39 protein-coding genes, 1 tRNA gene and 2 pseudogenes (2 of these 42 running past the window's edge) are annotated in these 57,671 nt (G+C 41.3%); 28 read left to right on the forward strand and 14 right to left on the reverse strand.

The genetic code is table 11. The features are described 5' to 3' along the window. Positions 1-1,496, forward strand: partial view of a M16 family metallopeptidase gene (locus tag ACKPCE_RS03280; protein WP_319504186.1) — the 3' portion only. Its footprint begins 1,426 nt before the window's first position; only the last 1,496 of its 2,922 coding nucleotides appear in the window; its start codon lies off the left edge, out of view; its stop codon occupies positions 1,494-1,496. 65 nt (positions 1,497-1,561) lie between these two features. Here the strand turns inward: ACKPCE_RS03280 and ACKPCE_RS03285 are convergent, their stop codons facing one another. Then, entirely contained in the window at positions 1,562-3,367 is a 1,806-nt protein-coding gene (locus tag ACKPCE_RS03285; RefSeq protein WP_024995371.1) for an AMP-dependent synthetase/ligase, read from the reverse strand. 103 nt (positions 3,368-3,470) lie between these two features. Between ACKPCE_RS03285 and ACKPCE_RS03290 the strand changes: the two genes are divergently transcribed. Continuing rightward, positions 3,471-4,538, forward strand: a complete 1,068-nt coding sequence (locus ACKPCE_RS03290; RefSeq protein ID WP_319504187.1) for a M20 family metallo-hydrolase — start codon at positions 3,471-3,473, stop codon at positions 4,536-4,538. Positions 4,539-4,541: 3 nt separating this feature from the next. Here ACKPCE_RS03290 and ACKPCE_RS03295 read toward each other — a convergent pair. From ACKPCE_RS03295 to dut, 5 genes and pseudogenes are all read right to left on the reverse strand, one after another. Continuing rightward, positions 4,542-5,012 (reverse strand): annotated as a pseudogene (locus tag ACKPCE_RS03295) (murein hydrolase activator EnvC family protein); the annotation flags it as partial. Between the two features lie 77 nt (positions 5,013-5,089). After that, positions 5,090-5,879, reverse strand: a pseudogene (locus tag ACKPCE_RS03300) (murein hydrolase activator EnvC family protein); the annotation flags it as partial. Next, positions 5,876-6,451, reverse strand: a complete 576-nt coding sequence (lolB1, locus tag ACKPCE_RS03305; RefSeq protein ID WP_319504189.1) for a lipoprotein insertase outer membrane protein LolB1 — start codon at positions 6,449-6,451, stop codon at positions 5,876-5,878. The pseudogene ACKPCE_RS03300 and the gene lolB1, both read right to left, overlap by 4 nt. Beyond that, positions 6,448-8,253, reverse strand: coding sequence for a tetratricopeptide repeat protein (locus tag ACKPCE_RS03310; protein WP_407654945.1), 1,806 nt, complete (start codon positions 8,251-8,253; stop codon positions 6,448-6,450). The genes lolB1 and ACKPCE_RS03310 overlap by 4 nt, the downstream gene beginning before the upstream one ends. Positions 8,254-8,294: 41 nt before the next feature. Further along, a complete protein-coding gene (gene dut, locus ACKPCE_RS03315; protein ID WP_319504190.1) occupies positions 8,295-8,729 on the reverse strand; it encodes a dUTP diphosphatase in 435 nt (144 codons plus the stop codon). Positions 8,730-8,833: 104 nt separating this feature from the next. Between dut and dgt the strand changes: the two genes are divergently transcribed. Continuing rightward, entirely contained in the window at positions 8,834-10,159 is a 1,326-nt protein-coding gene (dgt, locus tag ACKPCE_RS03320; RefSeq protein WP_319504191.1) for a dGTP triphosphohydrolase, read from the forward strand. A 2-nt stretch (positions 10,160-10,161) separates the two neighbouring features. Here the strand turns inward: dgt and ACKPCE_RS03325 are convergent, their stop codons facing one another. Both ACKPCE_RS03325 and ACKPCE_RS03330 read right to left on the reverse strand, forming a co-directional pair. Then, complete coding sequence (locus ACKPCE_RS03325; RefSeq protein WP_319504192.1) at positions 10,162-11,157, reverse strand: glycine N(alpha)-acyltransferase GlsB; 996 nt, start codon at positions 11,155-11,157, stop codon at positions 10,162-10,164. Between the two features lie 27 nt (positions 11,158-11,184). Beyond that, on the reverse strand, positions 11,185-12,003 hold the full coding sequence (locus ACKPCE_RS03330) for a lyso-glycine lipid O-acyltransferase GlsA (RefSeq protein ID WP_319504193.1): 819 nt from the start codon (positions 12,001-12,003) through the stop codon (positions 11,185-11,187). 301 nt (positions 12,004-12,304) lie between these two features. Here ACKPCE_RS03330 and mraZ point away from each other — a divergent pair, with 301 nt between their 5' ends. The 14 genes from mraZ to ACKPCE_RS03400 are packed head-to-tail and all read left to right on the forward strand — an operon-like array spanning position 12,305 to position 28,155. Next, positions 12,305-12,760 carry a division/cell wall cluster transcriptional repressor MraZ gene (gene mraZ / locus ACKPCE_RS03335; RefSeq protein WP_277638642.1) on the forward strand — a complete coding sequence of 152 codons (456 nt, stop codon included), beginning with the start codon at positions 12,305-12,307 and terminating at the stop codon, positions 12,758-12,760. 13 nt (positions 12,761-12,773) lie between these two features. Continuing rightward, complete coding sequence (gene rsmH / locus ACKPCE_RS03340) at positions 12,774-13,688, forward strand: 16S rRNA (cytosine(1402)-N(4))-methyltransferase RsmH (RefSeq protein WP_319504194.1); 915 nt, start codon at positions 12,774-12,776, stop codon at positions 13,686-13,688. Positions 13,689-13,700: 12 nt separating this feature from the next. Beyond that, positions 13,701-14,042 (forward strand): FtsL-like putative cell division protein, encoded by a 342-nt coding sequence (locus ACKPCE_RS03345; RefSeq protein ID WP_277638640.1) that lies wholly within the window; start codon positions 13,701-13,703, stop codon positions 14,040-14,042. A gap of 2 nt (positions 14,043-14,044) precedes the next feature. After that, complete coding sequence (locus tag ACKPCE_RS03350) at positions 14,045-16,165, forward strand: PASTA domain-containing penicillin-binding protein (protein WP_319504195.1); 2,121 nt, start codon at positions 14,045-14,047, stop codon at positions 16,163-16,165. A 20-nt stretch (positions 16,166-16,185) separates the two neighbouring features. After that, complete coding sequence (locus ACKPCE_RS03355; protein WP_319504196.1) at positions 16,186-17,640, forward strand: UDP-N-acetylmuramoyl-L-alanyl-D-glutamate--2,6-diaminopimelate ligase; 1,455 nt, start codon at positions 16,186-16,188, stop codon at positions 17,638-17,640. Positions 17,641-17,676: 36 nt separating this feature from the next. Further along, entirely contained in the window at positions 17,677-18,945 is a 1,269-nt protein-coding gene (locus ACKPCE_RS03360) for a phospho-N-acetylmuramoyl-pentapeptide-transferase (RefSeq protein WP_024995384.1), read from the forward strand. Between the two features lie 11 nt (positions 18,946-18,956). Then, the gene (murD, locus tag ACKPCE_RS03365) at positions 18,957-20,288 is read left to right on the forward strand and encodes a UDP-N-acetylmuramoyl-L-alanine--D-glutamate ligase (protein ID WP_319504197.1); all 1,332 of its coding nucleotides are present in this window, start codon (positions 18,957-18,959) and stop codon (positions 20,286-20,288) included. A 27-nt stretch (positions 20,289-20,315) separates the two neighbouring features. Continuing rightward, positions 20,316-21,593 (forward strand): FtsW/RodA/SpoVE family cell cycle protein, encoded by a 1,278-nt coding sequence (locus ACKPCE_RS03370; protein WP_024995386.1) that lies wholly within the window; start codon positions 20,316-20,318, stop codon positions 21,591-21,593. A 14-nt stretch (positions 21,594-21,607) separates the two neighbouring features. Beyond that, positions 21,608-22,726 (forward strand): undecaprenyldiphospho-muramoylpentapeptide beta-N-acetylglucosaminyltransferase, encoded by a 1,119-nt coding sequence (gene murG / locus ACKPCE_RS03375; RefSeq protein ID WP_276964655.1) that lies wholly within the window; start codon positions 21,608-21,610, stop codon positions 22,724-22,726. 2 nt (positions 22,727-22,728) lie between these two features. Beyond that, positions 22,729-24,105, forward strand: a complete 1,377-nt coding sequence (murC, locus tag ACKPCE_RS03380) for a UDP-N-acetylmuramate--L-alanine ligase (RefSeq protein WP_319504198.1) — start codon at positions 22,729-22,731, stop codon at positions 24,103-24,105. Then, positions 24,102-24,872 (forward strand): cell division protein FtsQ/DivIB, encoded by a 771-nt coding sequence (locus ACKPCE_RS03385; protein ID WP_276991182.1) that lies wholly within the window; start codon positions 24,102-24,104, stop codon positions 24,870-24,872. The genes murC and ACKPCE_RS03385 overlap by 4 nt, the downstream gene beginning before the upstream one ends. A gap of 39 nt (positions 24,873-24,911) precedes the next feature. Beyond that, positions 24,912-26,345, forward strand: coding sequence for a cell division protein FtsA (gene ftsA / locus ACKPCE_RS03390; RefSeq protein ID WP_319505911.1), 1,434 nt, complete (start codon positions 24,912-24,914; stop codon positions 26,343-26,345). Between the two features lie 19 nt (positions 26,346-26,364). Beyond that, positions 26,365-27,675, forward strand: coding sequence for a cell division protein FtsZ (gene ftsZ / locus ACKPCE_RS03395; RefSeq protein ID WP_027317692.1), 1,311 nt, complete (start codon positions 26,365-26,367; stop codon positions 27,673-27,675). Between the two features lie 30 nt (positions 27,676-27,705). Continuing rightward, the gene (locus ACKPCE_RS03400; protein ID WP_276964658.1) at positions 27,706-28,155 is read left to right on the forward strand and encodes a GatB/YqeY domain-containing protein; all 450 of its coding nucleotides are present in this window, start codon (positions 27,706-27,708) and stop codon (positions 28,153-28,155) included. A gap of 292 nt (positions 28,156-28,447) precedes the next feature. Here ACKPCE_RS03400 and recO read toward each other — a convergent pair whose 3' ends face one another. Further along, positions 28,448-29,176: a DNA repair protein RecO gene (gene recO / locus ACKPCE_RS03405; RefSeq protein ID WP_276964660.1), complete on the reverse strand. Its 729-nt coding sequence runs from the start codon at positions 29,174-29,176 to the stop codon at positions 28,448-28,450. Between the two features lie 285 nt (positions 29,177-29,461). Here recO and ACKPCE_RS03410 point away from each other — a divergent pair. The 3 genes from ACKPCE_RS03410 to gyrB all read left to right on the forward strand — a co-directional run bounded on the left by ACKPCE_RS03410 (position 29,462) and on the right by gyrB (position 31,987). Beyond that, positions 29,462-29,533: transfer RNA gene (locus ACKPCE_RS03410), tRNA-Glu, on the forward strand. Between the two features lie 40 nt (positions 29,534-29,573). After that, positions 29,574-29,828 carry a 30S ribosomal protein S20 gene (rpsT, locus tag ACKPCE_RS03415; RefSeq protein WP_024995392.1) on the forward strand — a complete coding sequence of 85 codons (255 nt, stop codon included), beginning with the start codon at positions 29,574-29,576 and terminating at the stop codon, positions 29,826-29,828. Positions 29,829-30,028: 200 nt separating this feature from the next. Next, positions 30,029-31,987, forward strand: coding sequence for a DNA topoisomerase (ATP-hydrolyzing) subunit B (gyrB, locus tag ACKPCE_RS03420; RefSeq protein WP_319504199.1), 1,959 nt, complete (start codon positions 30,029-30,031; stop codon positions 31,985-31,987). Between the two features lie 103 nt (positions 31,988-32,090). On the opposite strand, the gene ACKPCE_RS03425 is transcribed toward gyrB, so the two are convergent. Then, positions 32,091-32,672, reverse strand: coding sequence for a DUF3109 family protein (locus tag ACKPCE_RS03425; protein WP_024995394.1), 582 nt, complete (start codon positions 32,670-32,672; stop codon positions 32,091-32,093). Positions 32,673-32,735: 63 nt separating this feature from the next. After that, a complete protein-coding gene (gene gpmI / locus ACKPCE_RS03430) occupies positions 32,736-34,250 on the reverse strand; it encodes a 2,3-bisphosphoglycerate-independent phosphoglycerate mutase (RefSeq protein ID WP_319504200.1) in 1,515 nt (504 codons plus the stop codon). Between the two features lie 226 nt (positions 34,251-34,476). Between gpmI and ACKPCE_RS03435 the strand changes: the two genes are divergently transcribed. Then, positions 34,477-35,403, forward strand: a complete 927-nt coding sequence (locus ACKPCE_RS03435) for a magnesium transporter CorA family protein (RefSeq protein WP_319504201.1) — start codon at positions 34,477-34,479, stop codon at positions 35,401-35,403. On the opposite strand, the gene ACKPCE_RS03440 is transcribed toward ACKPCE_RS03435, so the two are convergent. From ACKPCE_RS03440 to ACKPCE_RS03450, 3 genes are all read right to left on the reverse strand, one after another. Then, positions 35,400-35,999, reverse strand: a complete 600-nt coding sequence (locus ACKPCE_RS03440) for a ribonuclease HII (RefSeq protein ID WP_319504202.1) — start codon at positions 35,997-35,999, stop codon at positions 35,400-35,402. The two genes, ACKPCE_RS03435 and ACKPCE_RS03440, sit on opposite strands and share 4 nt — an antisense overlap. Positions 36,000-36,091: 92 nt before the next feature. Beyond that, positions 36,092-38,296, reverse strand: a complete 2,205-nt coding sequence (locus ACKPCE_RS03445) for a sodium-translocating pyrophosphatase (RefSeq protein ID WP_027317691.1) — start codon at positions 38,294-38,296, stop codon at positions 36,092-36,094. Positions 38,297-38,434: 138 nt separating this feature from the next. Beyond that, the gene (locus tag ACKPCE_RS03450; protein ID WP_319504203.1) at positions 38,435-42,469 is read right to left on the reverse strand and encodes a two-component regulator propeller domain-containing protein; all 4,035 of its coding nucleotides are present in this window, start codon (positions 42,467-42,469) and stop codon (positions 38,435-38,437) included. Positions 42,470-42,743: 274 nt separating this feature from the next. On the opposite strand from ACKPCE_RS03450, the gene ACKPCE_RS03455 reads away from it, so the two are divergent. The 7 genes from ACKPCE_RS03455 to ACKPCE_RS03485 all read left to right on the forward strand — a co-directional run. Then, positions 42,744-45,179, forward strand: a complete 2,436-nt coding sequence (locus tag ACKPCE_RS03455) for a glycoside hydrolase family 127 protein (protein ID WP_319504204.1) — start codon at positions 42,744-42,746, stop codon at positions 45,177-45,179. An 83-nt stretch (positions 45,180-45,262) separates the two neighbouring features. After that, entirely contained in the window at positions 45,263-48,247 is a 2,985-nt protein-coding gene (locus ACKPCE_RS03460; RefSeq protein ID WP_319504205.1) for a SusC/RagA family TonB-linked outer membrane protein, read from the forward strand. Between the two features lie 13 nt (positions 48,248-48,260). Continuing rightward, positions 48,261-49,943 carry a RagB/SusD family nutrient uptake outer membrane protein gene (locus ACKPCE_RS03465; RefSeq protein WP_319504206.1) on the forward strand — a complete coding sequence of 561 codons (1,683 nt, stop codon included), beginning with the start codon at positions 48,261-48,263 and terminating at the stop codon, positions 49,941-49,943. 25 nt (positions 49,944-49,968) lie between these two features. Then, positions 49,969-50,988, forward strand: coding sequence for a DUF4859 domain-containing protein (locus tag ACKPCE_RS03470; RefSeq protein ID WP_319504207.1), 1,020 nt, complete (start codon positions 49,969-49,971; stop codon positions 50,986-50,988). A gap of 100 nt (positions 50,989-51,088) precedes the next feature. Beyond that, complete coding sequence (locus ACKPCE_RS03475) at positions 51,089-52,456, forward strand: DUF6055 domain-containing protein (protein WP_319504208.1); 1,368 nt, start codon at positions 51,089-51,091, stop codon at positions 52,454-52,456. Positions 52,457-53,217: 761 nt separating this feature from the next. Next, positions 53,218-55,299, forward strand: coding sequence for a family 43 glycosylhydrolase (locus ACKPCE_RS03480; protein ID WP_319505912.1), 2,082 nt, complete (start codon positions 53,218-53,220; stop codon positions 55,297-55,299). 14 nt (positions 55,300-55,313) lie between these two features. Next, positions 55,314-57,671: the 5' portion of a glycoside hydrolase family 127 protein gene (locus ACKPCE_RS03485; protein ID WP_319504209.1), read on the forward strand. 48 nt of this gene lie beyond the right edge of the window; 2,358 of the gene's 2,406 nt are visible here — the first part of the coding sequence; its start codon is at positions 55,314-55,316; its stop codon lies beyond the right edge, outside the window.

The raw sequence follows: 57,671 nt of genomic DNA on the forward strand, positions 1-57,671 counted from the left end.
TTGCTTTTGCCAATAAATACTTGAACGAGAATAATTGCGCCGTCATTTACAAGAAACGCGGACAGGATCCGAATGAAAAGAAAATGTCGAAACCTGCCATCACACCGATAGTAATGAATCGCGATGCCGTAAGCCCCTTCTTGAAAGAGATACAAGAAAGTAAAGTAGAACCAATGAGCCCGGTCTTCTTAAACTTCACAACGGATTTAAAACAGTTGAAAGCTAAAACGGGTATTCCTGTACTATACAAACAAAACACAAGCAATGATCTTTTCCAATTGCTCTACTTGTTTGACATGGGCAATAACAATGATAAGGCTCTAGGTATTGCATTCCAATACATGTCTTACTTGGGCACTCCGGATATGACAGCGGAGCAGATAAAAAGTGAGTTTTATCGTTTAGCTTGTACATTCAGAGTTATGCCGGGCAACGAACGTACGTATGTTGTACTATCAGGTCTGAATGAGAACCTACCTGAGGCTATGGCTCTTTTTGAAAAGTTAATGGCCAACGCACAAGTGAACAAGGATACTTACAAAAACCTGAGTGCAGACATCATCAAAGCCCGTAAAGATGCCAAATTAAACCAAGCGCAAAACTTCAACCGATTGGTAAATTATGGTATTTGGGGAGCTAAATCACCTGCTACTAATCTGCTTTCAGAGGCAGAATTGTTAGCCATGGATCCGCAAGAGCTCATTAACAGAATACACCAACAAAACAGTTACGAGCATCGCATTTTGTATTATGGGCCAAGTGGCGAAAAAGAATTGCTTGCTACCATCAACAAGCTTCACAATACTCCCCGAAAATTGACAAAAATTGTACCCAACGATCAGTTTAAGATGGAATTGACCAATCAGACCAAGGTGTTTATTGCTCCTTATGAGGCTAAACAGATATACATGAGCCAGATTTCAAACAGAGGAGAGAAGTTTGACCCAAGTATGGAACCGGTATTGAACCTTTATAACGAATATTTCGGCGGAGGTATGAATTCCATTGTTTTCCAGGAAATGCGTGAAAGCAGGGGACTTGCTTATTCTGCCAACGCTAGGATCATACAGCCCTCGTACCTGAAGTATCCTTATATGTTTCGTACTCAGATTGCAACTCAGAATGACAAGATGATTGACGCAATCAAGGTATTTAACGATATTATCAACAAAATGCCTGAGTCGGAAGCGGCATTTAAATTGGCAAAAGACGGACTGATAGCGCGTTTAAGAACTGAACGTATTATTAAGGACGAAGTATTGTGGTCTTTTATTGCTGCGCAAGACCTTGGCTTGAAAGAAGACAGCCGCATTAAATTGTATAATGACGTGCAGACTATGACACTAAAAGACATAGTTAATTTTCAGAATAAATGGATCAAGAATCGCACCTATACTTATTGTATTCTTGGCGATGAGAAAGAGCTTGATTTGGAGAAACTGAAAGAAGTAGGACCTATCATCAGACTGACCACGGAAGATATATTCGGTTATTAATCAGTATGTAACTTCATAGAAATAAAAAAACGGCTGCTAAATGAAGCAGCCGTTTTTTATTTCTATTATTCTTCGTACATTTTATCTATCTGTTCTTTATAATTTCGGGAGATAACTGCCCTGCGAAGTTTAAGCGTATTGGTCAATTCTCCGCGCTCCATGCTGAATGGTTCCGGCAACAAAGTAAAGCGTTTAATTTGTTCGTAGTGTGCAAACAGCTGCTGCAAAGTATCAATACGACCTTTGAACAAGTTAATTATTTCGGGCTTTTCAAGCAAATCGGCCCGACTTTGATAAGCAATGCCTTTTTGTTTGGCATACTCCTCTACAAAACCGTACACGGGAACAATGAGAGCCGATACAAATTTACGCTGATCAGCAACAATGGCTATTTGATCAATATAGCGATCAACAACAAGTTTCGTTTCCAATGCCTGAGGGGCTATGTACTTACCGTTAGATGTCTTAAACAAATCTTTCAAGCGTTCGGTAAGATACAATTGGCCATCTTTGAAATAGCCAGCATCGCCCGTATGAAACCAACCTTCGGCGTCAATTGCAGCGGCCGTGGCTTCACTTTTCTTATAATATCCTTTCGTGATGGTCTTACCACGAAGAAGTATTTCGTTCTCGTCGCCAATTTTCACTTCTAATCCAGGCATCACATCCCCCACGGAACCTATCTCGTAACCGGTTTTCCATGTACAAGATACAGTGGCAGTCGACTCGGTCAATCCATAGCCGGTAAGCATATCAATCCCAACCGAATGTACAAACTCGCATATTTCATCCGAGATAGCAGCACCGGCTGTAGGAAAGAAATTACCATTTTCTATTCCAATGGTTTTTTTCAGCAACAAATAGATGGTTTTCTCGTAGAACTTATATTTCATCTGAACAAGTAAAGGAGGAGTCTTACCTACTCGTAGATAGTCTACATTGTGTATTTTACCTATTTTAATCGCATCAAGCATCAAAGATTTTTTCAAACCTGTTGTTTCGGCTATTTTTTCTTGTACTCCTGCATATACTTTCTCCCAGAAACGAGGAACGCTGCACATTAATGTGGGACGAATCTCTTTGATGGTTGTCTGTATGTCTGCCGGACGAAGGTTCACACAAATCTGCACACCTTTATGTATGCACAAGTAGCACCAGGCTTTTTCAAAAATATGAGTCAACGGAAGAAAGTTCATCGAGATGTCCTGATCAGTCATTGTCTTCAGGCGTTCATCATGGGTGCGAAATACCTCCATGTAACAAGAATGATGAATCATCACTCCTTTAGGTTCTCCCGTTGTACCGGATGTATAAAGAATATTAGCCAAGTCATCTTCAGAGGCTCGCTTCGTACGTTCTTCCACCGTATCATAATGAGTTAGCCCTTCTCCTGTCTGAATAAATTCATCGAAATAGACAGAGGCAATATCTCTGGGGTCTTTCACCACTGATCGGTCAAATATAACTATCTTCTGCAACGAAGGACACAATGAAAGGATGCTGAAAGCCACATCATATTGAAGCTGTTCTCCAACAAAAAGGAAACGAATTTCGGCATCATTAACAATGTATTGTGCCTGAGAAGACGAACTGGTTGCATAAAGTGGAACGGTTACAGCTCTATTTGCAAACGCTCCGAAGTCAACATAAAAACATTCAGGTTTGTTTTGAGAAAAGATAGCAACATTTTCTTCCTCTCTAATACCCAATGCTACAAAAGCATCGGCTGTTTTCTTGATGATATCCGAGAAGTTGCTCCAACTAACAGATACCCATTGTGCCGTATCGTAATCACGATATTTCAAGGCTATTTTTTCTCCGTACTTTTCTGCTTGATGATGAACCAGAGCAGACAGATGATGATTAGTCATACCTTTTCTCTTTTAAAATTGAGACACAAAGGTATAGTTTAATTTGGAATTAAATGTTAATACTACAATACATTTAATTATCTTTGCAACAAAACAAGTAACAATGACAACAGATTACGCAACCATGACAGCAGAAGCTGTAAGCTTCTTGAAGTCTATAATCAGCATTCCCGCTATTAGCAGAGAAGAAAATCAAGTAGCCGATTTTGTGCAAAAATATATAGAAGAAGTTGGCATGCAAACTGGTCGTAAAGGCAACAATGTTTGGTGTTTAAGCCCTATGTTCAAAATAGAAAAACCCACTTTATTGCTCAATTCTCATATTGATACGGTTAAACCGGTAAACGGATGGAGAAAAGATCCTTTCACCCCCCGCGAGGAAAATGGGAAATTATACGGTTTGGGAAGCAATGACGCAGGAGCAAGTGTGGCAACATTACTACAGGTATTTTTGGATCTCTGCCGCAAAGAGCAACCCTATAACCTGATTTTCTTGGCATCCTGTGAAGAGGAAATCTCAGGAAAAGATGGCATTGAAAGCATATTACCGGCTCTGCCTCCTATTTCTTTAGCTATTGTAGGAGAACCAACGGAGATGCATCCGGCTATAGCCGAGAAGGGTTTGATGGTAGTTGATGTAACGGCAAAAGGAAGAGCCGGACATGCTGCCCGCAATGAGGGAGACAATGCCATATACAAGGTATTGAATGACATAGCTTGGTTTCGTGACTTCCACTTTCCCCAAGAATCACCTCTGCTAGGTCCGGTCAAAATGAGTGTGACACAAATTAATGCAGGAACACAACACAACGTCATACCCGATCTATGTACATTCGTCGTTGATGTAAGAAGTAATGAACTTTATTCAAATGAGGAAATATTCAGGATTATTGAGAGGAATATTTCTTGTGAAGCCAAAGCGCGCTCTTTCAGGTTAAATTCTTCGCGTATTGACATGGTGCACCCTTTCGTTCAAAGAGCCATTCAGCTCAACAGAGTTCCTTTTGGTTCTCCAACGTTATCCGACCAAGCATTAATGAATTTCCCATCGGTAAAAATGGGACCGGGTAAATCATCACGTTCGCATACTGCTGATGAGTATATCATGATAAAAGAGATGGAAGAAGCCATAGAGATATACCATCGGCTACTCGATTGCTTCCGCCTATAACATTTATCGGTTCAGCCACGGTTCAGGATTAAGTTTCTCCTTTTCACGCCTTAATTGGAAGTGCAAGACCGTGCGACCGCTATCACTCATATCAGAAAAGACTTGTCCGATGCTCTGTTTGGTACTCACATTATCGCCTTGCTTAACAGAAGCTGACGACAAGTTGCAATATACCGAAATGTAATTGCCGTGACGAATTAGAACATTAAACAGTCCGTTCAGCTGGAATACCGCGGCTACCTTACCATCAAAGATGGCACGAGCTTGCGCCCCAGGCCTCCCTTGAATATCAATACCTTTGTTATCAAGCTTCACATTCCGTAATCCCTCAACAGCATATTCGCCATAATGACTAGTAATGATATATGATCCAGAAATAGGCATCGGCAAACGTCCTCTGTTATTTGCAAAATTGCCTGACAACTCTCTATCTTCACGACTCATCGAATAAGATTCCATGGGTTTCTCCGCAGCACGTTTACGACTTGAACTAGATTTCCGGGAATCAGATTTTTTTGCTTCCGACTCTTTGGAAGTAGATTTCGCTTCTGCAGCTTTCCTTCTGGCCTCGGCTTCACGACGAGCTTCTTCTTCAGCTCTCTTACGAGCTTTCTCAATTTCTTCTGCAATCAAACGATCAATACGCGCATTCAAACGATTAGCCTCTGTCTTTTTACGACGAATTTCACTTTGAAGTCCTTGTTGTTTTTTCTTCAAATTGGCTACCAAAGTACGCTTCTCCTTTTCCTGAACTTCCAATTTGGCTTTCTCAGACTCACGCTCTTTCAAAAGTGACTCTTTAGCAGCCTTAACTTGTTGAAGTTCGGCTCTTTTTCGATTGATTTGTTCTTGCTTTTTTAATATCTCTTCGCCTTGCAGACGTTGATAAGTAGCATATTCACGAACGTAACGTAACCTTCTGTACATTTTGGTCAGGTTATCTGCTGAGAAAATAAACATTAATTTCTCTTCAATAGATTTATTCTTATAAAGATATTGAACAGATGATTCATATTTCTTCTTTTTATCAGCCAAATCTTTACGCAACACGCCTAGTTGTCTTTCTAGTTTATAGAGTTCATCGCCAATGGCGTCTACATCCTTATTGATCGAATTAATATAGCGTTTTCGTTCTTCTATCTGTCCGGAAAGGGCCGCCAATCCATTCAACTGACTGCCCACATCTTTTTTGGTTGTCTTCAACAACGATTCCGTCTCTGCTATCTGTTTTTGCAAAGCTCCTCTCTTGTTTTCAAGTTCTTTAATCAGCTTGTTAGATTGCGCTAAAAGAGTCGTTGAAGTACCAAGTAATAAAATAATAGCAATTAAAAAGTATCTCATAAATCAAAAAGGAGTTTTATCAGATCATTGAATTCAACTTGTGCGTATTTAGAAGAGACCTCAGTTGCCGTAACATTCATTTCATCGGATGAAAAATCATATAATTGGATTTTTGCTTCAGCCATTGAAGAAGTCAAACCGATTTCTTTGCCTGTAAGCACATTTTTACCACCCGGTTTTGAAGCATCCATAAGGCGTTTCTGTAATTTCTCAAAATCACTCCCTTTAGGCAAGAATGGAGTCATCTCAGCACGTGTCGCTTTAACAAAACGTTTATTCATACGATCAACTAACAACACTTCCTCCGGTGTTATATCAATACGTACCACTTCTGTCCGGATAACTGGTAACTGCACGGAAAGCTGGATACGTTCGTTTTGCTTCATTTTCATAGTACCCCCCATAGACATTTTATCACCTTTATAGGGAAAAGTCAGTTGCATTTTCGATGACAAATAAGGTTTAGATGATTCACCCGATGGTAAAATCCCAATCTGTTTAGAGCTTTTGCAAGAAGTAAAAAGCATTACCAAAGTAAGTATGCCACAAAATATATAAATTGATCTTTTCATTCTGTTATGTATTTTTTCTGTTCAATTTTCTTTTTTATTGTAGCCGACTTACTGCCCATTTCCAATGCTTTCTTCCAAAATTTAAGTGCATTTTCTACGTCTCCGGTCATGTAATAAATATCGCCACTATGTTCAACAATCACATCACTTTGTTCACCGCCGTTTTTGAGAGCCTCATCAATATAAATACGAGCTTCAGCATAGTTACCTTTCTCAAAAAGAATCCAAGCATAAGTATCTAAATATGTTGAATTTTTAGGCTCTGCTTTAACTGTTTTGAAACTCATTTCTTCAGCTTTATCCAGTTCCTTCCTTTCAACAGATAAGTAATAAGCATAGTTATTCAATGCTCCAATATTTGAAGGGTTGTATACTAAAGCAGAGTCGTAGGCTGCATAAGCCTCTGCCATTTTATCTTTTGAGTGATAAATATCACCCATCATACTATAAAAGTCAGATACGACTTCTTTCTTACTATCAGCAGTAACATGTTGCAACGCTCTTTGATATATTGCAAGCGCATCATCTAACCTTTCAGCCTGATAATATGCAATTCCCAAATAATAATAAAACTCTAATGATTCCGGATTGGCTTCAATACCAGGCTCACAAAGACCTATTACATCTTGAAAATCATTTTTACGGATAGCCGAGCCCAACAAAGTCATTCGTGCAGCCGTATTAGTAGGGTCTATTTGCAATACCTGCTTTAGCACCGGAATAGATTCCTTTTCCATTCCCTTAGACAATAAATATTGAGCATAAAGCATCGGTACTTGGTCATCATCGGGATATTGACGTAACATCCGATCAAACATAGCGATAACACGCGTACTGTCTTTGGATTCTTGCTCTGCCTGCACAATGAATTCCCGCATAACATTCACTCGGGTTTCGGGAGGAACTTGATTATTGAGCAGCAACGTATCAATCTGTTGCTGATAAAGTTCTTTCTGGCCCGTTTGCTCATAATAGGAAGCTAAAGAAAACATGGCCATTGCATTATCAGGTTCTATGGAAAGTACTTTTTGGTAAGTGCTATAAGCCTCCTGCTTTTTGCCGTTTTGAAGATACAAATCACCCAATAAAGTAAGGTAACGCATGTCCATGGGATATTCCTCGGCAAGCTTCTCTATTTCTTGAAAAGCTTTCTTGTCATCTTCCATTTGTAGATAAATGCGGAACTTCTCCATGCTGAGCTGTTCATTCTTACCAATGATTTGCTCAAGCCTGTCAAGCGTATGAATGACATTCTTATAATCTTTTGTTTGATTATAAAGATCGACCAGATTGAACAGGGATTCTCTTCTTTCCGGGAAACGCCGATACATGTCTTCGAGGAGATTTATGTTTTTTTCTTTCTGCCCCTGCTGTTGGTAAAGATTTGATAAACCTTGGGAATACCAATAATTCTGAGGATCATTTTCTACTGCTTTTTCAAGTGCCTCTTGTCCTTGAGGAACTTGTTTCAAATACAAATAGAATTGAGATATTTCATACAAAGCAGAAGAAGCATCTGGTTGAATTGCCAAACAATGTTTATATAAATCAAAAGCGGCATCGTACTGCCCTTTTGCTTTGAGGCGGGCAGCCTCAAGAAAATAATAATTATATTTACGCTGCATATCCAAAGAAGGCGCACTTGTTTGAGGGAGGGATTCCGATCTCCGACCTTTAATTATCCCAGCCGACGAACAAGCATTAAGAAAGCAAGAGAGCAGTACCAGACAACTCAATGATAGAAAACTATTTCGTATCAGTCCGGCCATGCCACGACTTCTTTTTCCTCGGAAACACATCATAATTATTATTTTTTTACTTTAGTAAAAGCAAAACAGTTAAATCAGTCTTTGCCTGTATGCCCAAATCCACCACTGCCACGTTCTGTTTCATCTAGTATTTGTACTTCAGTCCACTCAGCTTGTTCGTGGCGGGCTATCACCATCTGAGCAATACGTTCACCATCTTCAATCACAAACGGCTCAGCAGAAAGGTTAACCAAAATAATACAGATTTCACCACGATAATCGGCATCAATCGTTCCAGGCGAATTGAGTACAGTGATTCCTTTTTTAATAGCCAACCCGCTTCTAGGGCGTATTTGCGCTTCATATCCTTTTGGTAAAGCGATATATAAACCCGTTGAAATAAGACATCTTTCAAGCGGTTTAAGGGTTACTGAAGCTGATAAATTGGCGCGAATATCCATTCCTGCCGAAAGTTCTGTGGCGTACGCGGGCAACGGATGCTTTGATTTATTGATGACTTGTATATTCATATTCATCCTTGTTTACTTTTTAATTTGCGAAATTAGGTAATTTGGGGCTATTTTTCATACATTTGCAGTTAATAACGGTTAATGATTAATTTATTACGCAAGATATGGAATGGAAGAAATTAATTTCCGCCAAACGATTTGGGATGGAAGAATTTCACGAGGAAAGACAGGAGAACAGAAGCGAATTTCAACGAGACTATGACCGATTGGTCTTCTCTGCTCCTTTCAGAAGGTTACAAAATAAAACTCAGGTTTTCCCTCTTCCCGGAAGTGTATTTGTACACAACCGACTAACACATAGTTTGGAAGTATCTTGTGTAGGCCGCTCATTAGGAAATGACTCTGCCAAAGCAATTATCAGCAAAAACCCCCAATTGAGTGATACTTTTTTACCCGAAATAGGATCGATCGTATCAGCTGCATGCCTTGCTCACGATCTGGGAAATCCACCTTTCGGACATTCCGGTGAAAAAGCCATCTCTACCTATTTCTCCGAAGGACCGGGCATTCGATTAAAAGAACTCTTAAAGCCTGAGGAATGGGAAGACTTAATTCACTTTGAAGGAAATGCTAATGCGTTCCGCCTATTAACTCATCAATTTGAGGGCCGACGAAAAGGTGGCTTTGCCATGACCTACTCTACATTGGCCTCAATCATAAAATACCCATATTCTTCCAGACTAGCCGGTAATAAGCAAAAATTTGGGTTTTTCGTTTCAGAGCAAGATGATTTTCAGCTTATAGCGAATGAATTAGGTATGCATCAACTTCAAGCTTCTCCATTGAAGTATGCACGTTATCCACTTGTTTACTTAGTTGAATCCGCCGATGACATATGCTACCAAATGATGGACATTGAAGATGCTCACAAACTCAAAATACTTTCTACAGAAGAAACAATCGGCTTACTTATGGCCTATTTTGACGATGAAAGGCAGAACCATCTTATGAGAACATTCAAAATCGTTAAAGACCGCAATGAACAGATAGCTTATCTCCGATCTTCAGTTATCGGATTATTAATAAAAGAATGCACCAACGTCTTTGTCGAAAATGAAAAAGCCATTTTAAACGGAGAGTTTAATAGTACCTTAATAAAGGAAATAGCTCAACGACCAGCTTGTGCATATAAGGATTGTTCAAAATTATCATTTGAGAGAATATATCGTTCCAGGGATGTATTAGACATCGAACTAGCGGGATTCAGAGTAATAACGACTCTACTTGACCTCATGATCAATGCGGTAATGGAGCCTGAAAAAGCTTATTCAAAACTTTTAATAAATAGGGTTTCCGAACAATATAACATAAAAGCGCCTGCGCTCATTGACAGAGTGCAGGCTGTTCTAGATTATATATCGGGCATGACTGATGTGTTCGCTCTTGATCTTTATAGAAAAATCAATGGAAACAGTCTGCCTGCGGTATAAACTTACTTCGCAGAGGGAGGACTGAAAAACACTTTATTTGCGCCCGAGGTGAGTTTGCAGCCATTAGGATCTTTTTCAATAAAGGACTGAATGTGACGCATTCTTTTTTCTTCTAGAATTTCATCTACAGCAATAAGAATTCCAGTCTCTTCTACATCACCAAAACCATAATTAATGGCCGTTCCGAACATCCTCATCGTTGGGCTCAAGCTCATGTATGCATTAACCAAAGGAGGAATATTGTAGCCGAGTTTACGAACCTCGGCATTGAGGATTTTATAGTCTTCTTTAAAAGTATCTTTGTCAAACAAGCATTCTAATTCATGCATATTTGTTTCTATCTGTAAAGGTTTCATCGGAGTTATCAAGCCTTCTTTGTCTCCAAAATGTTTTCTCAAAAAATAAAGAATCATATCACGCCCCTGACGATGAAAACTAGGATACATAGTCACCTTTCCAAAAAAATATTTAACTTCAGGCATAACCACAGTCAATGCACCTAAACCATCCCATAAGTTATCTAAAGCAAATAGCCCTTTGCTACCGGCACGAGTTGACTGATACTCTAGCGTAACAAATGAACGCCCTAGTTCAATGGTAGTAGGAAGATATTCTTTCAAAAACTTCTCGGAAAAGTCAAACATATGTGAAGTGGCAAGAATAGGATGTCCATGCTGATCAAATTCAACATCCGTACCACGTATATAACGATAGCCACCAAGTATCTCTTCAGCTTCTGGGTTCCAAACTATCAATTGTTTATAAGCATTCTCCATGGTATCGTACTCATCAATATCCATTGACAGACCACAGCCCCCACCTGCAGCACGAAAAGCAATTTCACGCAAACGGCCGATTTCTCTCATTAAATTCGGCGAATCATGATGAGTGATAATATAAATCTGATTATTACTCTTGTTCGTCATGCGCAAGCGCTTGTCGTCGGTTAATTCAGCTATAAGCAGCTTCTTACTTACAGGTTTAATAATTTCTTCCATATCTTTCGTCAGTAGTGTCTTTATTTCTTAGAGTTTATAAACAATTTCTTTTACATATTGAGCCCATTGAGCAGGCGTTTTAGACTTATCAAACGTTTGCCATGGAATTGGTTTTCCAAATATAACGGTAAAAGTCTTATGGCGATTTCTAAACATTTCGTCTGCCAAATATAGCATAGCGATATTAAACTTAATGCCCAACACCTTGCAAACAGTGGCCAGATTATAGAAAAAATTCGAGTTACGTCCATTAAAATGAACCGGTACAACATCTCGTTGAAACTGTACACTTTTGGCCACAAAAGTTTTCCTCCATTCAAGATCTTTGATAATTCCATTTTGTCTTCTGGAACACAGACCTGCCGGAAACATGATGAGTTGATTGTCTGATTTAAAACCAGCTTCAACCAATTGCGGGAAATCTTTGGCTTGTTTTCCGGTTTTGTTAATGGGAATGCACAACGGAGCTAATCCGCGCAAATTCATCAACAAGTCGTTGACGAGATACTTCACTTTACCATCATAATGTTTACCTAAGACATAACCTAAAGCAACGCCATCTTGCCCTCCCAATGGATGATTACACACAAATGTATAGAGACCATCCTCCGGCAAATTCTCAGCGCCTTTTATTTCAATTTTCACATCAAGAAATTGCAATGAAGCCTCTAAAAAATCAACTCCCACTTTGTTTCGTGATTCAAATAAGAAGACGTTGAGTTCTTCCTGATGAACAATCTTCTTCAGGTAAGAAACAACAAAGGATGGTATGTATTTATAGTACTTACGCGCTTTTTCGCGTAGTATCTTTTCGACATCAATCAAGAACAAACTCTCTTCTGCCATTCTTTTTAAATAAAAAACAATAGCGCAAAATTAACGCATCTTTTTAATTAATTGTAATAAATGGCAAGAAAATACTAACTTTTAAAGCATCAGGCCCATAATAAGCAGCTATTTTTAGCATTTCAATGAACTTAAGCTACGATTTATATCTCAGCTAAAGGCGAGTAATCCAGACTATTCAACCCTGCTTTTTAACCATTAAAAAAGCTGTTGAAAACTTATTAAAAAAATATTCGTGGAATATTGTGGGGAATTGTGGGGAAATACCTATTTTTACCGTCGCTTATTTATAATAATGTGCATGGTACGTTTTTTAGGCAATATTGAGGCTAAAATGGATGCGAAAGGGCGACTTTTCATCCCCGCACAATTCAGAAGACAGTTACAATCCGCTTCCGAAGAAAGACTTATTATGCGCAAAGATGTCTTCCAAGATTGCTTAGTTCTCTATCCGGAAAGAGTTTGGGAGGATGAACTAAACGAATTAAAAACCAAATTGAACAAGTGGAATCCGGCGCACCAAAATATTTTTCGCCAATTTGTAAGCGATGTCGAGATATTAATACCCGACAGCAACGGACGTATCCTCATTCCTAAAAGGTATCTTCAACTTGTAGATATCACCACCGATGTACGTTTTATCGGAATAGATACGAAAATTGAAATTTGGTCAAAAGAAAAAACGGATAATCTTTTTCTCACGGCAGAAGCGTTTAGCTCCGCTTTAGAGGAGATCATGAAAAGCAATAACGAATAATTTATAAACAAAAATGGCAAACGAAGGAAATATATATCACATACCTGTTCTTCTCAAAGAAAGTGTTGATGGGATGAACATATCACCCAGCGGCATTTATGTTGACATGACTTTTGGAGGTGGTGGACATTCTAAAGAAATCTTGTCTCGCTTAGATGAAAATGGTCGCTTATTGGGATTTGATCAGGACGAGGATGCTGAAAGTAACATTCCAAGCGACAAGCGTTTTATCTTTGTACGCAGTAACTTCCGCTACCTGCATAACTTCCTTCGTTATCATAACATCGACAAAGTTGATGCCATATTAGCAGATCTTGGCGTTTCGTCTCACCACTTTGATGATAGTGAAAGAGGTTTCTCGTTCCGATTCAGCGGAGCACTTGATATGAGAATGAATAAACGATCGGGCATTACGGCTGCAGAAGTAATCAACAACTACGACGAAGAAAAACTTGCTGATCTTTTTTATCTTTATGGTGAGCTAAAGAACAGCAGGAAACTAGCTTCGGTAATTGTAAAGGCACGTAAAAGCAAAACCATAGAAACCATTGATGATTTTTTGAATCTGATTAAACCATTATTCGGCAGAGAAAGGGAGAAAAAGGAGTTAGCAAAAGTATTCCAGGCGTTACGAATAGAGGTTAACCAAGAGATGGAGGCACTAAAAGAGATGCTTGAAGCAGCCACTCAATCTCTCAAACCGGGAGGCCGGTTAGTAGTTATCACCTATCACTCTTTGGAGGATAGGATGGTAAAGAACATCATGAAAGCTGGGAATGTAGAAGGAAAAATAGTGCAGGACTTCTTTGGGAAAGTGCAAAATTCCTTTAAACTCGTAAATAACAAAGTGATCGTTCCCGCTGAAGATGAGATACAAAGAAATCCACGTTCAAGAAGTGCAAAATTGAGAATTGCAGAAAAAAAATAAGGATACACGGATATGGCAGATAAAGCAGAAGATAAAAAAAGAAGTCCCTCCGTAAAAAGCATCTTAGGAGGTGATATTTTGGCGAATGATTTTTTCAGGCGTCAGACCAAACTTCTCATCTTAATGATGGTCTTCATCTTATTCTACATTCATAACCGGTACGCCAGTCAACAGCAGCAAATCGAAATTGACAAACTTAAAAAAGAATTGATTGACATCAAATATGATGCATTGACAAGAAGCTCCGAATTAATGGAGAAAAGTCGCCAGTCACGCATTGAAGAATACGTATCAGAAGAACAAAGTGATTTGCAAACATCAACAAACCCACCTTATGTAATTAAGAAAGATTAGGTATGGCTGTTAATAAGAAAAATATAATGACCCGATATTTCTTCGTGATCCTGCTAATGGGCATGGTCGGAGTATCTATTGTCATCAAGGCAGGAATTACCATGTTCGCCGAAAGACAATATTGGCAGGACGTTGCAGATCGTTTTATAAAAGAAAATGTAACAGTAAAGCCAAGCAGAGGTAACATTATATCATCTGACGGACGACTAATGGCCAGCTCTTTACCTGAATATCGTATTTATATGGATTTCAAAGCAGGTGGAGAAACAAAAGACACAATGCTTATCAATCACATAGATGAAATATGTGAAGGACTTCACCAAATATTCCCCGACAAAAGTGCTTCTGAATTCAAAACTCATATCAAAAATGGTAGAAAAAGAGGTAGTCGGAATTACCTTTTATATCCCAAACGGATATCTTACATTCAATACAAAGAGGTGAAACAATTACCTGTATTTAATTTGAATAAATACAAAGGAGGGTTCCACGAACAAGCATATAACAGAAGAAAAAAACCTTTCGGATCGCTCGCTACAAGAACGTTGGGAGATCTATATGCAGATACTGCAAAAGGAGCAAAAAATGGTCTTGAACTGTCTTTTGATAGTATCTTAAGAGGTAAAGATGGAGTTACTCATCGCCAGAAAGTGATGAACAAATACCTGAATATAGTTGACATACCACCCGTTGACGGTTGTGATGTGATTGCCAGCATAGATGTAAGCATGCAAGATATATGTGAAAAAGCTCTTGTTGACAAACTTAAGGAGATTAACGCCAGCGTAGGTGTTGCCGTACTTATGGAAGTAGCAACAGGAGAGATAAAGGCGATCGTAAACATGACAAAATGTGAAGACGGCATTTACCGCGAAATCAGGAACAATGCTATCAGCGACATGATGGAACCCGGCTCAACATTCAAGACAGCTTCAATTATGGTAGCTCTAGAAGATGGAATGATTACACCTCAAGATGGAGTAGATACGGGCAATGGCGTAATGAAAATGCATGGCAGAGATATGAAAGACCATAACTGGAGAAGAGGAGGATATCAATACCTTACTGTTCCTGAAATTTTAATGGTTTCATCTAATATTGGAGTGTCCTATCTCATTGATAAACATTATGGAAAGAATCCCCAGAAGTTCGTTGATGGTTTAAAAAGGATGAGCATCAATGAGCCACTGCATTTGCAAGTTCCCGGAGAAGGGAAACCAAACATCAAAGGTCCCAAAGAAAGGTATTTCGCAAAAACAACCTTGCCATGGATGAGTATTGGTTATGAAACGCAAGTACCTCCCATGAACATTCTTACGTTTTACAATGCTATTGCCAATAACGGTATCATGGTACGACCTAAATTTGTAAAGGCCATATCTAAAAACGGAGAAATAATAAAAGAATATCCTACAGAAGTTATCAACCCTTCTATCTGCTCACCACGCACTTTAACTCAAATACGGGAAATCTTGCAGCGGGTTGTATCTGAAGGTTTGGCAAAACCCGCTGGATCCAAACAATTTCATGTTTCAGGAAAGACAGGTACAGCACAGATATCTCAAGGAGTAGCCGGTTACAAAAGCGGTACAGTGAATTACCTCGTCAGTTTCTGCGGATTTTTCCCTTCTGAAGCGCCCAAATATAGTTGCATTGTTTCTATTCAAAAGCCTGGACTTCCTGCTTCGGGAGGATTAATGGCTGGTAGTGTCTTTGGGAAAATAGCAGAAAGGGTATATGCCAAAAACTTGGCTCTTGACCTGAAAAATGCGATTGACACCAATCGTATTATCATTCCTGAAGTAAAAGCGGGCGAGATGAATGAGACTAAGCGTGTACTAGACGCCTTGAAGATACAAGCTCAAACAGAATTCAGCACTACCGGAAAACAGATATGGGGGAACAGCTATTCAACGGCAAAATCGATTGTATTACAAAACAACCATACACTCAAAGGGTTTATCCCCAGCGTTATTGGTATGGGAGCCAAGGATGCTGTTTTTATATTGGAAAGTAAAGGATTAAAGGTACAACTCAATGGTATAGGTAAAGTGGTCAAGCAATCCATACCTCAAGGTACGCTAGCCCGAAAAAACGAGAAAATCATCCTCACATTAAAATGATAACAAATAAGAAAGCATATATGAAATTAGGAGAATTAATTAAGCCAATTCGGATAATACAGGTTATAGGAACTTGTGAAACTGAAATAAAAGCAGTGAATATTGATTCACGACAAGTTGAAGCTGGAGACTTATTTATGGCTATGAAAGGTACGCAAACAGATGGTCATGCGTATATCTCAACTGCTATAGAGAAAGGGGCAGTTGCTATTCTATGTGAAGTTCTTCCTGAAACGCTTTCGGATAAAATAACCTATATCCAGGTTGCCGACAGCGAAGATGCTGTAGGAAAGGTTGCAACCAGATTCTTTGGGGATCCTACCTCAAAATTAAAACTGGTGGGAGTAACTGGAACAAATGGGAAAACAACTATTGCCACCTTATTATATAATACATTTCGATATTTCGGATATAAAACAGGACTTATATCAACTGTATGCAATTATATAGAAGACGAGGCAATACCAACAGAACACACAACTCCCGACCCGATAACTTTAAATAAGTTACTCGGTCGCATGGCCGATGAAGGATGCAAATATGCTTTCATGGAGGTCAGTTCACATTCTATAGATCAGAAGCGTATCAGCGGACTCACCTTTGCAGGAGGAATTTTCACAAATCTCACCCGCGATCACCTCGACTATCACAAAACAGTTGAGAATTACCTGAAAGCTAAAAAGAAATTCTTTGATGACATGCCTAAGAATGCATTTAGTCTGACCAATGTTGACGATAAGAATGGGCTGGTTATGACTCAAAATACAAAATCGCAGGTACATACCTATTCATTGAGAAGCCTCAGTGATTTTAAAGGCAGAGTCATTGAGTCGCACTTTGAAGGAATGCTGCTCGATTTCAACAACAAGGAACTAGCCGTGCAATTCATCGGACGCTTCAACGCATCTAATCTTTTAGCTGTATTTGGAGCCGCCGTATTATTGGGTAAAAAAGAAGAAGATGTATTAGTAGCACTCAGTACTTTACGTCCTGTAGCCGGACGATTTGACTCAACAAGATCACCTCGTGAATATACCGCAATTGTTGACTATGCACACACTCCCGATGCGTTGATTAATGTATTGAATGCCATACATGACGTACTTGACGGAAGAGGTCATGTTATCACTGTAGTAGGTGCCGGCGGAAATCGTGATAAAGGTAAACGCCCCATCATGGCCAAAGAAGCTGCGCGTTACAGTAATCGTGTCATCATTACATCTGACAATCCTCGTTTTGAAGAGCCTCAAGATATCATCAATGATATGATGGCCGGTTTGGATGCAGATGATAAAAAGAAAACCCTAAGTATTGTCGACCGTAAGGAAGCCATCCGCACCGCATGTATGTTGGCGCAAAAGGGAGATGTCATTTTAGTTGCCGGTAAAGGGCACGAGAACTACCAAGAAATCAAAGGAGTCAAGCTCCATTTTGATGATAAAGAAGTTCTAAAAGATATATTTGATAACGAATAAAAGGATTTAAAACAACCCATTTAAAATAGAGCGCTTATGTTATACTATTTATTCCAATGGTTAGACAAATATGATTTGCCGGGTGCGGGAATGTTCGGATACATTTCTTTCCGTTCGCTAATGGCAATCATTCTGGCACTGCTCATCTCCAGTATATTTGGTAATAAGTTCATCAATCTACTCAAAAAGAAGCAAATTACAGAAGTTCAGCGTGATGCCAGCATAGATCCATTTGGTGTAAACAAAGTTGGAGTCCCCAGTATGGGCGGAGTCATTATTATAGTGGCTATCATGATTCCTTGTTTGTTGCTAGGCAAATTGCACAACATATATATGATTCTGATGCTGATCACTACCATGTGGTTAGGTTCTTTAGGATTTGCCGATGACTACATAAAGATATTTAAAAAAGACAAGGAAGGATTACACGGAAAGTTTAAAATAATAGGTCAGGTAGGTCTCGGATTAATTGTAGGGCTAACGCTTTATTTAAGTCCCCATGTAGTTATCAAAGAAAATATTGAAATACAAAAAAACGGAGAGCAGATAGAAGTAGTTCATGCAACAAAAAATATGAAGTCCACGCAAACTACTATTCCTTTTTTCAAGAGCAACAACCTTGATTACGCCGACTTGGTTTCTTTTATGGGGGAACACGCACAAGCAGCCGGCTGGATTCTATTTGTCATCATCACTATATTTGTAGTGACAGCCGTATCAAACGGAGCCAATCTTAATGATGGTATGGATGGAATGGCAGCAGGCAATTCTGCAATTATCGGACTAACGCTCGGTATATTGGCATACGTTTCCAGTCACATTGAATATGCCAGCTACCTCAACATTATGTACATACCGGGAAGTGAAGAGCTGGTAATATACATCTGTGCATTTATAGGTGCCCTTATCGGTTTCTTGTGGTACAATGCCTTTCCGGCACAAGTATTCATGGGCGATACCGGCAGTCTTACCATAGGTGGTATCATTGCCGTATTTGCCATCATCATACATAAGGAATTACTCATTCCCATTTTATGTGGAGTTTTTCTGGTAGAAAACTTATCTGTAATTCTACAGGTCAACTTCTTCAAAATAGGAAAAAGAAAAGGAATAAGACAACGAATATTTAAACGTACGCCCATACATGATCATTTCAGGACTACCCTATCCCAACTTGATCCTAATTGCACGTACATGTTCACCAAGCCAAGCAATGTGTATCATGAATCCAAAATTACAGTAAGATTCTGGATTGTAACAATTGTTTTGGCGGCAATCACTATTATAACTTTAAAGATTAGATAAGAATAAATAATATGAAAAGGATTGTAGTATTAGGAGCGGGCGAGAGCGGAGCCGGTGCAGCAGTATTGGCCAAGGTAAAAGGGTTCGACACCTTTGTATCCGACATGTCGAATATATCAGAGAAGTATAAGAATTTACTCAAAAAGCATGATATTTATTGGGAAGAAGGCAAGCATACGGAAGAGTTGATTCTGAACGCTGACGAAATCATTAAAAGCCCGGGTATACCCAATGAAGCTCCCATAATCCAAAAGTTAAAAGCACAGGGCACCTCTATCATTTCGGAAATAGAGTTTGCCGGCAGATATACCAATGCCAAGATGATATGTATCACCGGCAGTAACGGCAAGACCACTACTACAAGTTTGATATATCACATCTTTAAAAGTGCGGGAGTGAATGTTGGCCTGGCCGGTAACATCGGAAAAAGTTTAGCTTTGCAAGTTGCAACCGAACAACACGACTACTATATTATTGAGTTGAGTAGTTTCCAATTGGATGACATGTACAACTTCCGTGCAAACATTGCCGTATTGATGAACATAACGCCCGACCACCTAGACCGTTATGATCACAACATGCAAAACTATATTAACGCTAAGTTTCGGATAGCTCAAAATCAAACGCAAGACGATGCCTTCATTTTCTGGAATGATGATCCTATCATTAAACAAGAACTGAGCAAACATGGCATCAAAGCCCAGCTTTATCCTTTTTCAGCAATTAAAGAAGAAGGAGCCGTTGCCTATGTTGAACAGCATGAAGTGGTTATCAACAAACCTATCGCTTTTAACATGGAGCAAGAGAAATTAGCGTTGACCGGCACACACAACCTATACAACTCCCTTGCCGCAGGAATCTCGGCCAATTTAGCCGGAATAACCAAAGATGATATTCGCAAAGCACTGTCTGATTTCAAGGGTGTAGAACACAGACTTGAGAAAGTAGCACGCGTAAGAGGCATAGATTTTATCAATGATTCTAAAGCGACCAATGTAAATTCATGTTGGTATGCCTTGCAAAGTATGCCTACAAAAACCATACTTATATTAGGCGGAAAAGATAAAGGAAATGATTATACTGAAATAGAAGATCTGGTTAAAGAGAAATGTAGTGGTTTAGTATATTTGGGATTGCACAACGAAAAACTACACACTTTCTTTGATCGATTCGGCCTGCCCGTAGCAGACGTACAAAGCATGAAAGATGCAGTAGACGCAGCCTACAAAATGGCACAGAAAGGAGAAACCGTGCTCTTGTCACCTTGTTGTGCCAGCTTCGACCTCTTCAAAAGTTACGAGGACAGAGGAGAACAGTTTAAAAAATGCGTTTTAGAATTATAAATTAGCAATTTGTAAACCGGTGAATGAATGGATTTAGTTAAAAACATATTTAAAGGAGACAAGGTCATCTGGATTATTTTCCTCTGTCTATGCCTCATTTCCATCATTGAAGTGTTTAGTGCTGCCAGTACCCTTACGTATAAAAGCGGAGATCACTGGGGACCTATTACGCAACACTCAGTCATATTGATGGTAGGTGTAGTAGTGGTGGTATTCATGCACAACATTCCTTATAAATGGTTTCAGGTTTTTCCTGTATTCTTGATTCCTTTGTCATTGGTTTTACTGGCATTGGTTACCTTAATGGGCGTACTGACCGGTGACCGTGTAAATGGAGCTGCCCGTTGGATGACCTTCTTTGGAGTTCAGTTCCAACCATCAGAACTGGCCAAAATGGCTGTGATTATTGCCGTATCATTTATTCTATCAAAGAAACAAGATGACGAAGGAGCCAATCCGAAAGCTTTTAAGTACATCATGTATATCACAGGGGCTATTTGTATTCTCATCGCACCCGAGAACCTGTCGACAGCCATGTTGTTGTTTGGCGTTGTTTTTTTAATGATGTTTATCGGTCGGGTAGCCATGAAAAAACTGCTTTCATTGATTGGTATATTGGCTTTAGGTGCCGGCTTGATGGTAGCAGTGGTATTTGTTGTACCCGAGAATAGCGAGTTACCTTTTTTACATCGTCTCAGTACATGGAAAAGTCGCATCACCAATTTCACAAGTAAAGAAGAAGTCCCGGCTGCCAAATTTGATATTGACAAAGACGCACAAATAGCACATGCCCGCATAGCCATCGCCACCAGCAACGTAGTTGGTAAAGCACCCGGAAATTCAGTTCAGCGTGACTTCCTGAGTCAGGCTTTCTCCGATTTCATATATGCTATTATCGTAGAAGAATTAGGCTTGCTGGGAGGAGGCTTCGTAACCATGCTCTATATTTGGCTGCTCATCCGAGCCGGACGTATTGCAAAGAAGTGCGAACGAACGTTTCCGGCTTTTCTGGTCATGGGCATTGCCTTGATGCTGGTATCTCAGGCCTTGCTCAATATGATGGTTGCCGTAGGATTATTCCCCGTTACCGGACAACCCCTACCGCTTATTAGTAAAGGAGGAACCAGTACCTTGATTAATTGCGCCTACATTGGCATGATATTGAGTGTAAGCCGTTACACCGCAAAACTGGATGAAGAAAAAGAGAAGAATAATCAAATTCAGATGGAAATTGTAGCACCCGATGAAGAAGCGGCCGAGCCCACCTCTCAAATGCTGAACAGTGACGCTGAATTTGAAGAATAACAATAAGAATGCAAATGGAAAAGAAAATCAAAGTAATTATAAGCGGAGGAGGAACCGGCGGACATATTTTCCCGGCTGTATCCATTGCAAATGCGGTTAAGGAACAACACCCCAACGCTGAAATTCTTTTTGTGGGTGCTGAAGGCCGAATGGAAATGCAACGTGTTCCGGAAGCTGGTTACAAGATTATCGGATTACCAGTGGCAGGTTTCGACAGAAAACATTTACTGAAGAATATCTCTGTACTGATAAAACTAGCTAAAAGTCAATGGAAAGCCAGAGCTATAATTAAAGAATTTAAACCTGACGTGGCAGTAGGTGTAGGGGGTTATGCAAGCGGTCCTACGTTAAAAGCAGCAGGCATGATGGGAGTTCCCACCCTGATTCAGGAACAGAATTCGTATGCGGGAGTAACCAATAAACTTCTTGCCAAGAAAGCACACAAAATATGTGTTGCTTATGATGGGATGGACAAGTTTTTTCCTTCGGAAAAGATCATCATGACAGGCAATCCTGTACGCCAAGCCCTTCTCAACAATAAGGTAAGCAAAGAAGATGCTCTGGCTTCATTCGGACTCGACAGTCGCAAGAAAACGATTCTTATTTTAGGAGGAAGTCTGGGTGCCCGTACCATCAACCAATGCGTTATGGGAAACCTCGACAAAATCAAAACGTCTGAGGTACAATTTATCTGGCAAACAGGAAAGATTTACATCGACCAGGCACGCAAAGCTGTTGAAGAAGCTGGTGAAAGTGAGAACTTACATGTCACCGATTTCATCAAAGACATGGCAAGTGCTTATGCCGCAGCCGATCTTATTATCTCCAGAGCCGGTGCCGGATCCATTTCTGAATTTTGCCTGCTGGGCAAACCGGTTATTCTGGTACCCTCGCCTAACGTAGCAGAAGATCACCAAACAAAGAATGCAATGGCTCTGGTCAACAAACTTGCAGCAATTTATGTAAAAGACGCCAGCGCTAACGCCGAACTGATTGACAAAGCACTGCAAACGGTGACAGACGAAAAATTATTAAAAGAATTAAGTGATAACATTAGCAAACTAGCTTTACCCGACTCGGCAAACATCATTGCACATGAAGTATGGCAGCTAGCCACTAACAAACAAAGATAAAGATGAATTTAGCAGATATCAAATCAGTATATTTTGTAGGTGCAGGCGGCATTGGTATGAGCGCCTTGGTTCGCTATTTCTTATCCATAGGCAAATTCGTAGCCGGATACGACCGCACTCCCAGCGAACTTACCGAGCAACTCATAGCTGAAGGAGCCGCCATACATTACGAAGAGAACATTGATTTAATTCCACCCATGTGCCTCGACAAAGAGGCTACTTTGGTTGTTCTCACTCCTGCTGTTCCCAACGAGCATGCTGAGTTGTGTTATTTCAAGGAAAACGGTTACACCATTCAGAAGCGGGCACAAGTGTTGGGTACAATCACCCATGCAAGCAAAGGGCTTTGCGTAGCGGGTACACATGGTAAAACAACGACCTCAACCATGACAGCCCACCTGCTGCATCAGTCGCATGTAGGATGCACCGCTTTTCTGGGAGGTATTTCAAAAAACTACGGCACCAATCTTTTGTTGTCAAAAGATAGTCCTTACACAGTCATTGAAGCGGATGAATTCGATCGCTCCTTCCATTGGCTTTCACCCTACATGTCGGTTATCACCTCTACAGACCCCGACCATCTCGACATTTACGGAACGGAAGAGGCTTATTTGCAAAGTTTTGAGAAGTACACTACATTGATACAACCCGGCGGATGTCTTATTATGCGAAAAGGAATTAGTTTGAAACCTCAGGTACAGGCAGGCGTAAAGGTATACACTTATTCAAAAGAAGAAGGCGATTTCCATGCCGAAAACATCCGCATAGGCAATGGTGAGATTCAAATTGATTTTGTTGCACCCCATTGCACGATTAAAGATATCAAACTAGGCGTGCCCGTAAGCATTAACATTGAAAACGGAGTAGCCGCCATGGCATTGGCATATCTTAACGGAGTAACTCCCGAAGAGATTAAAAAAGGAATGGAAAGTTTCCGGGGAGTTGATCGAAGATTCGACTTCAAACTAAAGAATGAAAAGGTTGTCTTCCTGAGTGACTATGCACACCATCCGTCCGAAATCAAGCAAAGCGTGATGTCTATTCGAGAACTTTATGCCGACAGAAAGATTACAGCTATTTTTCAGCCGCACTTGTATAGCCGCACGCGCGACTTTTATAAAGAATTTGCCGACAGCTTGTCTTTGCTCGATGAAGTGATTCTGCTCGACATCTACCCGGCTAGGGAACTTCCCATACCCGGAGTGGACAGCGAATTGATATACAACCATCTCCGTCCGGGGATTGAAAAAACATTGTGCAAGAAAGAAGAGATTCTCGATGTTGTGAAAAACAAGCACATTGAAGTTTTGATTACCCTTGGAGCAGGCGATATTGATAATTACGTACCCGCTATTGAAAAAATACTTGCAGCCCGATGATTAAAAGAATTCTTCTGTCACTTGTCATGCTACTACTGATAGCCTATCTGGTAGTGGCCGTAACCGCCTTTAACAAAAGACCGGCAGACAGGATATGCAGTGACATGGAATTAGCGATCAAAGATTCTGTGAATGCCGGATTTATAACCAGACAGGAAATAGCTACGTTAATGCATCGAAAAGGCATCTATCCGGTAGGCAAGAAGATGGATCGTATACACACCAAATCTCTGGAGAAAGAGTTGAATAAGCATCCTCTCATTGACCGTGCCGAATGCTATAAAACTCCCAGCAACAAACTCTGCATAGAAATTACTCAACGTGTACCGGTATTAAGAATCATGAGCAACAATGGCGAAAATTACTACATTGACAACAAAGGCAATATCATGCCGCCCGAGTCAAAATGTGTTGCGCATCTGGCTATTGTAACCGGAGAGGTAGAAAAATCTTTCGCAACGAGGTATTTACATAAGTTTGGTGTATTTTTGCAGCAAAATGATTTCTGGAATGCTCAGGTAGAGCAAATTAACGTATTACCCGGAAAAGAAATAGAATTAGTTCCAAGAGTGGGTAATCATATTGTATATTTGGGAAAAATAGATAACTTTGAGGAAAAACTTTCTCGTCTCAGATTATTTTACGAGAAAGCATTGAATCAGGTAGGGTGGAACAAATATTCTCGTATCAATCTGGAGTTCAATAACCAGATAATATGTACCAAACGAGACAGTACGGATACCGCCCGGCCACAAGTAAAGTTATAGAAACATTTGGTTAATAGTCTAAATAGAAAAATAGATATGGTGTCAACAACAGATTTTATAGCCGCTATTGAGATCGGTTCGTCAAAGATTGCCGGAATGGCAGGCCGCAAAGCGGGTGACGGGAGCATAGAAGTTCTGGCATACGCTGAAGAACAATCGGGTTCATTCATCCGTAAAGGAACCATTTATAATCTGGATAAAACAGCGCAAGCGCTTACATCAATTATCAATACGCTGGAAGGCTCTCTTGGTAACGAGATAGGCAAAGTATATGTCGGCATGGGAGGACAGTCATTACGCACAGTGAGAAATCTGGTGGGCCGCGACTTGAAAGAAGATACAATCATTTCCCAAGAGCTGATTGACTCCATCTGCGACGAGAATCTGGCAATTCCGCTTATCGACATGGATATTCTTGATGTGGCACCGCAAGAGTATAAAATAGGCAATAATCTGCAGGCAGATCCTGTGGGAGTTGCATCTAGTCACATTGAAGGAAGATTTTTGAATATTGTGGCTCGCTCCATCGTAAAGAAAAACCTGGAAAGGAGTTTCGAGCAAGCTAAGATTAACATAGCCGATTTATTTATTTCCCCACTTGTTATGGCCGAAGTGGTTCTGACTGAAGGAGAAAAAAGAGCAGGCTGCGCATTAGTCGACTTCGGCGCCGACACAACGACCATCTCTATCTACAAAAATAACATCCTGAGATTCCTTACCGTACTTCCATTAGGAGGCAACGCTATTACACGAGACGTTACAACTTTGCAAATAGAAGAGGAAGATGCCGAGAAACTAAAGAAGCAATTTGGGAATGCTCTCTTTGAAGAAGAGGAAGAGCCCGTTGAATGCCAAACAGAAGATGGAAGTCGCAGTTTCGAATTGCAAACGCTCAATAATATCATTGAAGCTAGAGCTGAAGAAATTGCAGCCAACGTGTGGAACCAAATACAGCTTTCCGGATTTGACGACAAGCTCAACGCAGGTATCATTATCATAGGGGGCGGATCCAATCTCAAAAACATGGACGAGCTGATCAAAAGAAAAAGTAAAGCAGAGAAAGTAAAGGTAGCACGGTTTGTGCGCCATGCCGTTCATGCTTCCACAGAGCTCCTGAAAAAAGACGGAACACAAAATACCATTTTAGGTATTCTCTTTGCCGGAGAAGAAAATTGTTGTCTGGAAGAAAAGCCAGTCATTCAGAAATCTTATACCGAAGCCGCTCCTGTGTCAACCGTAGCACAGAAAGAAATTTTTGAAGAAGACGAGTTCCTCAAACAACAAGAAGAAGAAGCCAAGGCTGCCAAAAAGTTGAGAGATGAGGAAGAAAAGCGGAAGAAAGAAGAAGAAAGACTAAGAAAGATAGAAGAGAAAAAAAGAAAAGAAGCCGAAAAAGCAAATAGACCAAGTTGGCTTAAGAGCACGTTCGACAAGATTTCTAATGAGATATTCTCTGATGACGATATGAAATAACCTGTAACGATAGCAAGATATGGACGAGATAGTACAATTTGATTTCCCAACCGATTCACCAAAGATTATCAAAGTAATAGGAGTTGGAGGTGGCGGCGGTAACGCTGTTAACCACATGTTCAAAGAAGGTATTCACGATGTGACTTTCGTACTTTGCAATACCGACAATCAGGCCCTGGCCGAATCTCCCGTTCCCGTTAAGTTACAACTGGGACGTTCCATAACCGAAGGACTCGGTGCAGGTAACCGCCCCGACAGGGCAAAAGACGCCGCCGAAGAAAGCATTGAAGAAATTAAAGATTTGCTGAACGACGGAACCAAAATGGTGTTCATAACCGCCGGTATGGGTGGCGGAACAGGAACAGGTGCTGCTCCGGTTATTGCCCGCATTGCTAAAGAAATGGATATACTAACCGTAGGTATTGTAACCATTCCTTTCATTTTCGAAGGAGAAAAGAAAATTATTCAGGCGCTGGACGGTGTTGAACGCATTGCACAGCACGTTGATGCCTTGCTGGTCATCAATAACGAACGCCTGCGCGAAATTTATTCTGATCTGACCTTCATGAATGCTTTCGGAAAAGCCGATGATACACTCTCCATTGCCGCCAAAAGTATTGCAGAGATTATCACCATGAGAGGAACCGTGAACCTCGACTTTGCCGACGTTAAAACCATCTTGAAAGATGGTGGCGTAGCCATCATGAGTACAGGCTTCGGCGAAGGCGAAAGCCGTGTGACCAAAGCCATTGATGACGCCCTGCATTCACCGTTGCTCAACAACAACGATATATTCAACGCCAAGAAGGTAATGCTCAACGTTTCATTCTGTGATAAGTCAGAATTGATGATGGAAGAAATGAACGAAATACACGAGTTCATGAGCAAGTTCCGTGAAGGCGTGGAAGTGATTTGGGGTGTTGCAATGGATAATTCGCTCGATATGAAAGTGAAAATCACTGTACTTGCTACCGGATTCGGCATGGAAGATGTTCCCGGTATGGACAGTGTGCTTCAGAAACGCAGCCAAGAAGAAGAAGAGCGTCAGATGTTGCTGGAAGAAGAAAAGGAAAAGAATAAAGAGCGTATTCGCAAAGCTTACGGAGAAAGTGCCAACAGCATTGGAAGCAAGAACTTTCGCAAGCGCAGACACATTTACCTATTCAGCGCAGAAGATCTTGACAATGACGATATCATCTCAATTGTTGAAGAATCACCAACGTACCTCAGAGACAAAACAACCCTGAGCAAAATCAAGAATAAGGCCATAGCCGACGAAGAGCAACAAATTCAAGAAACAACAGAAGAAAGTGGAGTTATCACATTCTAATTAGTAACAAACTAATAATTTCATTATATAATGGATCTATTTGATAAAGTCAGCGAAGACATTAAAAACGCAATGAAGGCAAAAGACAAGGTTGCCCTCGAAACTTTGAGAAACGTAAAGAAGTTCTTTATTGAAGCCAAAACAGCTCCGGGCGCCAACGATACGCTAGCCGATGCCGATGCACTTAAAATACTGCAGAAGCTTGCTAAACAAGGAAAAGACTCTGCCGACATCTACCTGCAACAAAACCGCCAGGATTTAGCCGATGCGGAGCTTGCTCAAGTGAAAGTGATCGAATCATACCTTCCCAAACAACTCAGTGCAGAAGAGCTCGAAGCAGCTTTAAAAGAGATTATTGCAGAAGTAGGTGCTACCGATGCCAAAGACATGGGCAAAGTAATGGGAGTAGCTTCTAAAAAGTTGGCAGGAATTGCAGAAGGACGCGCCATTTCGGCCAAAGTAAAAGAGTTGCTCGGATAAAGACACCCGGTGCAGGTGAAGTAACGCTACATAAAATGCGTAAAAAAAAGTATCACCAAGTATCACCAACTCATCAACTAACTGATAACCAGTTTATTATGGGTGATACTTTCCTAAAAAAAAGCCTCACCAAGTATCACCAAGTGTCACCAACTTTTTTGCAGGTGAACAATTCTAGTCACCACCCGGATGTACACACCTTGTACACCGGGATGTAGGCAATCTGTAGACCCGGGTGTATAACATGTGTACACCCGGGTCTACAAGAAAAATGGCCACGAGCAAATCTTTCTTAACCGAAAAGCTCTTGCAAAACCGACAATGACTTTAGCACCGGGAAGTCGGGTATATGAAGCCGGTAATACTCATTTAAGATAACCAGACACCTCATTCTCTCCACTCTATTCATACTAAAAAGATGCATCGTTTCATAATTCATACGCATCAATTGCTTAATTCGGGCAGCCTCATCAGGTCCTACATAAAATACATGATGCGATGGTTTAGTTGCAACAAAACAAGCATTCAACAAATCAAAATAATCACCTTCCGCATAGTCATCAAGATTGGGATACAACCCTATAAAGCGTGAAAAGCGCATCAGAAAAACAAGATGAAAGTTCGCAAAATCGGACTGGCATTCATCAAGCCAAGTGATAGAATGCTTTAAATAAGCAAAAAGCGACACATTTTCAGTTTCCTCACGCACGCCACGATAGAGAAATTCGGCTAAAAACAAAGCAATAGCCGATTTGTAAGGATCATAAGGAATCGTTGTATAAGGAAGGTAAGAACGAGCCTCTTTGATGCGATGCAAGGAACTACCCGGTCGCCAGTCAGAGTCAAACTCAATCATAGCCAGCGGCTGAAACAACACTGATTTCAACGCATTCTTGCGCGAACGAGGAACAGTGACTAGGTACGAAGTCCTGCCCGAATGCTCGGTATACATATCAACAATGTTCGAAGAATCATTGTATTTCAGCACATGAAGTACTATTCCTACTGTTTTTTGCAACATAAAAACCACATTATATTAAGCGCGGAAGCATAGCAAAACTACAAAATTAGAACCTGAAAGACAAGCACAAAAATTAAATCAAAAAAATATTGGCAAATAAGAAGAAAAAATTCATCACATTAAAAAAGCTTATTATCAGCACATAAGACACAAATATAGGCTTAAAAATGAAAACTATTTTAAAACTTCATAGAATAAACATTTTGCCAATTCAAAAATAGTCCCTACATTTGCATCCGCAATCGGGAACAAAGCCTGACAGGCAAGCAGAAATGCTTCTACGATGGCCCATTCGTCTATCGGTTAGGACGCAAGATTTTCATTCTTGAAAGAGGGGTTCGACTCCCCTATGGGCTACAATTAAAGAAATATAACGAATTTAAAAAGATTAGTCGAAATGGCAAATCATAAATCATCAATCAAGAGAATAAGACAAGAAGAGAAAAGAAGACTTCATAACAGATATTATGGTAAGACCATGAGAAACGCTGTTAGAAAACTTCGCTCGACTACTGAGAAGGCAGCAGCTGTTGCAATGTTCCCTAGTGTAGCTAAGGTTATTGATAAATTAGCTAAAACTAATGTTATACACAAGAACAAGGCAAGCAACCTGAAGTCTAAGCTAGCTCTTCACATCAATAAGCTCGCTTAATCTAGGTAGCAATCTACTTGTATAAACAATATACAGGCCGGACTTTTTAGTTCGGCCTTGTCTGTTTTTAGTCATCGCACACACCATAAAACTAAATCGTCCAACTTTATCTTAAATTCTATATTTTTCACTACATAATACTTCCCTAACTGATATCTTTTCACTATATTTGCTCTGTTATTACAATTAGAAAACATATTATGACTGAAGAACAAATTGCTACCAATAACGGCGCGTATTCTGCCGATAGTATCCAGGTACTTGAAGGGCTTGAAGCTGTAAGAAAACGCCCTGCGATGTATATTGGCGACACTGGCTTAAAAGGATTGCACCACTTGGTATATGAAGTCGTAGATAACTCTATTGACGAAGCACTGGCAGGCTATTGCGACCGCATCGATGTGACAATCAACGAAGATAATTCAATTACGGTTCAGGACAACGGACGTGGAATTCCGGTTGACTACCACAAGAAGGAACAGAAATCGGCTTTGGAAGTGGCAATGACCATACTTCACGCCGGCGGTAAGTTCAACAAAGGTTCTTACAAGGTCTCGGGCGGTTTGCATGGTGTAGGTGTTTCGTGCGTAAATGCACTTTCTACTCACATGACCACACAGGTAGAAAGAGACGGAATACTCTACCAACAAGAGTATGAATGCGGAAAACCCCTCTACAGCGTTAAAGAAGTAGGTCCGGCAACCGGCAATGGAACTCGTCAAACTTTCTTGCCTGACGCTTCCATATTCACTGAAACAGTTTACAAATATGAAATATTGGCAACCCGCATGCGCGAGCTTGCCTACCTTAATGCAGGTATCACCATCGTACTGACCGACCGCAGGGTTGTCAACGAAGAGGGTAAGGTTAAAAGCGAAAAATTCTTATCAGAAAACGGTCTGAAAGAATTCGTTCGTTTCATTGATTCATCGCGTGAGCATCTGATTAATGATGTAATCTACCTGAATACCGAAAAACAAGGTATCCCCATTGAAGTGGCTATCATGTATAACACTTCATTCTCAGAAAACATACACTCTTACGTAAACAACATCAATACCATTGAAGGAGGTACGCACTTGGCCGGATTCCGCCGTGCACTGACTCGTACACTGAAGAAGTACGCTGAAGACTCCAAAATGCTTGAGAAAGTGAAGATAGAGATTGCCGGAGACGACTTCCGCGAGGGGTTAACAGCTGTTATATCAATCAAAGTAGCAGAACCTCAGTTCGAAGGACAAACCAAAACTAAATTGGGTAACAATGAGGTAATGGGAGCCGTTGACCAAGCTGTAGGCGAAGCGTTGACTTATTACTTAGAGGAGCATCCGAAAGAAGCCAAAATGATTGTAGACAAAGTAATTTTGGCTGCAACAGCACGTCACGCAGCACGTAAAGCACGTGAAATGGTGCAACGCAAATCGCCGATGTCTGGTGGCGGATTGCCCGGTAAACTAGCCGACTGCTCGGACCGTGATGCTGATCGTTGCGAATTATTCCTTGTCGAGGGTGACTCGGCGGGTGGAACTGCCAAGCAAGGACGTAACCGTATGTTCCAAGCCATTCTTCCACTACGTGGTAAGATTTTGAATGTGGAGAAAGCCATGTACCACAAGGCACTCGAAAGCGAAGAAATACGTAATATATACACCGCACTGGGCGTTACTATCGGAACCGAAGAAGACAGTAAAGCGGCTAACATCGAGAAGTTGAGATACAAAAAGATCATCATCATGACCGATGCCGACGTCGATGGTTCTCACATCGACACATTGATCATGACTTTCTTCTTCCGTTATATGCCCGAAATCATTCAGAACGGTTACCTGTACATCGCTACTCCCCCGCTCTACCTTTGCAAGAAAGGAAAAACAGAAGAGTACTGCTGGACCGACGCACAACGTCAGAAATTCATTGAGCTTTACGGTGCAGGAGAAGAAAAAGCCGTGCACACTCAGCGATACAAAGGTTTGGGAGAGATGAACGCACAACAGCTTTGGGAAACAACCATGGATCCTGAAAACCGTATGCTGAAACAAGTGAATATTGAAAATGCTGCTGAAGCAGATTATGTTTTCTCCATGTTGATGGGTGAAGACGTAGGCCCTAGAAGGGAATTCATTGAAGAGAATGCAACTTATGCCAATATTGACGCATAAGGCACAATCACAGTCAACCTCATAACGAAAAAGCGCCGGACGAAAGAAGTTCTTTCAATCTGGCGCTTTTCTTGTTCTTACACTAGAACAAACTATTCACACATTAAATGTGATTGCTTTTGCGTAATTCTTCGGCTACAGACTCCATTTCGTTGTACCATGCTTCACCAAACTTACGTATTAAAGGTTCTTTCAGGAACTTGTAAACCGGAACATTCTCTTTCTGTCCCAGAATCACAGCAGCTTTGCAAACATCCCAACGATGGTAATTAACGGCTTTATAAGGACCATAGTTGCCCACACGAATGGGATATAAATGACACGAAACCGGTTTGTAGAAATCAACTTTCCCGTCGCGGTACGCCTTCTCTATGGCGCAATAACAACAACCTTTCTCATCATAACAAGTAAACACACAATCCTTACCATTGACGATTGATGTTACCAAGTCACCATCCTGATCCGTGTAACACACTCCTTGCCGGTCTATAATCTCGCGAGCCTGTGGTGAAAGTTGATCCCAAATAACCGGAAGAACCTTCTCCAGTTCAGCCACCTCCTCCTCTTCCAGAGGCGCACCGGCATCGCCCTCAATGCAACATTGTCCTTTGCAAGCATCCAGATTACAAATAAATTTCTCCCGAAAAACATCGAGCGAAACAACTACATCATCAATTTGTACCATACATATACAACATAAAAAAACGGGAGAATGAATCTCCCGTTATAATTATTCAAGAGAAACTTCTTATTTAACTAAAACCTTTCCGGTCATCTCTTTAGGAGCTTCCAAGCCCATCAGTTTCAAGATAGTTGGAGCCACATCCGCCAAGCGTCCGTTTTCAACCACTGCATTCATGTTCTCAGAAACATAAACACAAGGAACGGGATTGAGCGAGTGAGCCGTGTTGGGGCTGCCGTCTTCGTTAACCGCATTATCAGCATTTCCGTGATCGGCAATGATGATAGCCTCATAGCCTTGCGCTTTAGCTGCCTCAATGGTCTCTTTTACACAAGTGTCAACAGCCGTTACAGCCTTTTCAATTGCTTCATATACACCGGTGTGACCAACCATATCACCGTTTGCATAGTTCACAACAATAAAATCGAATTTATTTTCATTGATTGCTGCTACCAGCTTATCTTTCACTTCATAAGCACTCATCTCGGGCTTTAAGTCGTAAGTAGCAACCTTAGGCGATGCTACCAAGATACGTTCTTCTCCTTCGTAAGGAGTTTCACGACCGCCATTGAAGAAGAAAGTTACGTGTGCATACTTTTCAGTTTCTGCAATGTGCAACTGAGATTTACTTTGTTTAGACAGATATTCGCCCAATGTATTTTCTACATTGTCTTTATCGAACAACACGTGCACATTTTTAAATGAAGCATCGTAAGGAGTCATACAGTAATACTGAAGTCCCGGTACGACTTTCATTCCGGCTTCCGGCATATCTTGCTGAGTTAAAACAACGGTCAGCTCTTTAGCACGGTCGTTACGGTAATTAAAGAAAATAACCACGTCACCTTCTTTAATTCTTCCGTCGAAGTTAGCGTTTACAATAGGCTTAATAAACTCGTCAGTAACACCTTCATCATAAGACTCCTGTACAGCCTCAACCATGCAGGTCGCTTTTTTACCGGTTCCGTTTACCAACAAATCATAAGCTTCTTTCACACGCTCCCAACGTTTGTCACGGTCCATAGCATAATAACGGCCTATGATGGAAGCAATCTTGCCGGCAGAAGCCTGGCAGTATGCATCCAGCTGCTCAATAAAGCCTTTTCCGCTTTTAGGGTCTGTATCACGACCATCCATAAAACAGTGAACAAATGCATTCTCAATACCATATTCTTTGGCTATATCACAAAGCTTAAACAAATGATCGAGAGAGCTATGTACTCCACCGTCAGAAGTCAACCCCATGAAATGAATATTTTTGCCATTCTCTTTGGCATACGTAAAAGCCGCAACGACTCCAGGGTTTTGCATCATGCTATTGTCGCGACAAGCCAGGTTAATCTTCACCAAGTCCTGATAAACCACACGACCTGCACCGATGTTGAGGTGACCTACCTCAGAGTTACCCATTTGGCCATCGGGCAAACCTACATTTTCGCCGCTGGCCTGCAGTTGTGAATTGGGATAAGTTTTTACTAAATAATCCCAATAAGGAGTAGGAGTATTGAAAATAACATCAGCTTTTCCGTGATTACCGATTCCCCAACCGTCGAGAATCATTAAAAGGGCTTTTTTACTCATAATTATGTTAGTTTTTAGATTCCTTGTTTTTTCGGGGGCAAAGTTACAAAAAAAGGCCGTTAACGAGCTTTAATTCAAATGATTTATCTACTTTTGTGCTGCAAAAAATCATAAATAAAAATATGGACGATTCAAACCCGCGAACGTGCAAAGATAATATGAACTAAAGCGAACAGAGTCACACTCATGCTGTCTCTGCTCGACCAACTAACGAAAGGAGGCAATAATGAGAACCTATCTTTATTGTGAGGCCGGCTTTGTAGAAAAGCCGAACTGGCAGCCTAATTGCTGGATTAACGTAGTTTGTCCCGACGAAGGCGATTTTCAATTTCTACTCAATGAACTGGGAGTACCCGAGTCTTTTCTTAGAGATATTGCCGATACAGATGAGCGCCCAAGAACCGAGACAGAAGATAACTGGCTACTAACCATCATCCGCATCCCCATGCAGAGTCCCCAAAATGGTATTCCGTTTACAACCGTACCTATTGGTATTATTACAAACAACGAAATTACCATTTCAGTATGCTATCATCATACTGAAATTATTCCTGATTTTATAAGCTACACACGTCGCAAGAATCTCATCGTACGCAATAAGTTCGACCTTATATTACGTCTTATTTACTCTTCAGCTGTATGGTTTCTAAAATACCTGAAACAAATAAACAACGATGTGACAAGTGCGGAAAAGGAACTTGAACGGAGCATTCGTAACGAAGACTTGCTTCGTCTTATGAAACTTCAAAAGACATTGGTCTATTTCAACACCTCCATTCGTGGCAACGAAATCATGATCGGTAAGTTAAAAAGTATCTTTCAAGAACCAGAGTACTTGGACGAGGAACTGATGGAAGACGTCATTACCGAACTCAGGCAGGCGTATAACACCGTAAATATATACAGTGACATTTTAACGGGAACAATGGATGCATTTGCATCCATCATATCAAATAACGTGAATACCATCATGAAACGAATGACCAGCATTTCAATTATCCTGATGGTTCCCACACTCATTGCCAGTTTTTACGGGATGAATGTTAATATTCATTTAGATACCATACCACATGCATTTGCCATCATTGTATTATCATCCGTGTTTCTGTCTGCCCTTGCATTCGTTATTTTCAAAAGAATCAAATGGTTTTAAAACAGCTCCAGTTGCGCGTCACCCAGTAGGTTATAACTCAACCGATGATAAGGCGAAGGGCCATTAATTGCAATTGCTGTACGGTGCTTCTTAGTAGGATAACCCTTGTTGTGATCCCAATCATAGCAAGGGTATTCTTCGTGCAAACCATTCATGTAATCGTCACGGTATGTTTTTGCCAAAATAGAGGCTGCTGCAATAGAAAGATACTTGCCATCGCCTTTGATCACAGTAGTATGAGGAATGGAAGGATATGCTTTGAATCGGTTTCCGTCAATAATTAAATGTTCCGGCCGGATCTTTAATTGATCGACAGCCCGATGCATAGCCAGAAAAGAAGCATTCAATATGTTGATTTTATCTATTTCCTGAGGTGTAACAACGCCGACGGCCCATGCAATAGATTCTTTCTCTACCACTTCGCGGAGCAAATAACGTTGTTTTTCGGTCAGTTGTTTGGAATCGTTCAATAATTCATTCTTGAAGTCGGGAGGTAATATAACCGCTGCCGCGTAAACTGATCCGGCCAAACATCCGCGTCCGGCTTCATCACAACCGGCTTCAATCAGTCCTTTATTCAAATAGGGTAATAGCATACAAAAAGATTTTGCGGACAAAGATACAATTCTTCTCTTCAAAGAAATACAAGCTATCAGAAAAAGAACAGTCTTTGTCCGCAAAACAACGATCAGAATAAGCTCCAGGCAACGGTAAGCCCCGCCATAACAATAGCCACCATGCTCATTAATTTAATAAGAATGTTCAAGCTGGGGCCCGAGGTATCTTTAAAAGGATCGCCAACGGTATCACCAACGACAGTAGCCTTGTGAACTTCTCCACCTTTACCGCCTAAGTTACCTTCTTCAACAAACTTCTTGGCGTTATCCCATGCACCACCGGCATTGGCCATAAAGATGGCAAGAACAAAGCCACTACTCAACCCTCCAATAAGCAACCCCAACACACCGGGCACACCAAATATCAATCCCGTTGCTATGGGAGCAATAATAGCCAGAATAGAAGGAAGCACCATTTCCTTTTGTGCACCTTTGGTAGAGATAGCTACACAACGTTCATAATCAGGTTCTGTTTCTCCGGTGAGAATCCCCTTGATTTCTCTAAACTGCCTGCGCACCTCATCGACCATGTGTCCGGCCGCACGGCCTACAGCATTCATCGTTAATCCGCAAAACAGGAACGCCATCATCGATCCGATAAACATCCCCGAGAGAACTTTCGGATTCATCAGTGTTACATTATAATAATCCATGAAATCGACAAAAGTAGCATCGGCAGTTTTAATAGCTCCCCCATGCGGCAACGCTATTTCCATTGTTCCCAAACGGGTAAGTCCGATACGGATTTCTTCCACATAAGAAGCCAGCAAAGCCAAACCCGTCAGCGCAGCCGAACCAATAGCAAACCCTTTCCCCGTAGCGGCAGTCGTATTACCCAACGAGTCGAGAGCATCTGTTCGCTTTCTTACCTCTTCGCCCAAAGCCGACATCTCGGCATTGCCTCCTGCATTGTCGGCAATAGGACCATAAGCATCAGTCGCCAGCGTAATACCCAAAGTTGAAAGCATCCCTACTGCCGCAATACCTATGCCATACAACCCCATGCCCACGTTGGCAAAATCAAAGCCGGAAGCAAACAAGTAAGAAGCAATAATGCCTACTACAACAGCCAAGACAGGGATTGCAGTCGACAACATACCCAATCCAATACCTGAAATAATGACCGTAGCCGGTCCTGTTTTGCCGCTCTCAGCTAGATACCTGGTGGGCTTATATGACTGTGAAGTATAATATTCCGTAGAGCGTCCGATAATAATTCCAACAATCAGCCCTACAACCACCGAACAAGAAATATACATCCAGTTATCTATCTGTAGTAACCAGAGAATAAAGAAAGTAGCAGCCACAATTAGCACAGAACTTAAGTTGGTTCCAAACGCCAGGGAATTCAGCAAATCTTTCATGGTAGCATTCTCTTTGGTACGAACAGAGAATATTCCGGCAATAGAAAGCAATATGCCCACGGCAGCAATCAACATAGGCGCTATGACAGCTTTGAACTGCATCGCCGCGTCAGCTGTATGAATAAAAGCAGCGGCCCCTAACGCCGCAGTGGCTAAGATCGATCCACAGTATGATTCGTATAAATCGGCCCCCATTCCGGCCACATCACCCACATTATCACCTACATTATCTGCTATGGTAGCAGGATTTCGCGGATCGTCTTCGGGGATCCCGGCTTCCACCTTACCCACCAAATCGGCCCCTACATCGGCAGCTTTGGTATAAATACCACCACCAACACGAGCAAACAAAGCTTGTGTGCTGGCTCCCATACCAAATGTCAGCATGGTTGTTGTAATGATACACAACTTATGTGTAGGTGAAAACACATCGGCAGGAATTACTGCATTTAACAGCAAATACCAGAAAGCGATATCAAGCAGTCCCAAGCCAACAACGACGAGCCCCATCACCGCACCGCTTCGGAAAGCAATGCGCAAACCGGCATTCAGAGAAGTACGTGCGGCATTCGCTGTACGAGCAGAAGCATAAGTCGCCGTTTTCATTCCCAAAAAGCCCGATAAGCCGGAAAAGAAACCGCCTGTTAGAAAAGCCACAGGCACCCATGGGTTCTGTACCTGAAATCCGTAAGCCATGATGGAGAACAAGATAACCAATCCCAAAAAGACAAAAGCAACAACTTTATATTGCTGCTTCAGGTAAGACATCGCCCCTTTACGTACTGCAGCCGCTATTTTTACCATCTGAGGAGTGCCTTCACTCTCCTTCATCATCTGTTTATGAAAATAATAGGCAAAACACAGGGCTGCAAAAGCCGACAGGGGAATCATCAAAAAAAGTAAGCTATCCATAGAATATTAATTTAGAGGTTCAATGGCTTAAAAATATTCATTATCAATGAGATAGACAATGAAATATTTCATAAAAAAACATTCTGATGAATTATTCGGAAAAAAAGACTATTCCCTTTAGGTAAAACAACAAACTGTTTACACTTTTTTGTGTTTGAGAGCGAAATCAGCCGGTTTCTCTCCGAATTGTTTCTGAAAACACTTAGCGAAATAGGACGGATTATTGAAACCAACCGCATAGGCTACTTCATTAACCCGTAAATGACTCTCAGAAAGAAGTTGTGCAGCTTTCTTCAGTCTCATAACTTGAACCAGTTCATTGGGCGTAACATCTGTCATGGTTTTTATTTTGGCAAACAAACCGGAACGACTAATGCATAATTCTTTGGCCAAAGCATCAATGGAAAAGTCTTGGTTCGAAATATTCTTTTCAATGATTGCATTCATTTGAACCAAAAAATCTTCCTCAGCCTTGTTGGCCGCCATACTTTGTAACGGAACAAAAGGCATTTCGGAGAATTTCTTTTTCAGCAATTCTCGCGACGCAAGAAGGTTAGCAACGCAAGCTCGCAGATATTGAATAGAAAAAGGTTTTTCAACGTAAGCATCGGCACCTGTATTCATTCCTTCAATTTTAGAATCGACATCCGTTTTGGCTGTAAGCAATATAATCGGAACATGGCTATACAACCTGTCGGCACGTACCTCGCGGCAAAAGGATATTCCGTCCATACGGGGCATCATCAGATCGCAAATTGCAAGGTGAACATTTCCTTTATGCAGTTCCTCTAATGCTTCAACTCCATCTTTGGCCGTTACCACCTGGTATTCATCTAAAAAGCTATCGGCCAGGAATGTTCGCATCTCTTCATTGTCATCAACTATCAACAAACGAAGTTTGTCAGAGGAGTAACCGGCTGCTTGGGGAAATTCAGTTTTCTGACCATCGGGCAGTAACTGGGTTAGTGCTGCATGCGGATACAACGGGTAATGATTTTCTTCCTGACTCTCTTTACCAATAGGGATCGTCACTTTAAAAGTACTACCCTCACCGGGAACGGAATCGACTTCAACCATTCCGTGATGCGCCTCTGCAAGACTTTTAACTAAATTCAGTCCAATACCTGTACCCGGCTTCCCCCTTCCGGCTACCTGATAAAACGGCTGGAAGATTTTATGGCGTTCTTCATCAGGAATTCCGCAACCGTTATCAGTTACACTAACGATAAAACAAGCCAGGTCTTTATGGAAAGAACACGCAAGGATAATCTTGTCTTTTGTGAATTTATTGGCATTCGTCAATAAATTGCTCACCACTTTTGTGATGGCTTCCTGATCGACAAAAGCCTCTAGGTTTTTCTCCGGACAATCGAAGGTAAATTCAATGCCTCTTTGCTCAACAACGGGCTTAAAACGTTCGTACACATTGTCAAGCAGTTCATAAATACGATACTTGCCGATAGAAAGAGTAAAAGCACCTTGTTCTACTTTTCGGAAATCGAGTAACTGGTTGACTAGATTCAACAGGCGCTGACTGTTCCGATTAATAATGCCCAACTCTTTTTTAATACTTTCGGGTAAAGAGATACCTGTAGAAAGGATATTTTCCATAGGGCCTATGATGAGTGAAACAGGCGTTCTTATTTCATGGGCAATCATAGTAAAAAACTCAATTTTAGAATTGTATATTTCACGTTCCTGTTCTTGCTGCATCTCCTTAATTTTATCCTTATGCTTTCTTTCTGAACGGCGAATCAACATACGTATAACCCCGTAAAGACTCAGAAGAAAAAGAATTAAATAGAGTATTTTAAACCCTAATGTAAGATAAAAAGGTGGATGTATGTTTATTCTCAACGTGGCTCCGGCCTCGTTCCAAACCCCATCGTTATTACAAGCTTTCACTTTAAAAGTGTAAGTCCCGGCCGGCAAGTTCGTATAAGTGGCTTTTGTCTGCGTTCCTACAAAATTCCATTCTTCATCAAATCCCTCTAGTTTATAAGCGTACTGATTCTTTTCGGGAGTATTATAACTTAGCGCTGCATACCTCAGACTAAAAACATTATCTTTATATGATAAGTCTAAAACATCAAGAGAAGATAAATCACCCGGAAGCTTTCCATTGACATCAACGGGAATTTCCTTATTATAAATTTCCAGACTGGTTATGTACACGGGAGGAACATATGCATTCTTTTTAATGCGATCCGGACAAAAAGAATTAAATCCGTTCAAAGTTCCCACATAAATTTCTCCGGCCAATGATTTCATCGCCGAATTAAAAATAAACTGATCACTCCTTAATCCGTCACTTTTAGTAAATACCTGGCAATTGTTTCCGTCTTTGGCAGCCGGATTAAAACGAACCAATCCTTTGGAAGTTGTCAGCCATAGCAATTTATTACTTTCAACGATACCACAAATATTGTTACTGGGAATGCGAAGTGGCATCCTGACAAAAGCATCGGTCGCAGCATGATAGGCGCACAAGCCATTCCCTGTTCCAATCCAAAGCACGCCGCCGGAATCAACATACATGCAGTTTACCTGATTACCGGCTATGGAATGAGGATCATTGGCTGCATGGGTATAGTTACGCCAATCACGAGTGGAAGGGTTATATCTGAATACTCCTTTTCCTTGTGTAGCAAACCAAATGGCCCCATTACGATCTTGTTTAATGTCTATTGTCATGAAGCCAAAATTCTTAATCCTGCTGAAGTCATCTGTCTCGGGATGATACAGATTGACACCCGACATACTGGCCACCCATATCCGTTTGTCGCGATCACGAAATATAGCGTAAATGCTGTTACCATCGAGTGTTCGCGGATCTTCCTCTTTGGTATCATAATGCCTGAATTGTCCGGTTTTCAAATTCAGCACATTCAATCCGCCGGAATAAGTGCCAATCCACAGTTCCTCATCATTCAAACAAAGCGCATGCACATTGTGATAGGATAAACTATTTTTGCCGGCCTGTGGCATAAATGCCTTAAACAAACCCGTCTGCGGATAGAAGCAATTCAAACCGCCATCATCAGTCGCAATCCATATATTGCCTTGCTTATCTTCACAAAAGCGACTCACGATGTTACCATTAATTGAATTCCTGAAAAGAGAATGAGCATACCCTTTGAACATTTCATTATTAGGAGAAACATAGTTAACCCCTCCGTAATAGGTTCCCACCCATATCCCACCTTCGCGGTCTTTTACGATGGGGTAAACAAATTTATTGGAAAGAGAACTTGCATTTGTTTCGTCGGAAACAAGCAGCTGGTGTTCTTTTTTTAGGGTATTCAATATGCTCAAACCATCATCGGATCCCACCATAAGCACATGTGGCTCCAGTTCAGTAATACTATGTATGTGCAAAATACCCCCTTGTTTTTTAGGCGAAAGCAGTGTTTCAGTATCACCTGTTTTTCTATTTAAACGACGCAGACCATCGTCCCATGTTCCAAGCCAGAATTCACCTTTTGAACTCTCCAGTAAATATAAAATAGTTGATTCGGTATCATTAGCCGACAAGTTTAATGTGAAATTTTCAAACTTGTTTTTCTTCGGATTATATTTTGCCAAAGGACTTTGGGGGTTTCGGGTAGTGATCCACACTGCATCCTCGCGATCAACATAAACATAATTAACCAGACTCTGCGGTTGCACCGGACACATATATTGTTCCAGTTTGCGCGTTTTTGTATTGTATTTAAATGTTCCCTGTCCGTGAGTTGCCAACCAAATATTTTGATGTTTGTCTTCTACTATGTTATTAACAATGGATGTTATACTTGTACCGTAAGCCGTTTGCGGACGGAAAAGATAAAACAAATCCTGCGCATGCAAATAGAGATAGACCCCCGTATCTGTTCCAATCCAGATTTTGCCTTCAGAATCTTCAAAAAGCACATTGATATAATTGTTACCTAATGTACATGAGGAGCCATTATTGCAGAGATATCTTTTTATATTTTGTCCGTCAAAGCAATTAAGCCCCTCTTCCGTACCAATCCAGATAAAGCCGCGACTATCTTGTAAAATGCTCCGCACAATGTTAGAAGACAATCCGTTATCGACAGTATAATGGCGAAAATTGAAAGTACGAGGGACAGCTGCCAGAGCAGGTAAAACGAGAAAAATGACCAATAGGGAATATATAAATCTTTTCATGGATGTGTTCTCAATGATTAGTGCTTTTTGTAAGTGCAATAATAGCGCTTTTATCTGAAAGAGCACCCAAATATAATCCATAAAACTAAAAAAATAGTCTATCAAAAACGTCCAAACGACTTATTCAAGGGAATTTGCGAAAGATTAGAAGAAAACGATCGTCGGACAATCGTTGCATACAACTGGACTATTATTCCATATTCTATATTCCGTTCGTGTTTAATTTGCAGTCACATCTAATGCAAATTATAAAATCTAATTCAACAATAAAAACATGAAAAGCAAACTATTTCTTTCAATCGGATGCACACTTGTCACGTTATGGTCATGCAACACATCTTACAAGCCATCAGGAGACCCCATAGCAGAGGTTCCTTTTACACAAGTCCACTTTTGCGATAGTTTCTGGGCACCACGCATGGAGACAAACCGGACCGTTTCTATCCCATCCGCATTTGAGCAGTGTGAGTTGAACGGACGGTTCGACAACTTTGCCCTTGCGGGAGGTTTAATCAAAGGAGAGCATAAAGGTGATTTTTCATTTGATGATACGGATCCATATAAAATAATAGAAGGAGCCTCCTACTCACTTGCTGTTAAGTACGACAAGAAACTGGATGCCTATCTAGACAGCGTAATCAATCTCATTGGAGCAGCACAAGAACCCGATGGGTATTTGTGCACTTGCGTTACCAATAAGTGCACCCGCCTGTCCGGTTGGTGGGGAAACAGCCGGTGGGAAAAAATTAACAGTCACGAACTATATAACTGCGGACATCTTTACGAAGCAGCAGTTGCACATTACAAAGCTACCGGGAAAAAGACCTTGTTAAACATAGCCATTAAGAATGCCGATCTTATTTGTCAGGTGTTTGGACCGGCAGAAGGTCAGAAACATGTACCCTCGGGACACCCGATTGTAGAAATGGCATTAGCCAAACTTTACAAGGTCACTAAAAACGAAAACTACTTGAAACTGGCGAAATATTTTGTAGAAGAGACAGGAAGAGGTACCGACGGGCACAAACTCAATCAGTACAGCCAAGACCACATGCCCATTCTTCAACAAAAAGAGATTGTGGGGCATGCCGTGCGTGCAGGATATCTTTACTCGGGCGTAGCCGATGTGGCATCGCTAACACATGATACCGCTTATTTCCATGCATTGAAAAATATTTGGGAAAACATGGCCGGTAAAAAACTTTATATCACCGGAGGAATTGGTTCACGGGCACAAGGAGAAGGTTTTGGTCCCAATTATGAACTACACAATCATCAGGCTTACTGTGAAACTTGTGCCGCCATTGCAAATGTGTACTGGAACCAACGCATGTTTCTGGCTACCGGTGATGCCAAATACATTGATGTTGTAGAACGGGCCATGTACAACGGAGTCATTGCGGGCGTATCACTCAGTGGTGATAAATTCTTTTACGACAACCCACTCGAATCAATGGGACAACATGAACGCCAGAAATGGTTTGGCTGTGCTTGCTGCCCCGGAAACATTACCCGTTTCATGCCTTCCATTCCAAATTACGTATATGCCACACAAGGGAATGATATCTTCGTGAATTTGTATGTACAGAGCCATAGCTCCATCAATACAAACAGTAACACGGTTGAGATTAGGCAAACAACCTCTTATCCTTGGGAAGGAAAAGTTGAACTGACAGTAAATCCGGACAAACAAGAAAAATTTGCCATCAGGTTACGTGTACCCGGATGGGTAAAAAGCAATCCTGTTCCTTCTGATCTGTATGCATTTACAGACGAGCCTCAAAGCGTATCCATCCAAATAAATGGAAAGAAAGAATCGGCAAGTGAATCAGATGGATATTCCACCATCGTGAGAACTTGGAAAAAAGGAGATAAAATAACAATCGATTTCCCAATGCCTGTACGCCAAATCAAGGCGAACGATAAAGTAATGGATGACAAAGGGAAACTAGCTATTCAAAGAGGTCCCATTATCTTCTGTTTGGAAGGACACGACCAACCCGACCACCATGTGCTAAACAAATATATTCCCGAAAATTCAACATTTCAAATAGAGTTTGATAATGACTTGTTAAACGGAGTCGTTGTACTAAAAGGAAAAGCCAAAGAAGTTCTTGAAGCAGGCAAAGAAAAAGAAACAGATTTTATAGCCATTCCATATTCAACCTGGAACAACAGAGGAGCCAACGAAATGGCTGTATGGATTCCATCCTCTGCCTCTTACGCTCGCCCGAACCCGCAACCCAGCATTGCTTCGCAAGCAAAAACATTCACATTGAGAGGTCCCATACAAAAAGATGCACCGGCCACTGCTGAAACAGAAGAATGGGCATGGGGAGTAAATGACCAGTGGGAACCAAAGAGTTCATCGGATATTTCCAAGCCTTATCATTATTGGTGGCTCAAAAAAGGTAGCATAGAAACATTAGTCTACGAATTCGATAAACCGGAAACGATATCAAGCGTGGATGTATATTGGCTTGATTTTGACCATTACGACGGAAACTTCAGAATACCCGAAAGTTGGAAACTTTATTTCAAAGAAGGGAATAACTGGAAAGAAGTGCAAGCCTCAACACCATACAGCGTCAAAAAAGACTGTTACAATCACCTGGCTTTCAAACCCGTTACGACTAAAAGTCTGAAAATTGCGGCACAACTACGCAAAGGAGAATCGGGAGGAGTCATTGAATGGAAAGTAAATAAATAACCTATAGTATTAATCTTAAATTTAAAAAAACAATGAACACATCTCAATGTTATGCAAGCTTTTGGCACAAAAGCTTATTAAAGATGGCAGCTTGTGTTTTTTTGGCCACCGGCGCCGGTACCTATCCGCTTTATGCAGCTGATACAAGCAACCGACTGGCGACAGAAAACACACAGCAGCAAATCAAAGTTACCGGAACAATCGTTGATAAATCTGGCGAACCCATTATTGGAGCCAACATTGTAGAGAAAGGAACTGCTAATGGTACTATCAGTGACCTTGATGGACGATTTACGTTGAACGTACAAAGTGCGACCTCTGTACTTGTGGTTTCTTATATCGGGTATAAAACGACAGAGACGTCAGCTAAAGAGAAAAATACCCGAATCATTTTAACTGAAGACTCTGAATTAGTAGATGAAGTAGTTGTAATTGGTTACGGTACTCAACGCAAAGGAGATGTAACAAGTGCCGTTGCGAGTGTGAAAGCAGAGGATTTTATCATCGGCAAAATTGGTGATGCTGCCGAATTGATTAAAGGAAAGGTGGCCGGATTAACCATTGCTAAAGGCAGCGGCGATCCAAATGCAGAATCGACCATTCGTTTACGTGGGGTAATTTCATTGGCAGGAAGCAATACTCCATTAGTATTGGTTGATGGTATAGAAGGGAATTTGGGGACTGTTGCGCCCGAAAATATCGCTTCAATAGATGTACTAAAAGATGCATCGGCTGCTGCTATTTACGGAACGCGAGGTGCCAATGGAGTGATCTTAATCACGACCAAAGCCGGCAAGCGGGAAGAAAAGACAAAAGCCAGCTACTCCGGTTATACCGCTTTATCAAAGTTTGGTAAAACACTCGATTTTATGAGTGCAGAAGATGTTCGTCAAGGAATGACAAGCTTTACAGACAAAGGCTATGATACCGATTGGCTGAAAGCCATTACTCGCACAGCATTTACACATAATCATAATTTCAACATCAGCGGAGGTAATCAGAAAACTACTTATTCAGCAGACTTTACCTATCGAAAAGAAGAAGGTGTGATTATTGATACTTATAATGATGAAATGAAAATGAATTTTGACGTATCTCACTGGATGCTCAACGATATGTTAAAGGTCAATTTCAATATGGTCAAAGGATTACACAAGAACAGTGCTACCAATGCAAACGATGACGGTGCTTCTAACATATATCGCCAAGCCATTATTCATAACCCAACGGAATCTATTTGGAATGAGGACGGAACTTATTACGAAAACTTCCAAGTGAATTATTACTACAACCCTGTAGGAATGGTAAAAGAACGGAAAGGTGAATATGACACCGAATGGACAAGAATGACTGGGAACGTGACTTTAGAACCCATCAAGGGATGGCAAACCAATTTAATGTTAGCTACCCGTCGCTCCAAGGGTCATGATAAAGGCTACTACACTTCTGAATACTTCAGTCAGAAAATGGAAAACCATACTGGATACGCCTATCATTCACAAAACGACAGTCGTACCGACAATCTGGAAATTACGTCCAAATATGATACAAAATTCAAGAATCACCGTTTGGATGCCTTGGTTGGATATAGCTATCAATATAATGTAAACGAAGGATTTAATGCCAACAACTATGACTTCCAGAATGATTTCTTCTTATATAATAACTTGGGCATCGGTTCGGCATTGAAAAAAGGAAAAGCCGGAATGGGTAGTTACAAAAATGACAATACACTCGTAGGATTCTTCGGACGTGTTAGTTATGGATATGCCAATAAATATAATGCATTAATCAGTGTGCGTCACGAAGGTTCATCTAAATTTGGTGATAACCACAAATGGGGTACTTTCCCCTCTGCATCTTTAGGATGGACTATCAGTAATGAAGAGTTCATGAAAGGATTCGATTGGCTTAACAACTTAAAACTTCGCGCCGGTTTCGGTATTACAGGAGTTATTCCCGGTTCATCTTATCAATCGCTGACTTTATATAATTTAGGAAGCTCATATTACTACGAAAACGGAGAATGGAAACCTGGTCTGGAAGTAGCTTCCAATCCTAATCCCGATTTGAAATGGGAAAAATCCACTGAATTCAATGTTGGTTTGGACCTATCTGTTCTCGACGAACGCTTAAGTGCCTCTGTTGATGTTTACACCAAGAAAACATCCGACATGCTATGGTGGTTTGACGTACCAACTCCACCCAATTTGTACCCTCAAACATTAGCCAATGTAGGAGAAATGCGTAACTCTGGAATCGAACTGGCTATTAATGCCACGCCTATTCGCACCTCAAAGTTTGAATGGAAAACAACGTTGACTGCTTCTCATAACATCAATAAATTATTAAGCCTCTCAAATGATTTGTATGAAACTGCCAATAAGCACGATGAAGGAGGTTTAGGCGAACCAATCAGTATATCCACTCACCGTCTTGAAGTAGGAAAAGCGGTAGGACAATATTTCGGTCTAAAATCGGTTGGCGTATCTGAAAAAGGCCTTTGGTTAATAGAGAATCCAGCAACAGGTGATGCGGAAGAATTCACTGACAACATGCTGAATAATGATCAGTACCGCCAGTACTTGGGAACAGGTCTTCCTAAGGTCTATCTGGGTTGGAATAATACATTCCGTTACAAAAACTTCGATTTAAGCTTCCAGATGACCAGTCAGTTGGGCTTTAAGATATTAAATGAACCCAGAGCTTTCTATGAAAATAATTCAATTGCATACAACCGTTTGAAATCAGTTAAAAAAGCGCCTTATGGGGGGCAATACACTCTATCATCTGCTCAAAAGCAAACCATAGTAAGCTACTACCTAGAAAGAGGTGATTTCTTAAAAATGACAAACATGACGATAGGCTATACAGTTCCCTTGAGCGAAAATAAATACATAAAAGGAATACGGGCCTACGTTTCAGGAGACAACCTTTTCTGTATCACAGGATACGACGGATTAGATCCTGAATTGTCGAACAGCGAAGCAACTTATGCAGGTATCGACCGCCGCGATAAATATCCCGTAATACGCTCATTTACATTCGGTGTTAACGTAACATTCTAAATAATCAAATAGTATGAAAACAATATTATATAAATCTATTTTAGCTTCTGTAATTGGCTTCACGGCATTCAGCTTCAATAGCTGTACCGATCTGGATGAAACCATTTATAGCAACATTGCTGCCGAAAAATATGAATTTTCGGAGAAAGACGCAGCCAGTATGTTTGCTCCTGTGTATAGTAATTTGCGTAATCTTTATTGGGGATGGAATGGTTATTGCGACATTCAAGACGAATCTTCTGATTTGTGGTGTACCCCCTATCGTATTGGAATTGGATGGGGCGACCTCTACGTATCCATGCATAAACATGAATTTCATTCTCAGATAGGACACATCTGGACAGAATGGAACTATGCTTATTCAGGAATAAACGCCTGCAACAAATTACTAGCAGATGAGGCTGTTCAAACATCAGAATCGGCCGTTGCCCAATTAAGAGCTTATCGTGCATTGTACTATTATGTACTGTTTGATTTGTTTCGCAACATACCACTTGATACCACCTACGATCACCCTGCGGGCTGGTTGCCTGAGCAATCGGCTCCTCAAGAGACCTGGGATTTTATCATTAACGAACTTAATGATATAAAAGGGAAATGTGGAGTAGATAATGGTATGGGGCAAATTAACAATGCAACTGTTAACATGCTTCTTGCCAAAATGTATCTCAATCACAATGCTTGGTTTAATTCCTTCTCGGATAATTCGTGGTACGGCAAAGCGATAGACGAGATCAATGAGATAATACAAACAGGCAAATATTCATTGGCCGCCAATTATTCCGATTGTTTTAAAGAAGACATCTCAAAATGTTCTGAAGTAATCTTCGGTATTCCATTTGAAGAAAAATATGCCAGCGGCAATTACTATGCAAACAAATGGATACACACTGCAGGTAGGGCTGTATGGAACTTCAACGGTTGGGCAACAGGAGGAAGTACTGTATTACCACAGTTCCTTAGCACATACGATCAAGAAGACACGCGCTACACATCTTGTTGGGCACTGGGGCAACAATATGATCAAAGTGGAGCTGCCATTATGGTTGATGGCGAACCGCTTGTGTATACTAAAGAGGTACACAGCATTGATAATCCGGGATGTTATCCGTTTGAGGGTGGACGTTTAATTAAATACGAGATCCTGTCGGGAGACTTTGGAACGGCATACGATGACATTCCTTTCTTCCGTTTGGCCGATGCCTATATGATCAAAGCCGAATGTTTGCTTCGGTTAGGAGGATACAAAGGCGAAACCGAACAAACTGCTGCTAACTTGGTAACACAAGTTCGTCAACGTGCATTTAAAAACAATCCATCCAAAGCCATACGCACAGTTGAGCAACTTAAAGGAGGAAGTATTTACACATACGGATATCGCGAAAATCAAGGAAAAATGGGTGAATCTGATAAGTGGGTAACGACTGAAGAAGGCGGTAATGACATTGAGCTAGGTGGTTTATTAGATGACTTGGCATGGGAATTTGTGGCTGAACACCACAGACGCCAAGACCTTATTCGATTCCGTATAAAAGGTAAAAATCAAAATGTATACAACGGAAAATCATGGTTCTGTAAGAAAGCAAAGACTGATGCTTCAGACAATCATTGCGACATCTTCCCTATTCCAAAAGATTTCATGGATGGAAACATCAAGTTAAAACAAAATCCGGGTTACGGAGATAGCGCAAATTAAAATTAACCCTATAAAATAAATAGATATGAAACACCATCTGATATATGCTCTGATAAGCTGCTTCATGCTCACATTTGCAGCTTGCGACGATAACATTGAAGACGCAACGAGCAAACATGTATACGGAGAAGATGAAAGTCCGTACTTGAAAGTAAACACCAATGCCGTTGTTACGAACAATCTGGAGTTTGCCGTAGGGCATTTTGAGCCTCAAACCATTCAATTGTCTGATTATGCCGACAAATTCGAGAAAAATATGAATATGACCGTTGATCAGGTGATCAACGGTCTCAAGGACGGAAGTGTTGTATTTTACAATATCAACACAGCACGTAATAATTGGAATAAAGCCGAAATGACAAAAGGAACGACCGGTTGGTATTACAATTCTGCCGGTGGTATTTGTTCTGTCGATGATCCGACTCAAACCGTAAACATGGAGATCGACACTCAAGCCAAAACATTTATCGTCGATGTCAATGAGAAGGCCACTGTTGGAACTGTCCTCACATTCAATGCCGGCTTTGCAGTAAATGGACCCGATTATGATAAGTATGTCCGCTTCACATTCAACGTTTCCATTACAGATCCTTCAATCATTCTGACAAGTATCAGTATTCCCGCAGGAGATTATGCTTCATACGGCATTGACTTTAATAAATACGCAGCAACGATACAAACCTGTATGGGCATGAGTGTGGCCGATTTTCTAGCCAATCTTGATTATAACGGAGACAGCGGAGAAGCAACAGGTAAAAATATCCGGATGCATGTCATTAATCCCTCAACCGGAGTATGGGACGAAACAAGCACCTACACTGCTGAGTCTCCCGGATATTGGATTAACAACCTAGGAGCCGTATGCAACTGGGGTGCTACTGGATATTCATTTTACGCCAATACCAAGAACAAAGATCATGCATTATATGTAGGTAGGGCACCCGGATTGACAGCAGGTAGCAAGTACACCATCAGTGTAGGGTATAAAGATTCAAAGAATACAAATAATTTCTTCCGTTTCATTATAACAGCTACGTTAGAATAAATAAAACACCCTGTGAAGGATAGTTGAACCAATACAGGTTTCAACTATCCTTCTACATAGAGAGCATGATATCCCAAAATAATACCAACCCCATTATCACATGAAAAAAATGATTTCAACTATTTTGTTATGCCTATCCCTCCTATTCAGTGGATGTAGTAGTGATGATTCTTCAAAAGAAATCAAGAAAACGAATGAACCCGAAGGCAAAGAAGTATACATACCTCAAGAACTACGTACAAACGATTTTACCAAATCAACAAGCAAATGGTGTTGGTCACGATCTAAAGCCTCTACCAACTGGATTGTTTTTTGGGAAGCAGGATTTGGTAACGATCCCAAGTCATCACCAACGCCATACACCGTAGATATTGATGACTTATTGATTAAGGCAGAACAAATTTATAGCTATTATGCAAATACCTTGAAGTTTATAGATTCATCCAATTCTAAAGCCAATCAATACCGCATGATGATATTTCTGAGCTATAGTACCGAATGGAATGCAACCGGAGCAGGTTACGACGACGTAATTGGTTCGTTGTGGATCAATCCTTCTTCAGCCCAACCCGTGGGTTCAGTAGTGGCACATGAAATAGGCCATTGCTTCCAGTATCAGGTATTTTGCGATAATCAGTCGGGCAACTCGGGCTATCGTTATGGGTTTGGACCTAATGGAGAAGGCGGCAATGGCTTCTGGGAACAATGTGCACAATGGCAAAGTTTCAAGGTATATCCACAAGAACAATTCACCAACTACAATTACAACGAATATTTAAGCTCATTTCACAAACATATTTTGCACGAAACGCCCCGCTATGCCAATTATTTTATTCAGGATTATTGGTGCATGAAACACGGAATGGATTTCGTCGGGAAATTATGGAGGCTGGCACAACGACCGGAAGATCCGATTGACACGTACAAACGTATTACGAATATCAGTCAGGAAACCTTCAATGATGAAATATTTGATGCTGCCCGACGTTTTGTGAATTGGGACATTGACGGTATTAGAGAATATGGAAAAGGCTATGTAGGCAGAGCACAAGCAAATCTTGAGAAATTGCAAGATAATTATTACATGATTCATCCCAGTCAATGTATAGAAAACTACGGATACAATGTGATCACTCTTAATACGCCAACATCTGCAACCACAGTTAGCGCAACTTTTGAGGGACTAGCAGGAGCTACAGGATACAGAAGCCTCAACATAGAAAAAGCCGGATGGAGGTATGGATTCGCCGCTTATCTCAATAACGGAAACTGCATCTATAGTGAAATCTTTTCCGGAACAAGCGGAACTGCCACTTTCAATTGTCCCGATAACTGCAAGAAACTCTATTTTATTGTTAGTGGAGCGCCAACAGAGCATTGGCATCATCCATGGGATGATAATGATGCGAATGATGAACAATGGCCCTACAAAGTAAAATTCACAGGAGTAAGTGTAACCGGATTATAATAATAACCCTATTGATTATGAACCTCAAGTACATCGTTTTTTCAATGTTTTCTCTATTCTTTATTTCTATTGCTCAGGGCGCTGTTCCTGAACACAAAAAAGTCATTCGGATAGAACAAACACTTCGCGACTCTCTTCAATTGCCTGCTTTTTATAAAAAATATATAGATGCAGACGGAATAGCTGTTACCTCATCGGAAAGGGTACAAGATGAAGCGTTATATACAGCTCGTCAACTCATCATCGGGATGCTTTCCAAACGGCAGGATATCAAGCAATATATGGTTCAAAAACGATGCCGGTTCATGGTTATAGGCCAAAAAGAAGAAGTTTGTGACTTACCTGAATATGCTCACATCTGTAACTCTCCCGAAAACATAGCCTTCTGGAATAAGCGCGCACGGGGATTTGGTGGTGCACCCGAAGACGATTTAAGTTCCAGCTGCGGAGAAGAAAATCTGATTTGTCTGCCGGGCGATAGGTACGAGGGAGAGAACATTCTGGTTCACGAATTTGCGCATCTTATACATACTGTGGGCATTGTTGGAGTAGAACCTGGCTTTAACGAGAAGCTGGAACAGTTACTGGCCCGTGCCAAAGAAAAAGGCCTATGGGAAAACACCTACGCAGTAAGCAATAAAGAAGAATACTTTGCAGAAGCTGTTCAGTCATTCTTTAATTGCAATCGGCACTCAGAAAAGCCAAACGGCGTACACAACAGCATCAGTACGCGAGAGAAACTTAAAGCTTATGACCCGGAAATGTACGATTTGCTTCTGCAATACTTTGACGAAACTGATTTACTACTAAACAGAACATGGGCACAGAATGAGAAGTGGAATGCTCCGGGTAACGGCAATCCTATAATTGCCGGTTACTTTGCCGATCCTACCATCAAGAAGTTCGGAGATACCTATTACATTTATGCAACAACCGACGGAAATGGCGGTGGGTTAGGTCCATCGGTTGCCTGGACTTCCAAAGATTTAGAAAACTGGACCATGGTGCCCATGAACTGGCCTACTACTTATCACATCTGGGCACCCGATGTAATGCAAGGAAAAGACGGAAAATACTATATGTATTATTGTGAGCCATGTAAGATTTATTGCGGTGTTTCCGACACACCTCTGGGGCCTTGGCATAATATTTTAGGAAACGATACAACCGTATTGGTACCCGATCGTTTTGTGAAGAATGCCATCACTTTAGACGGGCAATCATTCATTGATGATGACGGTTCTGTCTATCTATATTGGGGAACCTGGGGTATTTACAAAGGATTTGGTTGCGGAGTTGGCCGGCTATCCGAAGACATGAAGAGTTTTACCAAAACCCGATTGATACCCAATACTGAGGCTACCGACTTCTTCGAAGCTCCCTTTGTGTTGAAGAAAAACGGCATTTACTATTTCATGTACTCGTCCGGTTCGTGCCATGACCACACCTATAGGGTGCAATATGCAACCAGCACAACCGGACCGATGGGACCCTTTACTTACGGCAAAAACAATCCCATCTTGGAAACGAGTGCCGACAGCACCATTCACGGTCCGGGACATCACAGCATTCTGCAAGAAGGAGACGATTATTACATTGTATATCACCGGCACAACATACCACAATCGACACGTGGCATGCACCGACAAATAGCGATTGATAAATTGGTGTTTCTTGAAGATGGCAGCATAAAGCGTGTTGCCGCCAGTCACAAAGGCATTAAGAAGTCTGCTGATGCCCCTTTGAATCTGGCTTTTGGAAAAAGTGTCAAAGCCTCATCATTTTACAACGATTACTTCAAACCACAATATGCGGTAGACGATAACAATGCTACGCTTTGGAGACCTAAAACCTGCGGAAAGGAATGGTTGGAGATTGATCTCGGAAAAGTAGAAAACATCCGACGCATTTGTACGCAATTCGAATACCCTACCTCCTATTATCAATACACTCTAGAAACATCTTTAGACGGTGCCGACTGGGTTCTATTTGCCGATAAACAAGAGAATCGCTTGGCCGGAAGTCCTATGATTGACTGGGGGTATGCTCAGGGAAGGTTTGTGCGACTCACGGTGACAGGCGGACAAAAAGGCGGACAGTTTGGTGCTGTATGGAACATCAAAGTCTTTGCCGATGATAAGAAATCAACCAACCTCGTGACCAATAATACTTGCAAACAGCCGGAGTTACTACTCGATATTCAGGCTAACGACTATAAAGCGGGACGTTCCCTGACCGAGATACGTGAGCGAACCGGTAAAGGAAGTTTTCAATCGTTGGGTAAACCATTGCCGGTGGTAAAGAAGGCAGGATTCAATGCTTTTGCTTTCGACAGCACACAGTGGTTTCGCTCGGATTTTATACTTCCTACCTCCATTAAAGACAGTGCGCCTTATACCTTGGAAGCCTGGGTTCTGAACCCCGATGCAAAAGTAAATGAATGCATAGCCGACCTGACATCTTCAGAAGGAGAATTACAAAAAATCATGCTGTGCAATGGTAAAGAACCTCGCTGCGGTGTGGTTTGTCACTTCGGTTGGTATGAAGATATGGGATTTCCTGAGTTAGCGGGAACGAATCAATGGCAACATTGGACCTTCACATACGATGGTTTTGTAGAGAAAATCTATCTGAACGGTAAAAAGATTAAAGAAAAGGATATTGTCTTGCTTTTACCTGAAAGTAAGTACGTAACTTTGGGCAGAACAGCCATTGGCGACTGGCCGTATAGCGGTTTTCTTCATTCATTGAAAGTGTATGCAGGCGTTATACAAGAAGAAGAGGTGTTGCAACACTACCAAATAAGCAAACCAGGCAAAAAACAACAATTAAAAAGTAACTAATAATAAAGAATACCATGAAAAAGAGTCTATTTACCATCATTCTAGCCTCGGCTACTGTGTTAGCAAATGCTCAGAAGAAGCATGAACAGACAGGATATCCGGTGAATCCGGTGCCTTTTACCGCAGTGAAAGTGACCGATTCGTTTTGGGGGCAACGCCTTAATGCCAGTCGCGAAGTAACCATACCGCTAGCCTTCAGCAAATGTGAAGAGACAGGGCGCTACCTGAACTTTGTCAGAGCAGCACATCCTAGTGACACCATTACCGTAGGTGGATTGGCTTTTGATGATACCGATGTGTACAAAACCATTGAAGGAGCCAGTTACTCAATGCAAACGTATCCCAATAAGAAGCTGGATAAATACATTGACAGCGTTTTGGTTATTGTAGCTGCCGCGCAAGAGCCGGATGGTTACCTTTACACCGCACGTACCCAAAATCCCAAACACCCACACGAATGGGCAGGAAGCAAACGATGGGAAAAGGTTGAAGACTTAAGCCATGAATTTTATAATTTGGGGCACATGGTTGAGGGTGCCATTGCGCATTATCAAGCTACAGGAAAACGCAATTTCCTTGACATTGCGATTAAGTATGCCGACTGCGTATGTAGGGAAATTGGAGACAAGCCGGGACAAACCGTAGCGGTGCCCGGTCACCAGATTGCCGAAATGGCACTGGCTAAACTATATTTAGTAACCGGTGACAAGAAGTACTTGAATCAAGCCAAGTTCTTCCTTGATAAAAGAGGATATACCACCCGCACCGACGAATACAGTCAGGCTCACAAACCGGTTGTTCAGCAAGACGAGGCCGTGGGGCATGCCGTGCGTGCCGCCTATATGTATTCGGGCATGGCAGATGTAGCCGCACTTACCGGAGACACAGCCTACATTCATGCCATAGATAAGATATGGGATAATATAGTTACCAAAAAGCTCTATATTACGGGCGGAATTGGTGCCACCAGTCACGGCGAAGCATTCGGAAAGAATTACGAGCTGCCCAACATGTCGGCCTATTGCGAAACCTGTGCCGCTATTGGTAACGTATACCTCAACCACAGATTGTTCTTGTTACACGGAGAATCAAAGTATTACGATGTGCTGGAGCGCACACTCTACAACGGACTAATCTCCGGTGTATCTCTTGATGGAGGCGGCTTCTTCTACCCTAACCCGCTGGAGTCTATTGGTCAGCACCAACGTCAGCCCTGGTTTGGTTGCGCCTGCTGTCCGTCCAACATCTGTCGCTTTATCCCCTCCGTTCCGGGATACGTATACGCCGTTCACAACAACGATGTTTACGTAAACCTCTTCATGGGCAACAGCGCCGATGTAAAAGTGAATGGTAAAACAGTACACTTACAACAAGAAACAAACTACCCCTGGTCGGGCAACATTCAATTGAACGTATCACCTAAAGGCAAACAAACGTTCAATCTGAAAATACGCATCCCCGGATGGGTTAAGAACAGTGCAGTACCGGGCAACTTATACAGCTATACAGATAAGAAAAACCTTCATTACAGCATCAAAGTCAATGGACAAGCCGTTGAGGCAACTGAAGAAAAAGGATACTTTACCATTCAGCGAAGCTGGAAAAAGGGCGACTCAGTAGAGATACATTTTGAGATGGAAGCCCGTACCGTTAAAGCTCACTCGTTGGTTGAAGCCGACAGAGGTAAAATTGCCATTGAAAGAGGTCCGCTGGTTTACTGTGCTGAGTGGCCCGATAACGACTTTAGCGTGCTAAGCATTCTGTTGAACAAGAAGCCACAGTTCGAAGTCCTCTCCAAACCTGAACTATTATACGGCATAAACATGTTGCAAACAGATGCACAAACACTGAGCTACGACGCCAACGGCCGCTTAGTGGCCAAAGATGTGAAGCTCAACCTGATTCCCTACTATGCATGGTCGCACCGTGGTAGTGGTGAAATGGCGGTATGGTTACCCGTTGACCTCAATGCCACTCGTCCGGCTATGCCCCCTACTGTTGCATCAGAAAGCAAAGTTTCTGCTTCGCACATGGTCAAAGCCATTAATGCCATCAACGACGGACTGCTGCCGAGAGACGAGTTTGACCGCTCCGCACCTTACTACCATTGGTGGCCTAAAGAAGGCACAACGGAATGGATTTCGTACACCTTCAACTCTCCCAAAACCCTTTCGCGTTCAACCGTATACTGGTATGACGATGCTCCCTGGGGTGGATGTCGCGTTCCGGAATGGTGGAAGCTATACTACAAAAACAGCGCAAACCAATGGGTTGAGGTTGAGTCGGCAAGCCAATACGGAACAGAGAAAGGTGTGGGCAATGAAGTGATCTTCGCCCCCGTTACCACTCAAGAGATGAAATTGGAAGTGAAG

Origin of the sequence: Bacteroides graminisolvens (genome assembly GCF_963666085.1) — a bacterium.
GTDB classification, from domain to species: domain Bacteria; phylum Bacteroidota; class Bacteroidia; order Bacteroidales; family Bacteroidaceae; genus Bacteroides; species Bacteroides graminisolvens.

Bases quoted from the DNA above. Each gene is read 5' to 3' on its own strand.
- ACKPCE_RS03285 (WP_024995371.1), bottom strand. From the start codon at position 3,367: ATGACTAATCATCATCTGTCTGCTCTGGTTCATCATCAAGCAGAAAAG.
- ACKPCE_RS03290 (WP_319504187.1), top strand. From the start codon at position 3,471: ATGACAACAGATTACGCAACCATGACAGCAGAAGCTGTAAGCTTCTTG.
- lolB1 (WP_319504189.1), bottom strand. From the start codon at position 6,451: ATGAAAAGATCAATTTATATATTTTGTGGCATACTTACTTTGGTAATG.
- ACKPCE_RS03310 (WP_407654945.1), bottom strand. From the start codon at position 8,253: ATGATGTGTTTCCGAGGAAAAAGAAGTCGTGGCATGGCCGGACTGATA.
- dut (WP_319504190.1), bottom strand. From the start codon at position 8,729: ATGAATATACAAGTCATCAATAAATCAAAGCATCCGTTGCCCGCGTAC.
- dgt (WP_319504191.1), top strand. From the start codon at position 8,834: ATGGAATGGAAGAAATTAATTTCCGCCAAACGATTTGGGATGGAAGAA.
- ACKPCE_RS03325 (WP_319504192.1), bottom strand. From the start codon at position 11,157: ATGGAAGAAATTATTAAACCTGTAAGTAAGAAGCTGCTTATAGCTGAA.
- ACKPCE_RS03330 (WP_319504193.1), bottom strand. From the start codon at position 12,003: ATGGCAGAAGAGAGTTTGTTCTTGATTGATGTCGAAAAGATACTACGC.
- mraZ (WP_277638642.1), top strand. From the start codon at position 12,305: ATGGTACGTTTTTTAGGCAATATTGAGGCTAAAATGGATGCGAAAGGG.
- rsmH (WP_319504194.1), top strand. From the start codon at position 12,774: ATGGCAAACGAAGGAAATATATATCACATACCTGTTCTTCTCAAAGAA.
- ACKPCE_RS03345 (WP_277638640.1), top strand. From the start codon at position 13,701: ATGGCAGATAAAGCAGAAGATAAAAAAAGAAGTCCCTCCGTAAAAAGC.
- ACKPCE_RS03350 (WP_319504195.1), top strand. From the start codon at position 14,045: ATGGCTGTTAATAAGAAAAATATAATGACCCGATATTTCTTCGTGATC.
- ACKPCE_RS03355 (WP_319504196.1), top strand. From the start codon at position 16,186: ATGAAATTAGGAGAATTAATTAAGCCAATTCGGATAATACAGGTTATA.
- ACKPCE_RS03360 (WP_024995384.1), top strand. From the start codon at position 17,677: ATGTTATACTATTTATTCCAATGGTTAGACAAATATGATTTGCCGGGT.
- murD (WP_319504197.1), top strand. From the start codon at position 18,957: ATGAAAAGGATTGTAGTATTAGGAGCGGGCGAGAGCGGAGCCGGTGCA.
- ACKPCE_RS03370 (WP_024995386.1), top strand. From the start codon at position 20,316: ATGGATTTAGTTAAAAACATATTTAAAGGAGACAAGGTCATCTGGATT.
- murG (WP_276964655.1), top strand. From the start codon at position 21,608: ATGGAAAAGAAAATCAAAGTAATTATAAGCGGAGGAGGAACCGGCGGA.
- murC (WP_319504198.1), top strand. From the start codon at position 22,729: ATGAATTTAGCAGATATCAAATCAGTATATTTTGTAGGTGCAGGCGGC.
- ACKPCE_RS03385 (WP_276991182.1), top strand. From the start codon at position 24,102: ATGATTAAAAGAATTCTTCTGTCACTTGTCATGCTACTACTGATAGCC.
- ftsZ (WP_027317692.1), top strand. From the start codon at position 26,365: ATGGACGAGATAGTACAATTTGATTTCCCAACCGATTCACCAAAGATT.
- ACKPCE_RS03400 (WP_276964658.1), top strand. From the start codon at position 27,706: ATGGATCTATTTGATAAAGTCAGCGAAGACATTAAAAACGCAATGAAG.
- recO (WP_276964660.1), bottom strand. From the start codon at position 29,176: ATGTTGCAAAAAACAGTAGGAATAGTACTTCATGTGCTGAAATACAAT.
- rpsT (WP_024995392.1), top strand. From the start codon at position 29,574: ATGGCAAATCATAAATCATCAATCAAGAGAATAAGACAAGAAGAGAAA.
- gyrB (WP_319504199.1), top strand. From the start codon at position 30,029: ATGACTGAAGAACAAATTGCTACCAATAACGGCGCGTATTCTGCCGAT.
- ACKPCE_RS03425 (WP_024995394.1), bottom strand. From the start codon at position 32,672: ATGGTACAAATTGATGATGTAGTTGTTTCGCTCGATGTTTTTCGGGAG.
- gpmI (WP_319504200.1), bottom strand. From the start codon at position 34,250: ATGAGTAAAAAAGCCCTTTTAATGATTCTCGACGGTTGGGGAATCGGT.
- ACKPCE_RS03435 (WP_319504201.1), top strand. From the start codon at position 34,477: ATGAGAACCTATCTTTATTGTGAGGCCGGCTTTGTAGAAAAGCCGAAC.
- ACKPCE_RS03440 (WP_319504202.1), bottom strand. From the start codon at position 35,999: ATGCTATTACCCTATTTGAATAAAGGACTGATTGAAGCCGGTTGTGAT.
- ACKPCE_RS03445 (WP_027317691.1), bottom strand. From the start codon at position 38,296: ATGGATAGCTTACTTTTTTTGATGATTCCCCTGTCGGCTTTTGCAGCC.
- ACKPCE_RS03450 (WP_319504203.1), bottom strand. From the start codon at position 42,469: ATGAAAAGATTTATATATTCCCTATTGGTCATTTTTCTCGTTTTACCT.
- ACKPCE_RS03455 (WP_319504204.1), top strand. From the start codon at position 42,744: ATGAAAAGCAAACTATTTCTTTCAATCGGATGCACACTTGTCACGTTA.
- ACKPCE_RS03460 (WP_319504205.1), top strand. From the start codon at position 45,263: ATGGCAGCTTGTGTTTTTTTGGCCACCGGCGCCGGTACCTATCCGCTT.
- ACKPCE_RS03465 (WP_319504206.1), top strand. From the start codon at position 48,261: ATGAAAACAATATTATATAAATCTATTTTAGCTTCTGTAATTGGCTTC.
- ACKPCE_RS03470 (WP_319504207.1), top strand. From the start codon at position 49,969: ATGAAACACCATCTGATATATGCTCTGATAAGCTGCTTCATGCTCACA.
- ACKPCE_RS03475 (WP_319504208.1), top strand. From the start codon at position 51,089: ATGAAAAAAATGATTTCAACTATTTTGTTATGCCTATCCCTCCTATTC.
- ACKPCE_RS03480 (WP_319505912.1), top strand. From the start codon at position 53,218: ATGTACGATTTGCTTCTGCAATACTTTGACGAAACTGATTTACTACTA.